This is a genomic window from Rhodanobacter sp. G1 (assembly GCF_055397855.1).
Genome location: NZ_AP039674.1, coordinates 3,206,356 through 3,262,541, shown reverse-complemented (window position 1 = coordinate 3,262,541; position 56,186 = coordinate 3,206,356). Strand labels below are relative to the sequence as shown.

Annotated in this window: 50 protein-coding genes, 1 tRNA gene and 1 pseudogene (1 of these 52 running past the window's edge); 27 read left to right on the top strand and 25 right to left on the bottom strand. The window is 69.1% G+C overall.

What is annotated here, in order from left to right:
- The 4 genes from cls to ACZ5Z2_RS14410 form a co-directional block, all read right to left on the bottom strand.
- A protein-coding gene (gene cls / locus ACZ5Z2_RS14425; protein WP_464759298.1) for a cardiolipin synthase crosses the window boundary here: on the bottom strand, nt 1-468 show its start. It extends 912 nt beyond the left edge of the window; the window shows 468 of its 1,380 coding nt (coding positions 1-468); the start codon lies at nt 466-468; the stop codon falls past the left edge of the window.
- A 15-nt stretch (nt 469-483) separates the two neighbouring features.
- The gene (locus tag ACZ5Z2_RS14420; protein ID WP_464759297.1) at nt 484-1,854 is read right to left on the bottom strand and encodes an FAD/NAD(P)-binding protein; all 1,371 of its coding nucleotides are present in this window, start codon (nt 1,852-1,854) and stop codon (nt 484-486) included.
- 20 nt (nt 1,855-1,874) lie between these two features.
- Nucleotides 1,875-2,429 carry a cupin domain-containing protein gene (locus ACZ5Z2_RS14415; protein ID WP_464759295.1) on the bottom strand — a complete coding sequence of 185 codons (555 nt, stop codon included), beginning with the start codon at nt 2,427-2,429 and terminating at the stop codon, nt 1,875-1,877.
- An 89-nt stretch (nt 2,430-2,518) separates the two neighbouring features.
- A complete protein-coding gene (locus ACZ5Z2_RS14410; RefSeq protein ID WP_464759294.1) occupies nt 2,519-3,172 on the bottom strand; it encodes an energy transducer TonB in 654 nt (217 codons plus the stop codon).
- Between the two features lie 245 nt (nt 3,173-3,417).
- Between ACZ5Z2_RS14410 and trhA the strand changes: the two genes are divergently transcribed.
- Nucleotides 3,418-4,080, top strand: coding sequence for a PAQR family membrane homeostasis protein TrhA (gene trhA, locus ACZ5Z2_RS14405; RefSeq protein WP_464759292.1), 663 nt, complete (start codon nt 3,418-3,420; stop codon nt 4,078-4,080).
- On the opposite strand, the pseudogene ACZ5Z2_RS14400 reads toward trhA, so the two are convergent.
- From ACZ5Z2_RS14400 to pdhA, 5 genes and pseudogenes are all read right to left on the bottom strand, one after another.
- Nucleotides 4,081-4,569, bottom strand: a pseudogene (locus ACZ5Z2_RS14400) (DUF456 domain-containing protein).
- A 426-nt stretch (nt 4,570-4,995) separates the two neighbouring features.
- A complete protein-coding gene (locus ACZ5Z2_RS14395; RefSeq protein ID WP_464759291.1) occupies nt 4,996-5,457 on the bottom strand; it encodes a YehS family protein in 462 nt (153 codons plus the stop codon).
- Between the two features lie 244 nt (nt 5,458-5,701).
- Nucleotides 5,702-7,057, bottom strand: a complete 1,356-nt coding sequence (locus ACZ5Z2_RS14390) for a dihydrolipoamide acetyltransferase family protein (RefSeq protein WP_464759290.1) — start codon at nt 7,055-7,057, stop codon at nt 5,702-5,704.
- A gap of 172 nt (nt 7,058-7,229) precedes the next feature.
- Entirely contained in the window at nt 7,230-8,210 is a 981-nt protein-coding gene (locus ACZ5Z2_RS14385; RefSeq protein WP_464759289.1) for an alpha-ketoacid dehydrogenase subunit beta, read from the bottom strand.
- Between the two features lie 3 nt (nt 8,211-8,213).
- Complete coding sequence (gene pdhA / locus ACZ5Z2_RS14380) at nt 8,214-9,299, bottom strand: pyruvate dehydrogenase (acetyl-transferring) E1 component subunit alpha (protein ID WP_464759288.1); 1,086 nt, start codon at nt 9,297-9,299, stop codon at nt 8,214-8,216.
- A 245-nt stretch (nt 9,300-9,544) separates the two neighbouring features.
- Between pdhA and ACZ5Z2_RS14375 the strand changes: the two genes are divergently transcribed.
- From ACZ5Z2_RS14375 to ACZ5Z2_RS14365, 3 genes are all read left to right on the top strand, one after another.
- On the top strand, nt 9,545-10,393 hold the full coding sequence (locus ACZ5Z2_RS14375) for a tryptophan 2,3-dioxygenase (protein ID WP_464759287.1): 849 nt from the start codon (nt 9,545-9,547) through the stop codon (nt 10,391-10,393).
- Nucleotides 10,394-10,437: 44 nt separating this feature from the next.
- Nucleotides 10,438-10,764 (top strand): nucleoside triphosphate pyrophosphohydrolase family protein, encoded by a 327-nt coding sequence (locus tag ACZ5Z2_RS14370; RefSeq protein WP_464759286.1) that lies wholly within the window; start codon nt 10,438-10,440, stop codon nt 10,762-10,764.
- A 296-nt stretch (nt 10,765-11,060) separates the two neighbouring features.
- Nucleotides 11,061-12,563: a peptide MFS transporter gene (locus tag ACZ5Z2_RS14365; RefSeq protein ID WP_464759285.1), complete on the top strand. Its 1,503-nt coding sequence runs from the start codon at nt 11,061-11,063 to the stop codon at nt 12,561-12,563.
- 133 nt (nt 12,564-12,696) lie between these two features.
- On the opposite strand, the gene ACZ5Z2_RS14360 is transcribed toward ACZ5Z2_RS14365, so the two are convergent.
- The gene (locus ACZ5Z2_RS14360; RefSeq protein ID WP_464759284.1) at nt 12,697-13,146 is read right to left on the bottom strand and encodes a MarR family winged helix-turn-helix transcriptional regulator; all 450 of its coding nucleotides are present in this window, start codon (nt 13,144-13,146) and stop codon (nt 12,697-12,699) included.
- Between the two features lie 166 nt (nt 13,147-13,312).
- Between ACZ5Z2_RS14360 and hppD the strand changes: the two genes are divergently transcribed.
- From hppD to ACZ5Z2_RS14335, 5 genes are all read left to right on the top strand, one after another.
- The gene (gene hppD, locus ACZ5Z2_RS14355; protein ID WP_464759282.1) at nt 13,313-14,407 is read left to right on the top strand and encodes a 4-hydroxyphenylpyruvate dioxygenase; all 1,095 of its coding nucleotides are present in this window, start codon (nt 13,313-13,315) and stop codon (nt 14,405-14,407) included.
- Nucleotides 14,408-14,459: 52 nt separating this feature from the next.
- A complete protein-coding gene (locus tag ACZ5Z2_RS14350) occupies nt 14,460-14,858 on the top strand; it encodes an endonuclease domain-containing protein (protein WP_464759281.1) in 399 nt (132 codons plus the stop codon).
- 17 nt (nt 14,859-14,875) lie between these two features.
- Nucleotides 14,876-16,177 (top strand): homogentisate 1,2-dioxygenase, encoded by a 1,302-nt coding sequence (gene hmgA / locus ACZ5Z2_RS14345; protein WP_464759280.1) that lies wholly within the window; start codon nt 14,876-14,878, stop codon nt 16,175-16,177.
- A 19-nt stretch (nt 16,178-16,196) separates the two neighbouring features.
- The gene (locus tag ACZ5Z2_RS14340) at nt 16,197-17,183 is read left to right on the top strand and encodes a fumarylacetoacetate hydrolase family protein (RefSeq protein WP_464759279.1); all 987 of its coding nucleotides are present in this window, start codon (nt 16,197-16,199) and stop codon (nt 17,181-17,183) included.
- 66 nt (nt 17,184-17,249) lie between these two features.
- Nucleotides 17,250-17,633, top strand: coding sequence for a VOC family protein (locus tag ACZ5Z2_RS14335; RefSeq protein WP_464759278.1), 384 nt, complete (start codon nt 17,250-17,252; stop codon nt 17,631-17,633).
- Nucleotides 17,634-18,028: 395 nt separating this feature from the next.
- Here ACZ5Z2_RS14335 and ACZ5Z2_RS14330 read toward each other — a convergent pair whose 3' ends face one another.
- The 8 genes from ACZ5Z2_RS14330 to ACZ5Z2_RS14295 form a co-directional block, all read right to left on the bottom strand.
- Nucleotides 18,029-20,257, bottom strand: a complete 2,229-nt coding sequence (locus ACZ5Z2_RS14330; protein ID WP_464759277.1) for a DUF5916 domain-containing protein — start codon at nt 20,255-20,257, stop codon at nt 18,029-18,031.
- Between the two features lie 119 nt (nt 20,258-20,376).
- Nucleotides 20,377-20,724, bottom strand: coding sequence for a hypothetical protein (locus ACZ5Z2_RS14325; protein WP_464759276.1), 348 nt, complete (start codon nt 20,722-20,724; stop codon nt 20,377-20,379).
- Between the two features lie 22 nt (nt 20,725-20,746).
- Nucleotides 20,747-22,093: a tryptophan--tRNA ligase gene (locus ACZ5Z2_RS14320; protein WP_464759275.1), complete on the bottom strand. Its 1,347-nt coding sequence runs from the start codon at nt 22,091-22,093 to the stop codon at nt 20,747-20,749.
- A 25-nt stretch (nt 22,094-22,118) separates the two neighbouring features.
- Nucleotides 22,119-23,033, bottom strand: coding sequence for an arginase (rocF, locus tag ACZ5Z2_RS14315; RefSeq protein ID WP_464759274.1), 915 nt, complete (start codon nt 23,031-23,033; stop codon nt 22,119-22,121).
- A gap of 762 nt (nt 23,034-23,795) precedes the next feature.
- Nucleotides 23,796-23,871, bottom strand: a tRNA-Thr gene (locus ACZ5Z2_RS14310).
- Between the two features lie 38 nt (nt 23,872-23,909).
- On the bottom strand, nt 23,910-24,593 hold the full coding sequence (locus tag ACZ5Z2_RS14305) for an SPOR domain-containing protein (RefSeq protein ID WP_464759273.1): 684 nt from the start codon (nt 24,591-24,593) through the stop codon (nt 23,910-23,912).
- Nucleotides 24,594-24,626: 33 nt separating this feature from the next.
- Entirely contained in the window at nt 24,627-25,364 is a 738-nt protein-coding gene (locus ACZ5Z2_RS14300) for a type III pantothenate kinase (protein WP_464759272.1), read from the bottom strand.
- Entirely contained in the window at nt 25,361-26,350 is a 990-nt protein-coding gene (locus ACZ5Z2_RS14295) for a biotin--[acetyl-CoA-carboxylase] ligase (protein ID WP_464759271.1), read from the bottom strand. The genes ACZ5Z2_RS14300 and ACZ5Z2_RS14295 overlap by 4 nt, the downstream gene beginning before the upstream one ends.
- A gap of 133 nt (nt 26,351-26,483) precedes the next feature.
- Here ACZ5Z2_RS14295 and ACZ5Z2_RS14290 point away from each other — a divergent pair, with 133 nt between their 5' ends.
- Nucleotides 26,484-26,828: a hypothetical protein gene (locus ACZ5Z2_RS14290; RefSeq protein ID WP_464759270.1), complete on the top strand. Its 345-nt coding sequence runs from the start codon at nt 26,484-26,486 to the stop codon at nt 26,826-26,828.
- Between the two features lie 30 nt (nt 26,829-26,858).
- Here the strand turns inward: ACZ5Z2_RS14290 and ACZ5Z2_RS14285 are convergent, their stop codons facing one another.
- The 5 genes from ACZ5Z2_RS14285 to ACZ5Z2_RS14265 form a co-directional block, all read right to left on the bottom strand.
- Complete coding sequence (locus tag ACZ5Z2_RS14285; RefSeq protein ID WP_464759269.1) at nt 26,859-28,283, bottom strand: ATP-binding protein; 1,425 nt, start codon at nt 28,281-28,283, stop codon at nt 26,859-26,861.
- Entirely contained in the window at nt 28,234-28,923 is a 690-nt protein-coding gene (locus ACZ5Z2_RS14280) for a response regulator transcription factor (RefSeq protein ID WP_464759268.1), read from the bottom strand. The genes ACZ5Z2_RS14285 and ACZ5Z2_RS14280 overlap by 50 nt, the downstream gene beginning before the upstream one ends.
- The gene (locus ACZ5Z2_RS14275; RefSeq protein ID WP_464759267.1) at nt 28,923-29,228 is read right to left on the bottom strand and encodes a PepSY domain-containing protein; all 306 of its coding nucleotides are present in this window, start codon (nt 29,226-29,228) and stop codon (nt 28,923-28,925) included. The genes ACZ5Z2_RS14280 and ACZ5Z2_RS14275 overlap by 1 nt, the downstream gene beginning before the upstream one ends.
- A gap of 82 nt (nt 29,229-29,310) precedes the next feature.
- Complete coding sequence (dusA, locus tag ACZ5Z2_RS14270; RefSeq protein WP_464759266.1) at nt 29,311-30,303, bottom strand: tRNA dihydrouridine(20/20a) synthase DusA; 993 nt, start codon at nt 30,301-30,303, stop codon at nt 29,311-29,313.
- Between the two features lie 41 nt (nt 30,304-30,344).
- Nucleotides 30,345-30,989, bottom strand: coding sequence for a TMEM175 family protein (locus ACZ5Z2_RS14265; RefSeq protein WP_464759265.1), 645 nt, complete (start codon nt 30,987-30,989; stop codon nt 30,345-30,347).
- A gap of 186 nt (nt 30,990-31,175) precedes the next feature.
- Here ACZ5Z2_RS14265 and ACZ5Z2_RS14260 point away from each other — a divergent pair, with 186 nt between their 5' ends.
- The 5 genes from ACZ5Z2_RS14260 (at nt 31,176) to tpx (ending at nt 35,075) form a co-directional block, all read left to right on the top strand.
- A complete protein-coding gene (locus tag ACZ5Z2_RS14260) occupies nt 31,176-31,952 on the top strand; it encodes a ferredoxin--NADP reductase (protein ID WP_464759264.1) in 777 nt (258 codons plus the stop codon).
- Nucleotides 31,953-32,013: 61 nt separating this feature from the next.
- Entirely contained in the window at nt 32,014-32,775 is a 762-nt protein-coding gene (locus ACZ5Z2_RS14255; protein WP_464759263.1) for a cyclic nucleotide-binding domain-containing protein, read from the top strand.
- Nucleotides 32,776-32,848: 73 nt separating this feature from the next.
- The gene (locus ACZ5Z2_RS14250; protein ID WP_464759262.1) at nt 32,849-34,084 is read left to right on the top strand and encodes an NnrS family protein; all 1,236 of its coding nucleotides are present in this window, start codon (nt 32,849-32,851) and stop codon (nt 34,082-34,084) included.
- 22 nt (nt 34,085-34,106) lie between these two features.
- Nucleotides 34,107-34,547 (top strand): CopD family copper resistance protein, encoded by a 441-nt coding sequence (locus tag ACZ5Z2_RS14245; protein WP_464761716.1) that lies wholly within the window; start codon nt 34,107-34,109, stop codon nt 34,545-34,547.
- Nucleotides 34,548-34,574: 27 nt separating this feature from the next.
- On the top strand, nt 34,575-35,075 hold the full coding sequence (tpx, locus tag ACZ5Z2_RS14240; protein WP_464759261.1) for a thiol peroxidase: 501 nt from the start codon (nt 34,575-34,577) through the stop codon (nt 35,073-35,075).
- Nucleotides 35,076-35,139: 64 nt separating this feature from the next.
- Here the strand turns inward: tpx and ACZ5Z2_RS14235 are convergent, their stop codons facing one another.
- Both ACZ5Z2_RS14235 and ACZ5Z2_RS14230 read right to left on the bottom strand, forming a co-directional pair.
- Nucleotides 35,140-35,706, bottom strand: a complete 567-nt coding sequence (locus ACZ5Z2_RS14235; RefSeq protein WP_464759259.1) for an NUDIX hydrolase — start codon at nt 35,704-35,706, stop codon at nt 35,140-35,142.
- Nucleotides 35,706-36,707 (bottom strand): polyprenyl synthetase family protein, encoded by a 1,002-nt coding sequence (locus tag ACZ5Z2_RS14230; protein ID WP_464759258.1) that lies wholly within the window; start codon nt 36,705-36,707, stop codon nt 35,706-35,708. Before ACZ5Z2_RS14230 ends, ACZ5Z2_RS14235 begins: the two co-directional genes overlap by 1 nt.
- A gap of 355 nt (nt 36,708-37,062) precedes the next feature.
- Between ACZ5Z2_RS14230 and kdpF the strand changes: the two genes are divergently transcribed.
- The 12 genes from kdpF (at nt 37,063) to ACZ5Z2_RS14170 (ending at nt 56,182) form a co-directional block, all read left to right on the top strand.
- The gene (gene kdpF / locus ACZ5Z2_RS14225; protein WP_464759257.1) at nt 37,063-37,155 is read left to right on the top strand and encodes a K(+)-transporting ATPase subunit F; all 93 of its coding nucleotides are present in this window, start codon (nt 37,063-37,065) and stop codon (nt 37,153-37,155) included.
- Complete coding sequence (kdpA, locus tag ACZ5Z2_RS14220) at nt 37,152-38,960, top strand: potassium-transporting ATPase subunit KdpA (RefSeq protein WP_464759256.1); 1,809 nt, start codon at nt 37,152-37,154, stop codon at nt 38,958-38,960. Before kdpF ends, kdpA begins: the two co-directional genes overlap by 4 nt.
- A 4-nt stretch (nt 38,961-38,964) precedes the next feature.
- A complete protein-coding gene (kdpB, locus tag ACZ5Z2_RS14215) occupies nt 38,965-41,037 on the top strand; it encodes a potassium-transporting ATPase subunit KdpB (protein ID WP_464759255.1) in 2,073 nt (690 codons plus the stop codon).
- 241 nt (nt 41,038-41,278) lie between these two features.
- Nucleotides 41,279-42,091 (top strand): TorF family putative porin, encoded by an 813-nt coding sequence (locus tag ACZ5Z2_RS14210; protein WP_464759254.1) that lies wholly within the window; start codon nt 41,279-41,281, stop codon nt 42,089-42,091.
- A 13-nt stretch (nt 42,092-42,104) separates the two neighbouring features.
- Nucleotides 42,105-42,683, top strand: coding sequence for a potassium-transporting ATPase subunit KdpC (gene kdpC / locus ACZ5Z2_RS14205; RefSeq protein WP_464759253.1), 579 nt, complete (start codon nt 42,105-42,107; stop codon nt 42,681-42,683).
- Between the two features lie 20 nt (nt 42,684-42,703).
- Nucleotides 42,704-45,367, top strand: a complete 2,664-nt coding sequence (locus ACZ5Z2_RS14200; RefSeq protein ID WP_464759251.1) for an ATP-binding protein — start codon at nt 42,704-42,706, stop codon at nt 45,365-45,367.
- On the top strand, nt 45,364-46,056 hold the full coding sequence (locus ACZ5Z2_RS14195) for a response regulator (RefSeq protein ID WP_464759250.1): 693 nt from the start codon (nt 45,364-45,366) through the stop codon (nt 46,054-46,056). The genes ACZ5Z2_RS14200 and ACZ5Z2_RS14195 overlap by 4 nt, the downstream gene beginning before the upstream one ends.
- Nucleotides 46,057-46,196: 140 nt before the next feature.
- Complete coding sequence (gene ssb, locus ACZ5Z2_RS14190; protein WP_464759248.1) at nt 46,197-46,712, top strand: single-stranded DNA-binding protein; 516 nt, start codon at nt 46,197-46,199, stop codon at nt 46,710-46,712.
- 323 nt (nt 46,713-47,035) lie between these two features.
- A complete protein-coding gene (locus ACZ5Z2_RS14185; protein ID WP_464759247.1) occupies nt 47,036-49,672 on the top strand; it encodes a beta-mannosidase in 2,637 nt (878 codons plus the stop codon).
- Nucleotides 49,669-52,263 (top strand): glycoside hydrolase family 3 protein, encoded by a 2,595-nt coding sequence (locus ACZ5Z2_RS14180; protein ID WP_464759246.1) that lies wholly within the window; start codon nt 49,669-49,671, stop codon nt 52,261-52,263. Before ACZ5Z2_RS14185 ends, ACZ5Z2_RS14180 begins: the two co-directional genes overlap by 4 nt.
- A complete protein-coding gene (locus ACZ5Z2_RS14175) occupies nt 52,260-53,699 on the top strand; it encodes a glycoside hydrolase family 125 protein (RefSeq protein WP_464759245.1) in 1,440 nt (479 codons plus the stop codon). Before ACZ5Z2_RS14180 ends, ACZ5Z2_RS14175 begins: the two co-directional genes overlap by 4 nt.
- Before the next feature lie 38 nt (nt 53,700-53,737).
- Nucleotides 53,738-56,182: a GH92 family glycosyl hydrolase gene (locus ACZ5Z2_RS14170; protein WP_464759244.1), complete on the top strand. Its 2,445-nt coding sequence runs from the start codon at nt 53,738-53,740 to the stop codon at nt 56,180-56,182.
- Nucleotides 56,183-56,186: the final 4 nt, after the last annotated feature.

Genomic DNA, 56,186 nt, shown 5'->3' with positions numbered 1-56,186 from the left:
CACGCCGGCCGCCGCGCGTTCCAGCAGCGCCTGCTGCATGCGCCGGCCCAGGCCGTCGTCGTGGAAGATGAAGAACTGCACCAGCAGGGTGTGCCGCGCCTCGGCGATGGCGGCGAAGATCGCCTCGAAGGTGGCGTCGCCGTCGACCAGCAGGCGCACCCGGTGTCCGCCGCGGAACGGGCGGCCGAGCATCGTCGCGAGCGCGGCATAGCGCTTCTCGCCGTCGTCGGGCGGCGCGGCCTGCCGCTGGCGCGGCAGCACGCCGCGGTGCCGCTTGAGATAACCGCGGAAGCGACTGGCGCCGAGGAACAGGTAGGGCACCAGGGTGAGCGCGGGCAACAGCAGCAGGCCCAGCACCCAGCCAATCGTGCCCTGCGGCGTGCGCGTGTGCATCAGCGCGTGCGCGGCGGCGAAGACGCCGAGCACTTGCAGCAGCAGGACGACATCGCCGAACAGGCTGAGGGTCATGTGGCGCCGGTGGTTTTATTCCGCCAGCAACTGGTCGGCCACGGCGCGCGCCTGCTGGCGGATTTCCGGCATCGCGGTGGATTCCCACAGCGTACCGCGCAACAGGCTGCCGATGGCGAACAGGCGCGGCCACGCGCCGCCTTCGTGCAGCAGGCGGCCCCGTGGCGTGGCCAGGCAGCCCAGCCCCAACGGGTCGGGCAGCACGTGGCGGTTCACCACCAGTTGGCGCATCAGCGGATGCGGCGTGCGCGCCACGTCGAAATCCATGCCCACCGACTGCACCACCAGGCCCGCGTGCAGCGTCTGCATCTTCGACGCGTCGCGGTCGTGCGGATGCAGTTCCAGCCGCAGGCCATCGCCGTCGGGTTCCACGCGGTGCAACTGGCCGCGCTGGCGGTGCAGGCGGCCCGAGCGTTCCAGCGCGGCGAGGCCCTCGTGCACCGCCGGCGGCATGCGGTGGCGCGCGCGTTCCCACGCCCAGCGCGCGTGGCGCTGGAAGCGCGCGCGCTGCTCCGGCGGCAGCGCGGCCCACAGCGCCGGCGTGTGCGGGCGCAGGCTGTCGATCACGCTGCGCCAGTCGTCCTCCTGCGCCATCGCCTCGCGCAGCAGGCGCAGCCAGTGGCGCACATCGGGCGCGTCCTGCATCGCTTCGACCAGTTGCGCGCTGTCTTCGGCGGGCAGCGCGGTGGTGTGCAGGTGCGGCTCGGGCAGCAGGCCGTGGCGGGAGATCGCGGTGAACCTCGCATCGGGCCAGCGTGCGGCGAGTTCCAGCAGCACGTCGGCGGCGGTGAGGCCGAGGCCGATCACCACCACGTGTTCCGGCGCTGCGGCGGGCGGGTTGGCGAGCAGCGGCCACGGGTCGACCACGTAGCGGCCGCCGGCCAGCGCATCGCCGCCCACGGCGGGCAAGGGTTGCGGCGGCAGTGCGCCGATCGCCAGCACGGCGGCGTCCACGCGGCGCGTTTCCTCGCCGCGGAACACGGTGACGCCGTCGGCCTCGGGCACCACGGCGTCGGCGGCGAACGGCACGATGCGCACGTCGTGGCCGCGCGCCTTGCCCAGCGCCAGCGCGCGCGCCACTTCAGCCTCGAGATAGTCGCCGTAGCGGCGGCGCGGCAGGAAGTCGGTGCCGGCGATGGACGGATCCGCGTGCTGCACGAAATCGAGGAAGCCCTGCGGCCTGCCGGCGAACATGCCCATCGACGCGGCGCGCACGTTGAGCAGGTGGCGGTCGGAGCGGGTGCCGTAGGCCACGCCGCGCGCGGGCGTGCCGCCGCCGGTGTACCAGTCCAGGTGCAGCGGCTGCGGCGGCTGGCGTTCCAGCAGCTCGCCGAGCAGCGCGGCGGAAGCGGCGCCGCCGCCGATGATGGCGACACGTCGATGCATGCGTTGCTCCGTGGGGAGGGTCAGTGTGCGGGCTGGCGGCGCTGCGCCCGCGCGATCCACGCGGATGCGCCCGGCTCGCCGTCGCGATGGCTCGGCGCCTCGCCGCTGTAGACGTGCAGCGTGTAGGCGACGTCGTGCCGCGACAGGTTGCGGCAGCGGTGCGCGCGGCCGGCGTCGCGCTCGAACCAGTGCGCGTCGCCCGGGCCCAGCCAGTTGCGCCCCTGCGCTTCCAGTTCGCCGCTGTGCGGATCGCGGCGATAGGACTGCCACTCCAGCGCACCGTGCAGGGCGAGTTCCAGCCCCCAGCCGCCGGCGTGATCCAGCAGGGGCAGGCGCTCGCCGGGCGGCCACGCGCGCACCAGCACGCACAGCGCCGGCTGGCGGCGTTCCACCAGCACGCGGACGTCGACGCCGCGGCGATGCACGGCGGCCAGGCGCGCCGAGAGCGCGGGCGCGTTGCCGTGAACCACGCGGCCGAGGTCGCGCGCCATCGTGGCCAGGTCGGGGTGTTCGACGCGGCCGTATTCCAGTGCGATGTTGCGCAGGCTCTTCAAGCTGTGCATGTACTTGCTCATGCGTGACCCGGCGTTGATGCGTCGGTGCAGTGGAGCATGTGCGCCGTTAAACGCCCGTAAGGTGCACACCTTACGGGCGTCCTGTCGCCTCACAGGTTGTTCAGCACGAAACTCACCGGCACCGTGGCCCACGCACGCACCGCATGGCCATCCTGCATCGCCGGCTGGAAGAGCCAGTGCGCCAGCACCTGTTCGCGCGCGCTGCGGTCGAGCGCCACGTAGCCGCTACCCCGTTCGACCTCGACCTGCATCGGCTTGCCGGTTTCGTCCACCAGCACGCGCAGCAACACCGTGCCCTGCATGTGCTGGCGCAAGGCCTGCGGCGGGAACCGCAAGGGTGCCGAGCGATAGGCCAGCGTGGCCTCGACCGGCGCGGCCGTGACGGCATCGCCGGTGGCGGGGCCGGGTGGCGTCGGCAGCATGGGTTGCGTGCCTTCGGTGATGGGCGTCGCGATCGGCGGCATGGGAATGGATCGCGGCTGCACGTGCACCGGCGCCACGGGCGCCTGCGGCAACGGCTTCAGATCGATGGGCGGCGGCGGTTTCACGGGCGGCGGCGGTTCGATGAAGGTCACCTGCGGCACCGTGGTGAGCCGCTGCACCAGGGCCAGCGCCTGCGGCGCCAGCGGGCGGGTGAGGATCAGCAGGGCTGCGAGGTTGAGCGCGATGGCCGCACTGAGCGCGACGACGCGCGCGGCTTCGGGGTGGGGGCGAACGGCAATAGCCAGGCTTGCGGACGACATGAGCGACCTCCTGACGGTTCGTTTGGGTTGTGGCGCCGGCGACGCTGCGCGATGCAGGGGGATCGTCGTGGACGCGGCTTGAGCCTATGCCTGCGGCTCGGGCGCTGTCCAGTGCCGCTTCCGTTTCGTCGCTTCCGTTTCAAACGTGGGCGCCATGCAAATGGACGGCTGGACGTCCATCGCGATGGCGATGCGCGGACGCTCGCGCTATGGTGCATGGCGAAGCCACTTTCGCCGGAGCTGCCATGACCGCCGCCCACGCCGCCTTGCCGCGCTACCGCCGCGGCGACGAACTCGCCAGCAGCCTGTTGCATGGCCTGGGCATCGTGCTGAGCATCGGCGGCCTCGCCACCCTGGTGGTGTCCGCGGCGATGCGCGGCGACGCGCGCGAGATCGTCGCCTGCGCGGTGTACGGGGTCACGCTGATCCTGCTCTACACCGCGTCCACGCTGTACCACGCGGTGCCCGTGCCGGCGGCCAAGCCGCTGCTGCGCACGCTGGATCACATCGCGATCTACCTGCTGATCGCCGGCACCTACACGCCGTTCACCCTGATCGCGCTGCCGGGTGTGTGGGGCTGGAGCCTGTTCGCCGCGGTGTGGGCGCTGGCCTTCGTGGGCAGCGTGCTGGAGCTGGGCTGGTTCCGCCGCTGGCGCAAGCTCGCCGTGCTGCTGTACGTGGGCATGGGCTGGATCGGCATGCTGGCGTTCAAGCCGCTGGCCGCGCACCTGCAGGCCGGCGGCATGGCGTTGCTGATCGGCGGCGGCGTGGCCTACACGCTGGGCGTGCCGTTCTACCTGTGGCGCCGGCTGCCCTACCAGCACACGCTGTGGCACGCTTTCGTGCTGGCCGGCAGCGTGCTGCACTACTTCGCGGTGCTGCTGTACGTGCTGCCTGCGGCGGCTTGATCAGCCGAACAGCATCGCGAAGCCGAACAGGCCCACCATCGCCAGCGAGATCACCAGCTTCACCAGCGTGCCCAGCAGCAGGCCGATCCAGGTGCCGATGCCGACGTGGGCCGAACGCAGCACGCTGGTGCCGGAGGAGAGTTCGCCGACCAGCGCACCGATGAACGGGCCGAGCAGGATGCCCGGGATGCCGAAGAACATGCCGACGAAGGTGCCCAGCGAGGCGCCTCACAGCGCGCGCCTGCTGGCGCCCACGCGTTTGGCGCCCAGCGTGCCGGCGACGAAATCCACGATCACCGCCATGGCGCCCAGCGCGCCGATCAGCAGCAGCCACCACAGGCCGAGGTGGCGGTAGCCGTCCACCGCGGCGATCAGCCAGATGCCGCCGAAGATCATCGGCACGCCGGGCAGCGCGGGCAGGATCGCGCCGATCAGGCCGCCCACGATCAGCGCGGCGCCGAGCGTGTAGAACACGATGTCGAACAGCATGAACGCTCCTCGGAACCGGTCTGGATAAGCTTCATTTTCACGTCATTCCGGCGCAGGCCGGAATCCAGTGACTCACTCGTTCGAAGCACGCAAAGTCGGCGATGCGTACAGCGTACCCTCTACCAGACTGGATTCCGGCCTTCGCCCACTGCTGTCCGGAATAATCTGGGGATGGTGTCGAAGGATGAAGGCCCGCGCCGCTTGCACGAAGCATTGCGAGAAGGCGACTTCATTTCCGATAACGACCACCTATCCAGACTGTCATCCCGGCGAAGGCCGGGATCCAGTAGCGACCATGTTCGCTCAGGCCGCACGGCCACTGGATTCCGGCCTGCGCCGGAATGACGAGCAAGACCGCAGCCACGAATGTTCAAAATTATTCCGGACAGTAGTGGGCATGCGCCGGGAAGACGAGCTATTTCTTTATCAGCCGCGCAGGCGCTGGGTGAGGCCGCGCAGGAAATGGCGCAGCAGCTGGTCGCCGCAGGGGCGATAGTTGGGATGCTCGGGCTTGCGGAACAGCGCGCTGAGTTCCGATTTCGACAACGGGAAACCCGCGGCGGCGAGAATCGCGTGCAGGTCGTCGTCGCGCAGCTCGAAGGCCACGCGCAGTTTCTTCAGCACGAGGTTGTTGGTGACGCGCTTCGCCACCGGCAGCGGCGGCCGGCTTTCGTCGCGGCCGCGCAGGTGCACCACCAGGCCGTCGAGGAAGTGCGCCATCACCTTGTCGGGGCAGTCGCGGTAGCCAGGCTCGTCGTCCTTCATCAGGTAGGCGTCGATGTCGGCCGGCGGCACTTCCAGGCCGGCCAGCGCCACGATGGACGGGAGCTTGCCGTCGGGCAGATCCAGCATGTAGCGCACGCTGCGCAGGATGTCGTTGTTGATCATGCGGGCATTGTATCGGGGGCGTGCAGGCACCGTTTGTTCTGCTGCGCATGGTGGGGAAGGCGCAAAGCCCCTCTCCCGTTGTGAGAGGGGTTTGGGGTGAGGGTTCGGTCGTGCCGTCATGTTTCGCTGCGACCGAACCCTCGCCCGGCTGTCGCCACCCCTCTCCCGGAGGGAGAGGGGTTCATCGGCTGGAAACGAACGGGGCGCCCTGTGGCGCCCCGTGTTTGCAGCTTGGCGACATGCCTCAGTTCGGCAGCGACAAGTCGTCCAGCAGCGCCTTGAGGAAGCGCGCGGCTTCGCCGCCGGTGGCGGCGCGGTGGTCGAAGGTGAGGCTGATCGGCATGCGGCGATGCACCTCGATGCCGCCCATCACCGCCACCACGTCGTGGCACAGCTTGCCGGCGCCGATGATGGCGACGGTCGGCGGCACCACCACCGGGGTGGCGTAGCGGCCGGCGAACATGCCGAAATTGGACAGGCTGATGGTGTAGCCCGACAGCTCCGACGCCGGGATGGAACGGTCTTCCACCGCCGTGCGCAGGCGCTTGATTGCGGCGCGGATGCCGGCGCCGTCCAGCACGTCGGCATTGCGCAGGGCCGGCACGAACAGGCCGTCCTCGGTGTCCACGGCGATGCCGATGTCCACCTGCGGGTGCAGGGTGCGGGTGAGGTTCTTGCCGTCGAACCACGCGTTGAGCGCCGGCACGGCCTTGCAGGCGGCGACGATGGAGCGGATCAGGCGGGCGGTGATGTCCTGCTTGCCGATCCAGGCGTGCAGGTCGGCGTCGTCGACGAGCGTGGTGGGCACGACCTGCGCATGCGCGTCGGCCATCACGCGCGCCATGTTGCGGCGGACGCCCTTGAGCTGCTCGGGCTGGCCGCTGGCGTGCACGCTCGGCGGCGCGGTGCGCACGGCCTTGCCGGCCAGCGACACGGCGGTGCGGCTGGGCGCCTCGCCGGGTTCCGGCAGTTCCGGCGCCAGGTGGCGGCCGGCCGAGGCGGCCACGGCGCGCGCCGGGGCGGCGCCCAGCGCGGCGCTGCCGTTGGCGGCGGCGTTCTTCACGTCCTGCATGGTGACCACGCCGTCGGCGCCGGTGCCGCGCACGCGCGTGATGTCCACCTTGAGCTTCTTCGCCAGCGCGCGCACGGCGGGCACGGCCTTGACGCCGCCGACACTGGAGGCCTGCTCCACGTGCACGTGGCTGCCGCTGACCATCGCGCCCACCACGGTGCCTTCGTCCTCGCGATCCGCGGTGGCGGCCTTGGCCGGCGCGGGAGCCGGTGCGGGCGCCTCGGCCTTCTTGGGGCCGTGGTGGTGGCCGGTGGATTCGGCCTCGGCACGCTGCTTGGCGTTGGCATCCGGCTCGAAGTCGGCCAGCGCGGCGCCGGTTTCGATGATGTCGCCGGGCGCGCCGTAAAGCTTCTTCACCGTACCGGTATAGGGCGACGGCACGTCGACCACCGCCTTGGCGGTCTCCATCGAGCACAGCGGCGCGTCGAGCTTGATGTAGTCGCCTTCCTTCACGTGCCACTCGACGATGGTGGCGTCGGGCAGGCCTTCGCCGAGGTCGGGCAGGTGGAATGTCTTGATGTCGGCCATGAGTGAGCTTCCAGGTTGGAATTTGCGCCCTCTCCCCAGTGGGGAGAGGGCTGGGGTGAGGGGGCGGGGATTGCCTTGAGTTTCATCAAAACATGCTTCGATGAACTTTGCCGCAAGCCTTGTCCCCTCATCCGCCCCTCCGGGGCACCTTCTCCCCGGAGGGGAGAAGGGATTACGAAACCGCCAGCGCGCGCTTCGCCGCGTCGACGACACGCTCCACGCTGGGCAGGTACTTCATTTCCAGGCGGAACAGCGGGATGTGGGTGTCGGGGCCTGTGACGCGCTCGACCGGGGCGAGCAGGTCGTACAGGCATTCCTCGGCCACGCGCGCGGCGATCTCGGCGCCGAAGCCGGCGGTCTTCGGGGCTTCGTGCACGATCACGCAGCGGCCGGTCTTCTGCACCGATTCGGCGATGGTGTCGAAGTCCAGCGGGGTGAGCGTGGCGACGTCGATCACTTCGGCGCTGATGCCCTGCTTGGCGAGTTCGTCGGCGGCTTCCAGCGTTTCCTTCACCTGCGCGCCCCAGGTCACCAGGGTCACGTCGGTGCCGTCGCGCAGCACGAAGCACACGTCCAGCGGCAGTGCCTCGCCGTCGTCCGGCACCTCTTCCTTGTACTGGCGGTAGATGCGCTTGGGCTCGAGGAAGATCACCGGATCGGGATCGCGGATCGCGGCCAGCAGCAGGCCGTAGGCGCGCGCGGGCGAGGAGGGCAGCACCACGCGCAGGCCGGGGATGTTGGTGAACAGGTGCTCGTTCGCTTCCGAATGATGCTCCGGTGCGCGGATGCCGCCGCCCCAAGGCGCGCGCCACACGGCCGGCACGGTGAGGCGGCCGCGGGTGCGGTTGCGCATGCGCGCGGCGTGGCAGGCGATCTGCTCCATCATCGGGTAGATGAAGCCTTCGAACTGCGCCTCGGCCACCGGCTTCATGCCCTGCACGGCCATGCCCACGGTGACGCCGGCGATGGTGGTTTCGTCCAGCGGCGTGTCCAGCACGCGCAGCTCGCCGAACTTTTCCTGCAGGCCCTGGGTGGCGCGGAACACGCCGCCGTTGACGCCCACGTCCTCGCCCAGCACGACCACGCTGTCGTCGTGCGCCATCTCGTAGGCCAGCGCCTGGGTGACGGCCTCGATGAGTGTGATTTGTGCCATGGCTCAGTGACCCTTGTTTTCGAGCGAGAGGACGTAATCGCGCTGCTTGGCGAGATCGGCGGGGACTTCGGCGAAGGTGTAGTCGAACATCGCCGTCACCGGCTGCGTCTTGGTTTCGAGGTAGGCGTTCACCTCGTTGTCCATCCACTCGTCGCACTCGGCCTTCCAGGCCTCTTCCTTGGCGTCGTCCCACACGCCCTTGGCCACCAGCCACGCGCGCAGGCGCTTCATCGGCTCCTTGGCCCAGGCGTCCTTTACTTCCTGCTCGCCGCGGTAGCGGCGGGCGTCGTCGGCGGTGGTGTGGTCGCCGAGGCGGTAGGTCACCGCCTCGATCACGCTGCCGCCCTCGCCGTTGCGGGCGCGCTCCAGCGCGTCCTCCATCGCCTTGCGCACGGCGATGATGTCGTTGCCGTCGACCTGGATGCAGTAGAGGCCCGCGGCGATGCCCTTCTGCGCCAGCGTGGGCGCGCCGGACTGGATCTTGCGCGGCACCGAGATGGCCCACTGGTTGTTGACGATCACCGCCACCAGCGGCAGGTTCTGCGCGCCGGCGATGTTGATCGCGCCGTAGAAGTCGCCCTTGGACGAGCCGCCGTCGCCGATGGTGCACACGGCCACGCGCTTCTCGCCGCGGATCTTGAACGCCAGCGCGGAGCCGGCGGCGTGCAGGCACTGCGTGGCGATCGGCACCGACCACGCGAAGTCGTGGCGCGCCGGTTCTTTCTGGTAGTCGTTGCCGCGCTCGTCGCCGCCCCAGTACATGTAGACCTCGCGCGGCTGCACGCCGCGGTACAGCTGCGCGCCATACTCGCGGTAGCTGACAGCCAACACGTCCTCGGGCTTCATTGCGCTGCCGATGCCCACGTGGGCGGCCTCGTGGCCGAGGCAGCTGGCGTAGGTGCCCAGCTTGCCGGTGCGCTGCAGCGCCACCGACTTGGCGTCGAACACGCGGGTGGACAGCATCAGCTTGTACAGTTCGACCATGTGGTCGAGATCTTTCGCGAACGCGGGCAGATCGTCCCGAACCTGCTTGCCCTCGGCGTCGAGGTACTGCAGGTATTCGATTTCAAACTTGGCGGCGATGGACACGACGCGCTCCCGTGGGTGACGAATGGAATGGGGGCGGTGGCCCATCCAGTGGGGCCAGACACGCGTGGATCCCGATCCGCGTGAGCGCCTTGGCGGTCAAAACGGCCGGGAAAAGCCGTACATAGATAGCAGGCGGACGTCTTGCGTCGCAAGGCACAGCGCAGCATGCGGGCGGGTACGGCACCCGCAAGAAACGGTGGCGGCGCAGCGGTTACCATGGGCGTTTTCCGCGGCTGCGATCGACCATGACGGACAACCAGCGCGAGCTCGAGGCAGGCATCGAGCGCGATCTTTCGGGACGGATGACCTACGCCGGCTACCTGCGGCTGGACACCTTGCTGTCCGCGCAGCGGCCCGTGTCCGACCCGCCGTACCACGACGAGATGCTGTTCATCGTGCAGCACCACGTGTCGGAGCTGTGGCTGAAGCTGCTGATCCACGAACTGCGCGCGGCGATGGAATTCATGCGCGGCGAGCGCATCGGCCCCGCGCTCAAGGTGCTGGCGCGGGTGAAACAGATCCAGCGCCAATTGTTCGAGCAGTGGGCGGTGCTGGAGACGATGACGCCGCACGAATACCTCGCCTTTCGCGATGCGCTGGGGCCGTCGTCCGGCTTCCAGTCGGCGCAGTACCGCACGGTGGAGTTCCTGCTCGGCAACAAGAACGCCGACATGCTGGCGGTGTTCGCGCACGACCCGGCGATCCAGCAGGGCCTGCGCGACACGCTTGAGGCGCCCGGCCTCTACGACGAGGCGCTGCGCTGGCTGGCGCGGCACGGCCACGCGGTGCCGCGCGACATCCTTGAACGCGACGTCGGCCAGCCGTGGCAGCGCCGCGACGACCTGCTGCCGGTGTTCCGGCGCATCTACGAGGCGCCGGAGAGTTTCTGGAGCGAGTTCCATCTCTGCGAAACGCTGGTGGACATCGAGGAGGGTTTCCAACTCTGGCGTTTCCGGCACATGAAGGCGGTGGAGCGCATCATCGGCCATCGGCGCGGCACCGGCGGTTCCTCCGGCGTGGGCTTTTTGAAGAAGGCGCTGGATCTCAGCTTCTTCCCGGAGCTGCTCGACGTGCGCACGGTGCTGGGTACGTGAGCCTGCTTCATGCCGCCGCGTGATCTGTGTCAGGGGCAATCAACATGAAACTCAGTGATCTCGAAAAGTCGGCGCTGCAGCTGAACGCGCTCTACGAACAGCTTGAGGTCAAGCGGTATGGGCGCATCTGGAGCACGGAAGAGCTCGCGCTTGGTTTCGTGGGGGACGTGGGCGACCTGGCAAAACTGATCCAGGCCGACGCCGGCATCCGGGATATCGACGACTGCAAGGCGAAAATCGGCCATGAGCTATCGGACTGTTTGTGGTCGATTATCGTTCTGGCAAACAAGTGCGGCATTGATTTGGAAGCGGAGTACGTCAGGAATAACAGGGAGCTGACCGAATACCTGTCTGGCGAGCTGGCCAAATAAGCACGACGAGCAATGCGAAGCCCCACGACCGGCAACCTCATCATCCGAGCAATGGCCAGATGGCCGCGTTCCTCGCCGGGAGCTGCGCCATCGTTTGAATTTGACCGTTCGCGTTGAGCGTAGCTCGCGTCGGCGAGCGTAGTCGAAACGCCATGCGGCCTTCGACTTCGGCCCGATGGGCCTACGCTCAGCCCGAACGGCATTCAAGCTGAGGTACCACCAGGCATGCAACAGGCTGCAAGCCGCTACCATCCACCGGATCGCATACTCCGCGACAGCCACCAGAAGGGGAACGCATGAGCCAGACCACCGAGGCCGGCAGCGCACCGGACTATCCGCAGCTGTTCGGCCATCCGCGCCCGCTGTGGATGCTGTTCATGACCGAGTTCTGGGAGCGCTTCGCGTTCTACAGCGTGAGCTGGGCGCTGGCGCTGTACATCGTGGCGCAGTTCTACCATGGAGACAGCGCGGGCCAGGCTTGGGCCAGCGCGATCTTCGGTTCGTACACCGCGCTGATCTACGGCACCGGCATCTTCGGCGGCTGGGTGGCGGACAAGCTGATCGGCTACCAGCGCACCATCCTGCTGGGCGCGGCGGTGATGGCGGCGGGACTGTTCGCGCTGGCGGTGCCCACGCGCCTGATGCTGCTGCTGGGCCTGGCGCTGGTGATCGTGGGCGACGGCCTGTTCAAGCCGAACATCTCCTCGATGGTGGGCCAGCTCTACGGCCGCGACGACCCGCGCCGCGACCGCGGCTTCACCCTGTTCTACATGGGCATCAACGCGGGCGCGCTGGTGGCGCCGCTGCTCACCGGCTGGATGGCCGCGCAGTTCACCGGCACCCCGCTGCAGCAGAACTACCGGCTGGTGTTCCTTGCCGCCGGCGTGGGCATGCTGCTGAGCCTGCTGTGGTTCTGGTTCGGTCGCCGGCAGCTCAAGGGCATAGGCCGTCCCGCGGCTGGCGCGGAAAGCCGGCTGCGCGTGCTGTGGGTGTTCGCGGGCGTGATCGTGGCGGTGCCGGTGGTGTACTGGTTGCTGTCCGGCATCGGTGCCACCGGCCTGCAATGGGTGCTGGGCCTGCTGTTCGTGGTGGTAGCGGCGATGCTGCTGGTGGAGGCGGCGCGGCACGGGCGCGTGCAGACGCACCGGGTGATCGCCATGCTGATCATCTTCGCGTTCAACGTGCTGTTCTGGATGTTCTATTACCAGCTCGGCACCACCTTCAACTTCCTTGCCCAGAACCTGGTGGATCGCCAGATGTTCGGCGGCTGGATGTTCCCGGTGGGCTGGTTCCAGTCGGTGAGTCCGCTGGCGATCATCGTGTTCGCGCCGCTGGTGGCGCTGGTCTGGGGTTGGCTGGACAAGCGCCGGATGGAGCCGTCGATCCCGCGCAAGTTCGGCCTGGGCCTGTTGTTCAACGCACTGGGCTTCCTGGTGCTGGTGTATGCGCTGGCGAAGCTGCTGGGCGCGAACGGGCTGATTCCGTTCTGGCCGCTGGTGGCGTGCTACGTGATGCAGACCATCGGCGAGCTGTGCCTGTCGCCGATCGGCCTGTCGATGGTGACCAAGCTGGCGCCGCCGAAGCTGGTGGGCTTCGCGATGGGCGGCTGGTTCCTGTCGCTGGCGGTAGGCGGCAACCTCTCCGGGCTGTTCGCCAGCCGCATCACCGGCGAGCACGGGCTCACTGCCGCTGCGGCGCTTTCCGGGTTCACCTTCAGCTTCTGGCTGTTGCTGGGGGCGGGCGTGGTGCTGCTGCTGATCGCGCCGCTGGTGAACCGGTTGATGCATGGGGTGAAGTGAACGTACCGGTGCTTGGCGCAAGCCACCACCGTTCGCGCTGAGCGTAGGCCCGCAGGGCCGGAGTCGAAGCGTCGCCCGTGCGCGGCCCTTCGACTCCGCTTCGCTACGCTCAGGGCGAACGGGGATAGTGGTTTCAGACCGGCATCAGCTTGTCGAGGATGCGCCGCAGCCAGTCCTGCTCCCCGGGCTCCAGCTTCGCCAGCAGTTCGCGCTCGCGCTGCCGCGCCATCGGGGCCACGTCGTCGTGGATCTTCCAGCCGGCTGCGGTGAGGCCGAGCACCGAGCGGCGCTTGTCGTTGTGGTGGATGTGCCGGCGCACGCGACCGGCGGCCACCAGCCGCGCCAGCGCGCGGCTCACCGCCACCTTGTCCATCGCGGTGCGCTCGGCCACCTCGCGAGCGGAGAGGCCGTCGAAGCGCGCCAGTACCGCCATCACCCGCCATTCGGTGACGCCGAGGTCGTGGCGCGCCTGGTAGTCGTCGGCGATCGCCTGGCTCACCGTGTTTGACACGATGGAGAGCTGGTAGGGCAGGAAGCGCTCCAGTTCCAGCGGGGCGTGGTCGGGGTGGCGTTTGGCGGGCACTGGTGCGGTGTTCCTTGTAGTTGGTTGCAAATGAAACTATAAAGGGTGGCGCAGATGCTCGTCATTCCTGCGCAGGCAGGAATCCAGTGCCTTGGGCGGTAACGCCATGAAGCCGCCGGATTCCCGCTTGCCCTTTGCCCCCATCGTAGCCCGTCGGAGAAATCCCATGACAGCCCAGCCCAACCTCGGCATGCAGGTCACCACCTTCGAGAACCCGATGGGGATCAACGGTTTCGAGTTCGTCGAGTTCGCCGCGCCGGCCGGCCGCGCGCACGAGCTGCACGAGCTGTTCCGCAGGATGGGCTTCACCGCGGTGCTCAAGCACAAGTCGCGGCCGATCACGGTGTACCGCCAGAACGACGTCAACGTGCTGGTGAACGAGGCGCCGGATTCCTTCGCCGCCGACTTCGCCGCCAAGCACGGCCCCTGCGCCTGCGGCTTCGCCATCCGCTTCAAGAAGCCTGCGAACGAGGTGTTCGCCGCCGTGCTCGCCAACGGCGGCGAGGCGGCGGCCGACAAGGCCGACAGCAAGGCGGTGGACGCGCCGGTGGTGAAGGGCATCGGCGACTGCATGCTGTACCTGGTCGACCGCTACGGCGACAAGGGCAGCGTCTACGACGGCGACTACGAGCCGGTGCCGGGCGCGGAGCCGAACCCGAAGGGTTTCGGCCTCACCTTCATCGACCACCTCACGCACAACCTCTACTTCGGCAACATGCAGAAGTGGTCGGACTACTACGAGAAGCTGTTCAACTTCCGCGAGATCCGCTACTTCGACATCAAGGGCGCCAAGACCGGCCTGGTGTCCAAGGCGATGACCGCGCCGGACGGCATCGTGCGCATCCCGCTCAACGAGTCCAGCGACCCGAAGAGCCAGATCAACGAATACCTCGACGCCTACCACGGCGAAGGCATCCAGCACATCGCGATGTTTACCGACAACATCTACGACACGGTGGAAGCGATGCGCGCGCAGGGCGTGGAGTTCCTCGATACGCCGGACACCTATTTCGACGTGGTGGATCTGCGCATCCCGGACAACGGCGAGGACGTGCCGCGCCTGCGCCGGAACAAGATCCTGATCGACGCCGACCCGGAGACCAAGCAGCGCAAGCTGCTGCAGATCTTCACGCAGAACAATATCGGCCCGATCTTCTTCGAGATCATCCAGCGCAAGGGCAACGAAGGCTTCGGCGAGGGCAACTTCCAGGCGCTGTTCGAGAGCATCGAGCGGGATCAGATGAAGCGTGGGGTGCTTTGATTTTTTGAAGCCCCTCTCCCTGCGGGAGAGGGGTTGGGGTGAGGGTACGGTCATGCAGGGAAGCATCAAACCGCCGTTGCCGAGCAGAACGCGGGGTCATGCGCGCGATCTCAGGCAAACTTCCACGGACGCGGAGCAACGGCTCTGGTACCACCTGCGTGGTGGCCGCCTGAACGGCCTGAAATTCCGCCGCCAGCATCCCATTCCGCCTTACATCGCGGATTTCTTTTGCGAAGCAAAGAAACTGGTCGTGGAGCTGGATGGTTCGCAGCATGATGAAGTCGTCGATCAAGCACGCACGAAGTTTCTGGAGTCTCGCGGATTGACGGTCTTGCGATACTGGGACAACGACGTCCTGCAACAAACGGAAGCGGTGCTTGAGGCGATCCTCGGTGCCGCGGAAAACCGAACCCTCACCCCAACCCCTCTCCCGGCGGGAGAGGGGCTTTGAAAGCGGAAGGCATGCACATGTCTGTCGGCATCGACTACCAATCCGGCTTCGCCAACGAATTCGCCAGCGAGGCGATCCCCGGCGTGCTGCCCACGGGCCAGAACTCGCCGCAGCGCGTGGCGCACGGCCTGTACGCGGAGCAGCTTTCCGGCACCGCGTTCACCGCGCCGCGGCACCAAAATCGGCGCAGCTGGCTGTATCGCATCCGCCCGGCGGCGATGCACAAGCCGTTCGCGCCGCTGGCGCACGCCACGTTCCACAACCGCTTCGACGAGGCGCCCGCCACGCCGAACCAGTTGCGCTGGGATGCGTGGCCGTTGCCCGCGGAACCCGCCGACTTCCTCGACGGCCTGCACACCATCGCCGGCAACGGCGGCGCGGCGGAGCAGGCGGGCGTGGGCGTCCACGTCTACGCGGCGAACCGCTCGATGGAAGGGCGCTGGTTCTACGACGCCGACGGCGAGCTGCTGATCGTGCCGCAGCAGGGCCGCCTGCGCCTCGCCACCGAGCTGGGCGTGCTGGACGTGGCGCCGCTGGAGATCGCGCTGATCCCGCGCGGCGTGCGCTTCCGCGTGGAGCTGCTGGATGCGGAGGCGCGCGGCTACGTGGCGGAGAACTTCGGCGCGCTGCTGCGCCTGCCGGATGCCGGCCCGATCGGCGCCAACTCGATGGCGCTGCCGCGCGACTTCCTCGCGCCGGTGGCGGCCTACGAGGACGTCGAGGGCGACTTCAAGCTGGTCGCCAAATTCCAGGGTGCGCTGTGGCAGGCCGACATCGGCCACTCGCCGCTGGACGTGGTCGCCTGGCACGGCAACTACGCGCCGTGCAAGTACGACCTCACGCGCTACAACACCGTGGGCTCGATCAGCGTGGATCATCCCGACCCGTCGATCTTCACCGTGCTGACTTCGCCGTCGGACACGCCCGGCACCGCGAACCTGGATTTCGTGATCTTCCCGCCGCGCTGGCTGGTGGCCGAGCACACCTTCCGCCCGCCGTATTTCCACCGCAACGTGGCCAGCGAGTTCATGGGCCTGATCGAGGGCGCCTACGACGCCAAGGCCGGCGGCTTCGCGCCCGGCGGCATGAGCCTGCACAACTGCATGAGCGCCCACGGCCCCGACGCGGCCAGCTTCGAGAAGGCCAGCGCGGCGGACACGGGCAAGCCCGACCACATCGTCAGCACCATGGCCTTCATGTTCGAGACGCGCAAGGTGATCCGCCCCACCGCGCAGGCGCTGGCCGCGCCGCAGTTGCAGAATGACTACTACGAGTGCTGGCAGGGCATCCGCAAGCATTTCGACCCGTCGCGCGCATAACGATTCCGGAGCACACGCAATGAAGCTTGGCAGTTTGAAAGAAGGCGGCCGCGACGGCACCCTGGTCGTGGTCAGCCGCGACCTCGGCATCGCGGTGAAGGCCACCGGCATCGCGCCCACCCTGCAGGCCGCGCTGGACGACTGGTCGAACGCCGCGCCGCGGCTCAACGCGCTGTCCGATGCGCTCAACGCCGGCACCGCCGAAGGCGCGTTCGCGCTGGACATGGCGCAGCTCGCCGCGCCGCTGCCGCGCGCCTACGAATTCGTCGACGGCTCGGCCTACCTGCCGCACGTGGAGCGCGTGCGCAAGGCGCGCGGCGCCGAGGTGCCCGCCTCGTTCTACACCGACCCGCTGATGTACCAGGCCACCAGTGCCGGCTTCCTCGGCCCGCGCGATCCGGTGGTGGTGCCCAGCGAGGACTACGGCATCGACCTCGAGGCCGAAGTGGTGGTGGTCACCGACGACGTGCCGATGGCGGCCACGCCCGAGCAGGCCGCCGCGCACATCCAGCTCGTCGGCCTGGTCAACGACGTGAGCCTGCGCGGGCTGATCCCGGGCGAGCTGGCCAAGGGCTTCGGCTTCCTGCAGAGCAAGCCGCGCTCGGCGCTGTCGCCGGTGCTGGTGACGCCGGACGAACTGGGCGCGAGCTGGCAGGGCGACAAGCTGCACCTGCCGATGCGCACCTGGCTCAACGGCGCGTGGTTCGGCGAGGCCGAATGCGGCGTGGACATGCAGTTCAGTTTCGCCGAGCTGGTGGCGCATGCAGCAAAGACGCGCCCGCTCACCGCGGGCACCATCGTCGGTTCCGGCACCATCGCCAACCAGGACACCGGCAAGGGCGCTTCCTGCCTCGCCGAGCAGCGCACGGTGGAGACGCTGCGCGACGGCAAGGCCAGCACGCCGTTCCTGAAGTTCGGCGACACGCTGCGCATCGACGTCACCGATCCGCGCGGCGAGTCCATCTTCGGCGCCATCGAGCAGCGCATCGCGCCGCTGCCGCGCTGAACGCGGGACGCGCCGGCCCGCGCGCCGGCGCATACTGGGCGCCTCCGTCACGACGCGAGGTGTCCCATGCACCACAGCCGCCTGTGTGCCCTGGTACTGGACTGCAAGGTCGATGACCTGGGCGATGCCGTGCGATTCTGGAGCGAGGCGTTGGGCAAGCCCGTGGCCTCGCCCGACCAGGATGGCGACGGACGCTACGCCGAACTGCGCACGGCCGACGACGAGCCGCTGATCCTGCTGCAGAAGGTGGAGCACGAGAGCCGCGTGCACCTGGACATCGAGACCGACGATCTGGAGGCGGAAGCATCGCGGCTGGAGCGCCTGGGGGCGAAGCGCGTCGCCTTCATGCGCGAGCGCTGGTGGGTGATGGAAGCGCCCAGCGGCCAGCGCTTCTGCGTGGTGCGCCCGCAGCGCGTGGTGTTCGGCCCGCATCTCAACCGATGGGACTGAACATCTAGGGAAGGTCTGATCTTGCTCGTCATCCCAGCGAAAGCTCATTGCTGTCCGGAATAATTTTGAACATTCGCGGCCGCGCTTTTGCTCGTCATTCCGGCGCAGGCCGGAATCCAGTGGCCGTGCGGCTTGAGCGAACATGATCGCTACTGGATCCCGGCCTGCGCCGGGATGACGATCTGGATAGGTGGTCGTTATCGGAAATGAAGTCGCCTTCTCGCAATGCTTCGTGCAAGCGGCGCGAGCCTTCATCCTTCGACGTCATACTTGGATTATTTCGGACAGCAGTGAGCGAAAGCAGGGATCCAGCGCCTCCAAGCCATTGGACGCAAAGGCGTTGGATTCCTGCTTGCGCAGGAATGACGGATAAAAGCCAGTTGTTCAGATGTTCCCTAGATCCCGAAGCGGTAATCCAGCTTCACCAGCAACTGCTCGTCGTCGCGCAGCGCGAAACTGTTGTCGAATTGCGAGAACGTGTCGCGCCGCAGATCGTCCAGCGCGTAGCCGCCGCGGCCGTACACCACGTAGAGGTAGGACAGCGGCGCCAGCTCGTAGCGGTAGCGGATCTGCAGGCCGAGGTTGCGCACGCCGAAGCTGCCGACCGGTTCGTCGCTGGCCACCGCGCGGCCGTTGGCGTCCACCACGTAGCCGCCGCGCAGGCCCGCGTCGAGCCCGATCGCCTGCAGCTTCAGGCGCAGTTCCTGGCGCCCGTCGATGCTCCAGTCGAAACCGCTGTCCAGTTCCAGCGAACGCTGTTCGTAGCGGCCGATAAGGTTGTCGTGCTGCCACACCAGCCAGTCCGGCACGTACTGGACGTACGGGCCGGCGTACACGCTGAAGCGGTCGCTGACATAGTAGGTGGGCAGGAACTTCACGTCCCAGCCCACGCTGCGGTTGCCGCCGAGGCCGCCGCTGACGATCTCGACCGGCAGCTTGTACGACCAGTTGCCGTGGCGCGGGCTGTCGTGCTCGAACATCAGGTCGAAAGTCGGCGGCAGGTACAGCGCACCGTGGCCGCGGGTGAGCAGGTCGTCCCACGCGGCGCTGTTGATGTCGAGTTCCACATCCTCGGTGGAGCCGTTGCGCAGCGTGCTGATCCGCTCGATGCGCAGCTGGCGGCGCAGATCCAGGCCGTGCGTGTTGTTCAGCGCGTCGATGCGCACGTGCCAGTCGTACGAGCTGTAGATCGAATCGGCGGCCAGGTCGGTGTAGCGCTTGCGCACCTCCCAGTGCGCGTAGTTCAGGTCGTTGCGCTCCAGGTAGCCGAAGTCGTTCACCTGCAGGCGTCCGCCGAAGTGCATGCCCGCCCACTCCTGGCGCCAGCCGCCGCCCATGTCGTAGTCGACCAGGGTGGTGGCGCCCTCGCCCTGGCTGATCGTACCGTTCTGCCGGATCTCGCTGCCGACCACGTTGGTGGCGACGGTCAGTTGCGGCGTCGGGTGCCAGTGGTGGTCGACGCCGAGCACGGTGGCCTCGCGATCCAGCCACGGCCGATCCACGCGGGTCAGCATCAGGCCCAGGCTCTGCGTGCCGAAGTCGTGCACCAGCCGCGCGGCGCCGAAGAAGCGCCCGGCCTCGCCGCCTTCGTCGGCGGCCAGCACGCCGTAACTGGTGGCGCCCACGCTGCCGTTGAGCTTCACCGCCGCGTCGATGGGGCTGGCGCCGCGGCCGTCGTCGGCGGGGCCGCCCACGCGGCGCGTGTAGAGCAGCTGGCTGTTGTCGTCGAGCAGGCTGAAATCGAAGATGCCCTGGTTCTCGGTGAAGAACGGCCGCTTGTCGCTGACGTAGGTTTCGGTGGCGCCGAAGTTCACCACCAGGTCGTCGCTTTCCACCTGGCCGAAGTCGGGGTTCAGCGTCGCGGTGAGCTGGAACTGCCCGTTCGGCTTCCAGAAGATGTCCGCGCCTTCGGCGAAATGGCTGCGCCCGCGCACGTTGTCGTACAGGCCCGACACGTAGGGCGTGACCGCCAGCAGCGACTGGCGATACGCCGGGATCGCGACACGGCGGAAGTCGGAGAGGAAGCGCGCCTGCTGGAAACTGGCCACCGGCCACGCGTCGCGCTCGCCGCTGGCGGCCACCACGCGATCCAGGTAGAGGCCGACGATGCGCTTGCCGCCGTCGGAGCGGCGCATCGGCGCGGTGTACCAGGGCACCAGGATCTCCGCCGTCCAGCCCTGCGCGTCGTGGCTCACCGCGGATTGCCAGAGGCCGTCCCAGTCCTTGTTGAAGTTGCTCTCGTTGGTGACCACCGCGTCGTAGACGCCGCCGCTGTAGCTCACCGTGAAGTTGTAGCCGGTGCGGCCGTCGCCGTTGAAGTCGACGATCAGGTTCACCCGATCCACCTGATCCTCGAAATCGCGCTGCACCTGCTGGGTGCTGCGCGGCACGCCCGGCGGCTGGATGCAGCGGAACGCCACCGCCAGCCCCTGCGGCGTGGCCAGCACCCAGGCTTCGGTGGGCAGCGTGGCCGGCTTGCCGGTGAGCGGCTGGGTCTGGCGGAAATCGGTGACGTGCAGTGCGCCGCGCCACTCATCGGGATGGATATGGCCGTCCATCGTCACCGCGAAGGCCGGCGACGACAGTGCAGCAAATACGATCAACAACAGGCATGCCAGGCGCATGTCGGGGGAATCCGCATCGGTCGGGGCGCGCCGGGGAATGCGCGCGCCGGGCGAGGATTCGCCCGGAGATCAGATGCGCAGGATGCGTCCTGGGTTTGCATGGCCGCGACGGCCGGAAGTCACGCTCCCAGCGTTTGCGCCGGCGCCCGGCGATGCCACAGGCGCGATCGCAACGACAAGGCCAGCACCAGCACGCCGGCGAATGCGCCGTAACCGCACAGCGCGGGCAGCACCTGCTGCCAGATCGCGCCGCTGGCGCGCCGCCCGGCTTCGTCGAGTACGGGCAGTTGCACCGCGTCGTAGCCGAACAGGCCGGCATAGGCCGCAGCGCCGAAGGCCAGCAGCAGCGCCAGCACGTCGAACAGCCGCCGGGACATCGTGCGCGGCAGCGACTTCGGGTAGCTGGCGTAGGCCCAGCCGAGGATCAGCAGCCAGGGCGCGAGCAGCAGCAGGGCGAGGTAGCGCATGGCGGCTCCGGCGCGTGGCCGTTCAGTCCTGCGCGGCCAGTTGTTCCAGCGCCTCGCGCAGGCGGGCGAGCAGTTCGTCGCCGGCTTGCGGAGTGCGGGCAACGGCTTCGCCATCCAGCTCCAGCACCAGCGCATCGCCGTCCTCGCGCAGCACGGCGGCATGGCCCAGCGTGCGGATGCGCTGCTGCATCGCGCCGGCCGCCTTGGGTTCGGCGAACGGCGTGGACAGCAGCAACTCCTCGCCATCGGCGGCGAACAGGCGGAAGCGGAAGCCGGCATCGCCGTCGCGGAAGCTGGCGAAGCGCGGCGACTTGCCGGCCTTCGCCGCTGCGGGCTTGCCGGCCTTGGCGGCGGGCGCCGCGCCCATCGCGCGCAGGCCGATGGCGTCGCGGATCGCGGCCAGCTTGGGCGTGGCGATCGCGCGCGCCTTCGCGGCGCCTTCGCGCAGGATCGCCTCGATCTCGTCGGGCCTGGCGATCAAGGTTTCGTAGCGTTCGCGCATCGGCGCCACGTCGGTCTCGATGCGCTCGAACAGGCGCTGCTTGGCCTCGCCCCAGCCGATGCCGTCGAGCAGCGACTGCCGGAACGCCGCGCTCTCCGCCTCGTCGGCGAACGCGCGAAAGATGGTGTACAGCGACGAGCTGTCCGGATCCTTCGCCTCGCCCGGCGCGCGCGAATCGGTGACGATGCGCATGATCGCCTCGCGCAGCGCCTTCGCGCCGCCCGCGAACAGCGGCACGGTGTTGTCGTAGCTCTTCGACATCTTGCGGCCGTCCAGGCCGGGCAGGGTGGCCACCTGCTCCTCGATCACCACCTCGGGCAGCACGAAGAAATCGCGGCCGTAGATGTGGTTGAAGCGCTGGCCGATGTCGCGCGCCATCTCGATGTGCTGGATCTGGTCGCGGCCCACCGGCACCTTGTGCGCGTCGAAGGCGAGGATGTCGGCGGCCATCAGCACCGGGTACATGTACAGGCCCGCGGTGACGCCGGCGTCGGGGTCTTCGCCGATCTCGCCGTTGCGATCCACCGCGGCCTTGTACGCATGCGCGCGGTTGAGCAGGCCCTTGGCAGTGACGCAGGTGAGGAACCAGGTGAGTTCCGGAATCTCGGGGATGTCCGACTGGCGGTAGAAGGTGACGCGCGCGGGATCCAGCCCGGTGGCCAGCCAGGTCGCCGCGATCTCCAGCCGCGAGCGCTCGATGCGCGCGGCGTCGTCGCTCTTGATCAGCGCGTGGTAGTCGGCGAGGAAGAAGAACGCATCCACGTCCGCGTGCCGGCTGGCGGCGATCGCGGGGCGGATCGCGCCCACGTAGTTGCCCAGGTGCGGGGTGCCGGTGGTGGTGATGCCGGTGAGGACTCGGGTCTGCATGTCTCGGATTCGGTGGGTGGTGCGCTCAGCGCAGCAGGGTGGATTTGCCGAACAGCGATTCGACCAGATCCACCGCGAGCTTCGCGGTCTGGTTGCGCTTGTCGAATGCGGGGTTGAGTTCCACGATGTCGAGCGAGCCGAGCCGACCCGAGTCGGCGATCATCTCCATGCACAGCTGCGCCTCGCGGTAGTTCGGGCCGCCGCGCACCGTGGTGCCCACGCCTGGCGCGATGGCCGGGTCGAGGAAGTCCACGTCGAAGCTCACGTGCAGGTGGGTGTCGTCGTCCATGCCGGCGAGCGCCGCTTCCATCGTGCTACGCATACCCACCTCGTCGATGCTGCGCATGTCGTGCACGGCCACCTGCGCCTCGCGCACCAGGCGCTTCTCGCCCTCGTCCACCGAGCGGATGCCGATCTGGCGGAACACGTCAGGCGTGGTCGCCGGCACGTGGCCGCCGATCTCCACCAGCTCGGCCGGGCCGTTGCCGCACAGGCAGGCCACCGGCATGCCGTGGATGTTGCCCGAGGGGGTGATGGTGGCGGTGTTGAAGTCGGCGTGCGCGTCCAGCCACAGCACGCGCAGCTTGCGGCCGCGCTCGCGGCAATGCCGCGCCACCGCGCTGATCGAGCCGATGGCGAGGCAGTGGTCGCCGCCCAGCATGATCGGCAGGCGGCCGTACGCCAGCTCGTCGTGGATCGCCGCGTGCACCGCCTGGTTCCACGCCACCACTTCGTCGAGGTGGCGGTAGCCGTTCACCGGCGGCAGCCAGGGGTTGTGCGGGCCGTGCAGGTTGCCGCGATCGACCACCTCCAGCCCGCGCGCGCGTAGCTTCTCGCCGATCTGCGCCACGCGCAGCGCCTCCGGCCCCATCGAGGCGCCGCGATGGCCGGCGCCGATGTCGGTGGGCACGCCCACCAGGGCGATGATCTGCTTGCTCATTGCGATATCCACGTCGTTGACTTGCAGCTTGCAAGTGTAGCGGCTCGGCTGCGACGCGGCGGTTACGGGGCGGCTGCGTCGCTAATGGCGCCGCCGTATTGCAGTGCCAAAGCTGGCGGAAGCTCAATGCGTGGCTGATACCGCGATTGCGGATTGCCGATCTATTCGCAATCGTTCGTCATGGATCCGCCGCACATGGTTATGCCGACTTTCAGTTGGATCTTGACGTCGCTCGGGCGACTGTTGTGGTGATGGCAGAACGGGACGATCCACACGATGCGCAAGTCGTCCGCATCCTGTACATGCGCCCCCACCGCCACAAGCCGACTGCAGCCGAAAGCGACGCAGGTGGTTGGCAAGGCCTGCCCGGTTCCCCTCATCCAGTGGGCAAGCCACGTCTTGGGGCCCGTCGTGCATTTGCACTTGCGGGTAGACGTTCCGTCGATGTTGTACACCTCTGTCATTTGTGCGGCTCCATCGCTGTCAATCGCGTTGATTGAAATGTCACAGGTCTATTCGATCAAGCCATAGTGCAGCAACCCGGCACTATGCTTGTGCAATATATTCCAAGAGCACGGTTCATGCAGATGCAGGCGAATCGCATCCGCATGGCATAAACCGTTCAAATCTCGCGGGTTCAAGAGGCGGCCCCATTCCAGGAGCGAACCGTTCATCAGTCCCGATGGCCCGGTCGTTGAGGGCTCTGACCGGAGCGAATGGCAGAAGAGTCGCGAAGCAGTAGAAATGCGAGGCTCTTCAAAGTGGTGCCGGCAGCAGGAATCGAACCCGCGACCTACTGATTACAAATCAGTTGCTCTACCAACTGAGCTATGCCGGCGTGGGGCGGGATTCTAGCAGGCTCCGGCCGGCAGGCTCTCAAAAGCAGCTCATGCTGTGCGAGCCCACGCCGTCGGCGTGGACGAGGTTGCGCCAGTCGGTGTCGCCTGCGGCCACGAGGTCGAGCCAGTATTGCGGCGCGGTTTCGCTGCGCTCGGTGAGGCGGGCGGCGGGGAAGCCGGCGGCGGCCACGCTGGCGCGGCGTTTGCGCGCGTTGTCCTGATCCTTGAACAGGCCCAGCGAGATGGTGTTGGGCTGGTCGCCGCCGCCGACCACGAAGTAGTCGCTGATGCCGTGCGCGGCGAGTTGCCGGGTGAGCGCCAGCGCCTGCGCGCGGCTGCCGGGCGCGGGCAGGTAGACCCACCAACTGCGCGACTGCGCGACCTGTTCCTGGCGCGAGCGCATCTGCCTGGCGACGGGGGCCAGTGCACTGCGCGCCTGCTGCAGGTCGTGCGGCGTGGCGAACGGGCCGATGGTGAGGCAGTGCAGCGGCGCGGCGGGCGCGTTTGCGTTCGCCGCGACGGGAGCCGGCGCGGGCGCGGCGACGTTGGACGCGGGCGCTGCGGTGGCCGCTTGCGCGGGCAGTTCGGAGAGCAGGCGCAGCTCTGGCACGCCGGGGTCGGTGGCCGGAGGGACGTGCGTGTAGGGCTGGCCGAGGAACAGCCAGGCGCCGGCCACGATGTTGAGCATCACCAGCAGTACGAACAGCAGTCGCAGGAACATCGATCCCCCGTCATCCACGCAATCGGCGTGTGGTTATTGTGCCTCGGCCCATGCCGCCAGTCCGCGCAGCACGCCGTCGTGGGCGAGTTGCGCGGGCACGGCGAGCAGGGGCAGTAGCGTTTCCGCGTCGCCGCCGCCGATGCGCAGCGCGGGCGCGCCGCCCAGCGCAGGTGCCATGCGCGACACGAAGCGTTCGGCCAGCGCCGCCGCCGCCAGCCAGCAGCCGGAAGCCACCGCGTCGGCGGTGTTGTCCGCTGCCTCGACGATGGCGCCCGCGTGCGCGGGCCGCACTTGCGCGGTCGCGCCCAGCAACGATTGCTGCATCAGCCGCGGCCCTGGCGCGATCAGGCCGCCGAGATGGCGGCCGTCGGCGGCGAGCGCGTCCAGCGTGAGCGCGGTGCCCACGCTGGCCAGCACGCAGGGCGCGAGGCCGTCGGCGCGGGCGGCGACCATGGCGAGGAAACGATCCACGCCCAGCCGTTGCGGCTCGGCGTAGGCGTTGCGCACGCCGCAGGCTTCGGCGGGCGTGCGCAGCCAGTGTGGCGGGTGCTGGAACGCGGCGGCGACGCTGGTGGCGACGAGCCGTTCGCGCGCGTCGTCCACCACGGAGGCGCCGAACACGGCGGCGGGCATTGCCAGCCCCGACCATGCGGCAGCCAGCGCATCCGCCACGTCTTCGTTCCATGCCACCGCGCCGCGGGCGAGCGTGTCGTCGCCGTTGCGCAATGCCCACTTCAGCCGCGTGTTGCCGAGATCCAGCAGCAGCTTCATGCGCGGCGCACCGTGACGTCGGCGCTGTCGACGCGCAGGGTTTCGCCGTCGGGCAGGCGCAGCAGCAGGGCGCCGCGGCTGTCCACGCCGGCGCCGATGCCGTCGCGCTCGCCGCCGGCGCCGCTCAGGCGCAGGGGTTGCCCATGCAGCAGGTCGTGGCGGGCGTAGTCGTGGGCGAACGCGGCGAAGCCTTCGCGCTCGAACTGGCGCAGGCCGTCGGCCAGCGCGGCGATCAGCGCGGCGGCGGCGCGGTTGCGATCCGGCGGCGTGCCGCCGGCCAGGGCGGCGAGATCGCAGGCGGGCTGGCCGGCCTGCGCGCGCAGCGCGTCGGTGAGCCGCAGGTTGAGGCCGATGCCGATGATCGCGGCGCACGGCCCCTGGTATTCGCCGCTCAGCTCGACGAGGATGCCGGCCAGCTTGCCGGACGCGGCGCCAGATGCCACGGCCAGCACGTCGTTCGGCCATTTCAGGCCGGCGCCCGCGATGCCCAGCGCGTCCAGCGTGCGCAGCACGATCACGCCGACTGCCAGCGACAGGCCCGACAGCGCGGCGAAGCCGCCGTCGAAGCGCTTCACGCAGGACAGGTAGATGTTCAGCCCCGGCGGCGACAGCCAGGTACGGCTGCGGCGGCCGCGTCCGGCGCTCTGTGTTTCGGCCATCACCACCGACAGATCCGGCGCCGCGGCGCCGCGGCGCTGCAGTTCGCTGGAGGTGGAGTCGAGCTCCCAGTGCACCTCCAGCGCGCCCAGTTGCCCGGCGATGCCGACGGGCAGCGCGGCGCGGATGCGCCCGGCGTCCAGCAACTGCACAGGCCAAGGCAGGCGGTAGCCGCCGGTGCCGCCGGCCTCGATGGGCACGCCCCGCGCGCGCAGCGCCTCGATCTGTTTCCACACGGCGGCGCGGGTCACGCCGGCCGCGGCGGCCAGTTCCACGCCGGAACGCGGCGTGCCCGTGGCCAGTTCGGCCAGCAGTTCGGCGGCTTGCATCAGGAAAGGGTGGGATTCGCGGGCATCCGGCGATTTTAGCCGGGCGGAGCGTGCGGACGGCGACACTGGCGCGGACGGCCCGGTTTCTGCGAGGATCGGAGATCTCTCCCGCGCGTCTAAGGGGTGCCCAGTCATGCGAACCAGACAGTGGATGATCGGTTGCCTGATCGGCCTGGCCGGCATGGGCAGCGCAATGGCGACGGATTTCGACGCCCGCGACGTCACCACCGGCAGTCGTGCCGCGGCGGACAGCAGCGCCCACGACGCCAGCAGCGGCAACGGCAGCGGCGATGTGCTGGGGCTCAACCGCGACACCGCTTCGTCCAAGCACGGCAACGACGCCGACGGCGGCGACAACGGCAATCGCGGCAGCGGCGTGGCGGGCGGCAGCGAGCATGGCGGCGGCATTTCCGCGCCCACGCGCGCGCGGCCGGCGACGCTGGGCTGGCAGTCGCTGCTGCCGGGGTCGATCCAGTAAGCATCGGCCACGGGCCGGTCGAACGGACGCTCAGTCCGGCGGCAGCTTCACGCTGAAACGCGCGCCGCCGAAGTCGGGCGAGCGATCCACCGTCAGTTCGCCGCGGTAGGCGCGCACGATGTCCTGCACGATGGAAAGGCCGATGCCGTGGCCCTGCACGCGCTCGTCGCCGCGCACGCCACGCTGCAGCACCTTCTCGATCTTGTCCTCGGCGATGCCGGGGCCGTCGTCTTCCACGCTGATCAGCAGGCCGGGGCGGGCGCGGCCGGGCTGGGGCTGCTTCTGCACCACCAGCAGCACGTGGTGGCGCGTCCACTTGAACGCGTTTTCCAGCAGGTTGCCCATCAGCTCCAGCAGGTCGTTCAACTCGCCGTGGAAGGAGGCGCCGTCCGCAATGTCGAACTCGCACAGCACGTTCTTGGCGGCGTAGACCTTCTCCAGGCTCTGCACCAGATCCTCGGCATGGCTGGCGATCGGCACCGCGGTGGCGAAGGTCTGGCGGCCCGAGGTGGCCGCGCGCGCCAGCTGGTAGGCGACCAGTTCGTCCATGCGGCGCACCTGGTCGAGCACGCCGCGCCGCGCCGTGTCGTCGCTGGCCGATTCCATCTGCGAGCGGATCACCGCCAGCGGGGTCTTCAGGCTGTGCGCGAGGTCGGCGAGGGTGTGGCGGTAGCGCGTGCGCTGCTCGCGCTCGCTGTCGATGAAGGCGTTGATGCGTTCGGTGAGGCCGGTGAGTTCCAGCGGGTACTGGCTGTCCAGGTGGTCGCTGTCGCCGCGCTCGACCCGGCTCATGTCGCTGGCCACCTTGCGCAGCGGGGTGAGGCTCCAGCGCAGCAGCAGCAGTTGCAGGAGGATCAGCAACATGCCCAGCACCGACAGCCACAGCGCCAGCGTGCGCCGGTATACCGCGTTCTCGCCTTCGAGCTGCTGCTCGGTCTGCGCCACCATGACGGTGGCCGGCGTGGACTTGTCGCCCAGGTAGTCGAACGTCACGCCGATGGCGTAGTAGTAGAGGCGGCCCATGCGCGTGTCCACCGGGCCGGCGAATTCGCGGTCGCCCGGCTGCATGGGCTTGAGGAAGTGGAAGTCGTGGCCGATGGCCGAGGCGGACTCCCAGCGGTAGCCGTCGGGGCCGAGGATCACCGCGTACAGGCCGGAGCCGGGCTGGGAGAATTTCTGCGGCGGCGAATCGGGCGGCAGCAGGCGACCGTCGCGGTTGGCGTCGGTGTGGGTGATGATGTCGGTGATGGCGGCGTCGCGCAGCTGGTTCTGCAGGCTGTTCAGCGCGCCCTGTTTCCTGGCCACGGCCATGACCACGCCGACCAGGCCGAGGAAGGCGGCCAGCACGAAACCGGTGGTGATGGCCGAGCGCGCCGCCAGCGACAGCGGGCGGCGCGGCTCGGGCTCATTCGTCGCCGTCGGTGCGGGGGATGGCAAAGCGGTATCCACGTCCACGCACGGTCTCGATGGGTTTCAGGGCGCTTTCCGGGTCGAGCTTGCGGCGCAGGCGGCCGATGAAGACTTCCAGCACGTTGGAGTCGCGGTCGAAGTCCTGCTGGTAGATGTGCTCGGTGAGGTCGGCCTTGGAGACCAGCTCGCCGGCGTGCAGCATCAGGTATTCCAGCACCTTGTACTCGTAGCTGGTGAGGTCGACGATCTTGTCCTCCACCGTCACCGTCTGCGCGGTGGTGTCCAGCTTGATCGGGCCGCAGGCCAGCACCGGCTTGGACCAGCCGCTGGCGCGGCGCACCAGCGCATTGATGCGGGCCAGCAGTTCCTCGACGTGGAACGGCTTGACCAGATAGTCGTCGGCGCCCTGCTTGAGGCCTTCCACCTTGTCCTGCCAGCCGCCGCGCGCGGTGAGGATCAGCACCGGGTAGCGCTGGCCGGCTTCGCGCAGCGCCTTGATGAGTTCCATGCCGGACATCTTGGGCAGGCCAAGGTCGATGATGGCGAGGTCGAACGGCACTTCGCGGCCGAGGTACAGCGCCTCCTCGCCGTCCTGCGCCGCGTCGACGGCGAAGCCGTCGCGCTTGAGGCGCGCCGCCAGCGTTTCGCGCAGCGGGGCTTCGTCTTCCACCAAGAGGATGCGCATCAGTGTTTCTCCTTCGCGCCGGCATGCCGGCCGGACGGGTTGCGGTTGGACGGGGCGGCCGGGCCGGCGTTGGCGGGTATCGTCATCATCCGTACGTGGCCCTGCGGCGTGAGCACCTTGATGCGGTACTCGGTGCGGCGTTCGTAGCGGCGCGACTCGGCCGACAGCACCTGTCCCTGGGTTTCCTGCTGCACTTGGCTCACGGCCTCGCCGAGGGTGAGCGGCGAGGCGCGCGTCTGTGCTGTCGCCTGGCCCAGGCACAGCGCCAGCAGCACGAGTAGCGGCAGGATGCGGCGGGTTTTCATGGAGATGCTTCCACCATGATCGGATTCGGGCCGTTCAGTTTGGGCGAGTCGGGCTGAATAGTGACCGGATGGGCCGCCGCTGTCACGCGGCCGGGCGCAACGGCGCCATGGCCCGCGCGATCAATTCCCAGCCCGCGCCCGGCAGGTGCGCGCCCTCGCTCAGCGTGCGGCGGAAGCCGCGCGCGCCCGGCTCGCCCTGGTAAAGGCCCAGCAGGTGGCGGGTGACATGCTTGAGCGCGGTGCCGCGCGCCAGTTCGGCTTCGATGTAGGGGCGCAGGTGCTGCAGCACGTCCTCGCGGCTGGGCAGCGGCGTGCCGTACAGCGCGTGTTCGAGCCGGGCCAGCAGGTACGGGTCGTGGTAGGCGGCGCGGCCCAGCATCACGCCGTCCAGCTCGGCCAGTTGCGCCTGCACCTGCGCCACGGTGGCGATGCCGCCGTTGATCGCCACCACCAGTTGCGGGAACTCGCGCTTGAGCCGGTGCACGCGCGGATAGTCCAGCGGCGGGATCTCGCGGTTTTCCTTGGGCGACAGGCCCTTGAGCCAGGCCTTGCGCGCATGCACCACCAGCACCTGGACGCCGGCTTCCAGCATGGTCTCGGTGAAATGCTGCAGGTCGGCGTAGTCGTCCTGTTCGTCCACGCCGATGCGGCATTTCACGGTGACCGGCACGCTCACCGTGTCGCGCATCGCCTTCACGCAGTCGGCCACCAGCGCCGGCTCGTACATCAGGCAGGCGCCGAAGCGGCCGGACTGCACGCGGTCGGACGGGCAGCCCACGTTGAGGTTGATCTCGTCGTAGCCCGCCGCCGCGCCCAGCCGCGCCGCCTCGGCCAGTTCGGTCGGCTCGCTGCCGCCCAGCTGCAGCGCCACGGGGTGTTCCTCGTGGCTGTGTTCGAGCAGGCGCAGTTGCCGGCCGCGCACCAGCGCCGCGCTGGTCACCATCTCGGTGTACAGGCGCGCGTGCGGCGACAGCAGGCGGTGGAAGAAGCGGCAGTGCCGATCCGTCCAGTCCATCATGGGCGCGACGGACAGGCGCCAGTCCGTGGCGTCGAGTTTGGGGGCAGGGGCAGTCATCAGGCCACCATTGTCCCGGATCGAGGGGGCGCTGTGGAGTTTCAGCCCGGGCCGGGCACGGCGCGGCGGCCCAGCCGCGACGAGGCGATGCGCGCGGCCAGCGCCATCACCCCGATCAAGGCCATCACCCACGTCAGGCGCAGGAACCAGCACGCGATGGCCGCCCATACCAGGGCGACGAACAGGTCGTGCATCAGCCAGCCCCAGGCCTTCGGTCGCGGCATGTCGGGCACCAGGTCGCCGACGAAGGCCGCGTAGCCCCAGCTCGCCGCCAGGCAGAGGTTGATCACCAGCAGCGAAAGCGCATAGATCACGAAGCCGCTGTTCGAATCCACGCCGCTTTCGCCGGTGACCATGCTGCGGATCACCACGGGCATCAGCGCGATCATGCTCAGCAGCAGCATGGTGATCAGGGTCAGCACGTTGTCGGTGCGGCGCAGTTGCGCCAGTGCGCGGCGGTGCTGCAGCCACACCATGCCGATGATGAAGAAGGTGAGGAAATAGGCCAGCAGCGGCAGGCCCCAAATCTGCAGCAGGGTCTGGCCCGGTTTCGCCTCCGGCCGCAGCTCCACCGCGGACAGCGTGAGCGCAATGGCGAAGACGCCGTCGGACAGCATCACCAGCCGGTCGAAATGGCGCTGGTGGACGTGGTGCTCGCGCACGGCGTGTGCGGCGTTCTGTTCCATGGTCGTTCCTTGCGTGGGCTGCGGGCATTTTGCCGCAGAAACTTTCGGGCAGGGGTGGCCCCGATCGCGTAAAATGCCGCTGTCGCCGCGCCCGCGCGGCCACTCGCCAGGCTCTTCCCCCACGCGAGCCCGTTGCCGCCATGAGGCGGCGCGTTTCCCCGACCCCCAATCCGAGATTCGACGCCCATGGTGGCCTTCGCGACCGAGCACGTGATCGACGTGCAGCACTGGAACGACACGCTGTTCTCCTTCCGCACCACGCGCGACCCGGGCTTCCGCTTCGACAGCGGCCAGTTCGTGATGATCGGGCTGGAGGCCGAAGGCCGCCCGCTGATGCGCGCCTACTCCATCGCCAGCGCGAGCTGGGAGGAGCACCTGGAGTTCTTCTCGATCAAGGTGCCGAACGGCCCGCTCACCTCGCGCCTGCAGCATCTCAAGCCGGGCGATCCGTTGCTGGTCACGCGCAAGCCCACCGGCACCCTGGTGCTCACCGACCTCAAGCCCGGCAGGAACCTGTACCTGCTCGGCACCGGCACTGGCCTTGCGCCGTTCATGAGCATCATCCGCGACCCGGACACCTACGAGCGCTACGAGAAGATCGTGCTGGCCCATGGCGTGCGCCACATCAACGACCTCGCCTACGCGCATTACCTCGAACACGAGCTGCCGCGGCACGAGTACCTGGGCGAGCTGGTGCGCGAGAAGCTGGTCTACTACCCCACGGTGACGCGCGAGCCGTTCCGCAACCGCGGCCGCATCACCGACGCGATCGCCGACGGCGTGATGAGCGAAATCACCGGCCTGCCGCCGCTCAATCCGGAAACCGACCGCGTGATGCTGTGCGGCAGCCCGGCGATGCTGGACGACCTCTGCGCCCTGCTCGACGGCCGCGGCTTCCACGCCTCGCCGCGCACCCGCGAGCCGGGCGACTACGTGATCGAGCGGGCCTTCGTGGAGAAGTAGCCGGCGACTGCGTATCATGGCGAACGTTCGCCGCGCGACGAACCCAACGGTGCAAACCGCCATGTCATTCAGCCATCCAAATCCCCGTTTGCACCCGGTCCCGCAGCCGATCACCGACGACGGCGACGCCGCGCGGTTCTGCACCAGCTGCGCGTTCTCCGAGGCCTGCATCGCGGTGGGCTACGGCAAGCCGGAGCTGCTCGAATTGCATTGCCTGGTCGAGCACGCCGGGCCGTTCCGCGCGGGCGAGCACGTGTTCCGTACCGGCGATCCGTTCCGCGCGATCTACGCGGTGCGTTCCGGCTCGGTGAAGACGCGGATGTTCGACCGCGACGGCAACGAGCAGGTGCTGGGCTTCTACCTGCCGGGCGAGGTGGTGGGGCTCAACGCGATCTACCCCGAGCACTTCCCCTGCGACGCGGTGTCGCTGGAAGACACCTGGTTCTGCCGCTTCTCCTTCCCCGCGATGAGCGCGCTGGCCGCGCGCCTGCCCGCGGTGCAGCAGCACCTGTTCCGGCTGATCAGCAAGGAGCTGGGCGCGGTGTCACTGCTGGCTGGCGACCACGCCGCGGACGAGCGCATGGCCGCGTTCCTGATCGACCTCTCCACGCGCTACGCCGCGCGCGGCCTTCCCTCCGCGCGCTTCCACCTCAGCATGTCGCGCGGCGACATCGCCAACTACCTGCGACTGGCCGCAGAAACGGTGAGCCGCGTGCTCACCCGCTTCCGTACGCAGGAGCTGATCGCGCTGGAAGGCCGCGAGCTGGTGCTGCTGGACGACGGCAAGTTGCGCGAGCTCGGAGCCAGCCTGCTGCCGGAATAGAGGGGCTGATCCAGGTCAGTGCCGCCCCGCACCGGCCACGCCACCATGGGAACGGGCACGACACCGGATTCCCATGCACGCACCGACCTCCCCCGCCAACGACCCCGCCGCATTGCTGGCGTCCGCGCCGCACCGGCCGCTGTTTCTCGCCGGCACCGTGGCGGTGCTGCTCACCATGGCGTGGTGGACGCTGGAGCTGGCTTCGTTGCGCTTCGGCTGGGGGCGCTGGCCGCAGCCCACCGTCCCGCCGGTGTTCGGGCACGCCGTGCTGATCCAGTACGGGCTGTTCCCACTGTTCATGTTCGGCTTCCTGATGACCACCTTCCCGCGCTGGATGAACGGGCCGCGGGTGTCGCCGAGGCGCTACCTGCCGGTGGCGGGCGGCGTGCTGGGCGGCTACGTGCTGGGCACGCTGGGGCTGCTCGGCCTGCCGCTGCTGCTCAAGCTGGGCCTGCTGCTGATGCTGGCGGGCTACGTGGTGGGCGTGGCGACGCTGGCCGGCGTGCTGCGCGCAGCGGCGGATCGCAACCGGCACGGCTGGTCGTGCCTCGCCGCGTTCTGCGTAGGCACGTTGGGGCTGGCGTCGTTCCTCGCGTGGCTGCTGGTTCCCGGCGTGTCACCGGAGCTGGCGTGGCTGGCGGTGAAGCTGGGCACGTTCGGCTTCCTGCTGCCGGTGTATTTCACGGTGTGCCACCGCATGCTGCCGTTCTTCAGCAAGAACATGGTGGCCGGCTACGACATGTGGCGACCGGGCTGGGGCCTGCCGGTGGCGTGGGCGTTGCTGCTGGCGCACGTGTTGCTGGACTGGCGCGGCCTGGCGTCGTGGCTGTGGTTGTGCGACCTGCCGCTGGCCACGCTGTTCGCCGCGCACTGGCTGATGTGGAAGCCGTGGCGCTGCCTGCGGCCGGGGTTGCTTGCGGTGCTGCACGTCGCGTTCGCGTGGCTGCCGGTGGCCTTCGTGCTGTTCGCGGTGCAGGATCTCGTGCTCGCCATCGATGATCGTCAGGTGCTGGGGCTGGCGCCGCTGCACGCGCTGGCGATCGGCTTCTTCGGCTCGATGCTGGTGGCGATGGTGACGCGCGTGACCCATGGCCATTCCGGCCGTCCGCTGCAGATGCATCCGGTGCCGTGGCTGTGCTTCGTGCTGCTGCAGTTGGTGGCGTGCGTGCGCATCCGCGCCGAGCTGGGCGGCGATCGCTACCTGTGGTTGGTGATCGCGGGCGCCGGCTGGCTGGTGGCCTTCCTGCCGTGGGTGCTGCGTTCGGCGTGGATCTATCTCACGCCGCGCACGGACGGCAAGCCGGGTTGAGGAGATCGCCGTGCAGGATCTGATCGCGCCGTATTACCCGTGGATCGTGCTGGTGCATCTCGCCTGCGCCATCGTGTTCGTGGGCGCGGCGGCGTTCGAGGTGTTCGCGCTGGAAGCGCTGCACAAGCATTTCGACGTCGCCACCATGCTGCGGATCGAGAACGCGGTGATGGCGCGGGTGCGCCGCTACATGCCGTTCGTGGTGCTGCTGCTGTTCGTCAGCGGCGGCCTGCTGTTCGACCTGCGCTGCGACGGCGTCCGCTGCATCGGCAGCACGCGCTTCGGCGGGTTCCTGCTGCTGAAGGTGGTGCTGGCGTTCGGCGTGCTGGGCGTGTTCGTCAACGCGGTATGGGCCGGCGCGCGCGGACGCATGGACGCCTGCCGCTTCCGCTACACGCATCGCATCGTGCTGGCGCTGATGGCGGGCATCGTTTTCCTGGCCAAGACCATGTTCTACTTGTAGGCCCGTTTTCCCCATCACGAGGCGATCATGTCCACAGTCAACTTCAAGGGCCAGCCGGTACGCGTCGACGGCGGCTTTCCTGTGCCCGGCCAGCAGGCGCCGGCGTTCCGCCTGGTCGGCGGCGACCTGTCCGACGTCACGCTGGCGAACCATGCCGGCAAGCGCAAGGTGCTGAACATCTTCCCCAGCGTGGACACCGGGGTGTGCGCCACCTCGGTGCGCCGCTTCAACGAGCTGGCTTCCGGGCTGAGCAACACCGTGGTGCTGTGCATCTCGGCCGACTTGCCGTTCGCGCAGGGCCGTTTCTGCGGCGCCGAGGGCATCACCAACGTGCAGATGCTGTCGCTGATGCGTGGCCGCGAGTTCCTGCTCGACTACGGCGTGGCGATCGCCGAGGGCCCGCTGGCCGGCGTCGCCGCCCGCGCGGTGGTGGTGCTGGACGAGCACGACAAGGTGATCCACGCCGAACTGGTGGACGAGATCACGCACGAGCCGAACTACGATGCCGCGTTGAAGGCGCTGGGCTGAGCCTTTCGCCCCGGTGCCGGAAGGGCCGCCAGGAGACTGGCGGCCTTTCTTGTGGCGCGTCTGCTCAGCCCGCGGAGCCGTGCTCCAGCAGCCACAGCCCCGCGAACAGTTTCGGGTCGATCGAATAGCCGTCCGCCGCGCGCGCGAACAGCCACGCGCCGGCTTCCGTCCGCGGCACCGCGTGCACCACGATGTTCTCGCTGGCGTCGCCGCCGCCCGCGCCCACCTTCACCAAGTCGAAGGCGCGCACGTAGGCGATCATCTCGGTGCTCATGCCCGCGGACGACGGGCCTTGGTGCAGCAGGATCGCGCGGCCGCAGCGCCAGCCGGTTTCCTCCTCCAGCTCGCGTTGCGCGGCGAGCAGGATGCCTTCGTCTTCCTGCCCCTTGAGGTCGCCGACCAGGCCCGCGGGCATCTCGATGGTGTGCGACTGGATCGCCACGCGGTACTGCTCCACGAACAGCACGCGGTCGTCCGGCGTCACCGCGATGATGATGGCCGCGCCGCCGGGGTTGTTGCGTTCCACGTATTCCCAGCGGCCGCGCTTGCGCAGGCTCAGCCAGCGGCCCTGGTACAGGGTTTCCACCGGCGCGCCGGCATCCGTGGGCAGGGATTGGTTGCGCGGATCCATCAGAACGTGCGCTGCACGGAGTAGTCCGCCAGCGTGGCCAGCGCGTCGCGGTACGGCGAGGCGGGCAGGCCGGACAGGGCTTCGTGCGCGGCGTTGGCGTGCGATTCGGCGCGCGCGCGGGTGCGTTCCAGTGCGCCGGAATCGCGGATGGCGGCGACGATGCGATCCAGCGAATCCAGCCCGCCGTGCTCGATGGCGTGGCGCAGCGAGGCCACCTGTTCCGGCGTGGCGCTTTGCAGCGCGTAGATCAGCGGCAGGGTGGGCTTGCCCTCGGCGAGGTCGTCGCCGATGTTCTTGCCCAGGGTGTCGGCGTCGCTGGTGTAGTCCAGCAGGTCGTCGGCGATCTGGAAGGCGTAGCCCAGTTCCATGCCGTAGCGGCGCAGCGCGGCCACCTGCTCCGCGGGCAGGCCGCCGAGCAGGCCGCCGAGTTCGGTGGCGGCGGCGAACAGCACGGCGGTCTTGCGCTCGATCACCGCGAGGTAGGCGGCTTCGTCCACGTCGGCGTTGCCGATGTTGAGCAGTTGCAGCACCTCGCCTTCGGCGATGGTGTTGGTGGTGTCGGCGAGGATGCGCATCACGCGCATGTCGTCCAGTTCCACCATCAGCTGGAACGAGCGCGAGTAGAGGAAGTCGCCCACCAGCACGCTGGCGGCGTTGCCCCACAGCGCGTTGGCGGTCTGCCGGCCGCGGCGCAGGCCGGACTCGTCCACCACGTCGTCGTGCAGCAGGGTGGAGGTGTGGATGAACTCGATCACCGCGGCCAGCTTGACGTGCTGCTCGCCGTGGTAGCCCGCCGCGCGCGCGGCCAGCGCGTGCAGCATCGGCCGCAGCCGCTTGCCGCCGCCGGCGATGATGTGTTCGGCGATCTGGTTGATCAGCACCACGTCGGAGGCCAGCCGCGCGCGGATCAGCGCGTCGATGCGGCGCATGTCGGCGTCGGCGAGCGCGCGCACGGCGGCAAAGTCGGCGGGGCGTGGGGCGTCGGCTGGGATCGAGTTCATTGGCGGGCTTTTGGCGGGTTCGCGGAATTATAGGGGCAGGCCGCCGCGAACCCGCATCCGGCGGGGCATGGCCGATCCTGGGCCGGCCATGGCAGGCGCGTGATGCCGGGCCGAAAAATTTACGCGTTCTATACGCGCAAGCCGCGAATCGCTACCCCTTTCTTATGCACGGCTGCCTACAGTGCGTGGCGTCGTTTCCACGAGTCGGCGCCGATGGATCTGTTCTACCTGCTGTTCCTGTTCGTGCTGGGCGCGCTGGTGCTCGGTTTCCTGCTGGTCTGCGACCGGCTGGGCCCGCGCAGGTAGCGCGCATCGCCGCCGCGAACCCGATTCGCATCGCATCGAGGGTTTCCGCATGCATTTCGCTTATGCCATCGCCGCCGTCATCGCGGTGCTGCTGGTCGTCTACCTCTGCGTGGCCCTGCTCAGGCCGGAGTGGTTCGAATGACCGCCAACGATTTCATCCAGATTGGCCTGTACCTGGCCGTGCTGTTGCTGCTGTTGCCGGCCATGGGCCGCTACATGGCGCTGGTGTTCGCCGATGCGCCGAACCGCGTGACGCGCATCGGCGTCGGCATCGAGCGCGCGCTGTACCGCTTGTGCGGCATCCGCAGCGACGAGGACATGGGCTGGAAGCGCTACGCGCTGGCGATGCTCGTGTTCAACGTGCTGGGCCTGCTGGCCGTGTACCTGCTGCAGCGGGTGCAGTTGTGGCTGCCGCTGAACCCGCAGCACTTCGGCAACGTGGCGCCGGATTCGGCGATGGACACCGCGATCAGCTTCGCCACCAACACCAACTGGCAGGGCTACGGCGGCGAGACCACGATGAGCTATCTGACCCAGATGCTGGGTCTGGCGGTGCAGAACTTCCTCTCCGCGGCCACCGGCATCGCGGTGCTGGTGGCGGTGGTGCGCGGCTTCGCGCGGCGCAGTGCGCGTGGCCTCGGCAACTTCTGGGTCGACCTGACCCGCGCCACGCTGTACGTGCTGCTGCCGATCTCGCTGGTGATCGCGCTGCTGCTGGCCTCGCAGGGCGTGATCCAGAACTTCAGGCCCTACGTCGACGTGCCGGTGCTGCAGACCAGCACGTATGCCCAGCCGGTGACCGACGCGGCCGGCAATCCGGTCAAGGATGCCGCCGGCAATCCCGAAACCAAACCCGCGCAACTCACCACGCAGACCCTGCCGATGGGGCCGGCGGCCTCGCAGGTGGCGATCAAGATGCTGGGCACCAACGGCGGCGGCTTCTTCAACGCGAACTCGGCGCATCCCTACGAAAACCCCACGCCGTTCTCGAACTTCATCGAGATGCTGGCGATCTTCCTGATCCCCGGGGGGCTGTGCGTGATGTTCGGCCGGATGGTCGGCGACCGGCGGCAGGGCTGGGCGATCCTCGCCGCAATGCTGGTGATCTTCGTCCCGCTGACGGCGGGCCTGGTGGCCGCCGAGCAGGCCGGCAACCCGGCGCTGCACGGGCTGGCGGTGGATGCGCATGCCTCCGCGCTGCAGGCCGGCGGCAACATGGAAGGCAAGGAGACGCGCTTCGGCATCGCTTCCAGTGGCCTGTTCGCCGCGATCACCACGGCAGCCTCCTGCGGTGCGGTGAACGCGATGCACGATTCGCTCACGCCGCTGGGCGGGCTGATCCCGCTGTGGCTGATCCAGCTCGGTGAGGTGGTGTTCGGCGGCGTCGGCTCGGGCCTGTACGGCATGCTGGCGTTCGCCGTGGTGGCGGTGTTCATCGCGGGCCTGATGGTGGGCCGCACGCCGGAATACCTCGGCAAGAAGATCGAGGCCTACGAGATGAAGATGGCCAGCCTCGCGGTGCTGCTGCCGTGCGCGCTGGTGGTGATCGGCACGGCGGTGGCGGTGATGCTGCCGGCTGGTACGGCGGGCGTCGCCAACCCCGGCGCGCACGGTTTCAGCGAGATCCTCTACGCGGTCAGCTCGGCCGCGAACAACAACGGCAGCGCGTTCGCTGGCCTCTCTGCGAACACGCCGTTCTGGAACGTGCTGCTGGGCGTCTGCATGTTCCTGGCGCGCTACCCGCTGGCGATCGCGATGCTGGCGATGGCCGGGGCGCTGGCCGCCAAGCGGCACGTGCCGGAGTCCGCCGGCACCTTGCCCACGCATACGCCGCTGTTCGTCGCGCTGCTGGTCTGCGTGGTGATCGTGGTGGGCGCGCTCACCTTCCTGCCGGCGCTGGCGCTGGGCCCGGTCGCCGAATACCTGATGTCCGCCACGGGGCACTGATCCAATGACTACGACGACCCAGACGGCGCGCGGCTTCGACCGTGCGCTGATCCTCACGGCGATGGCCGACTCGTTCCGCAAGCTGTCGCCGCGGCTGCAGTTCAGGAACCCGGTGATGTTCGTGGTGTTCGTGTGCAGCGTGCTGACCACCCTGCTGTGGCTGCAGGCGCTGGCCGGCCACGGCGAGGCGCCCACCGCCTTCATCTTCTGGGTCGGCGCGTGGCTGTGGTTCACCCTGCTGTTCGCCAACTTCGCCGAGGCGCTGGCGGAAGGGCGCGGCAAGGCGCAGGCCGCCGCGCTGCGCAGTTCGCGCAAGGACGTTATGGCGAAGAAGCTCGCCGCGCCCGAGCGCGAGGCGGCGATCACCTTCGTGCCGTCCAGTGACCTGCGCAGCGGCCATCACGTGCTGGTGGAGGCGGGCGAGCCCATCCCCGGCGACGGCGAGGTGGTGGCCGGCGCGGCCAGCGTGGACGAGAGTGCGATCACCGGCGAGTCCGCGCCGGTGATCCGCGAATCCGGCGGCGACCGCAGCGCGGTCACCGGCGGCACCCGCGTGCTGTCGGACTGGCTGGTGCTGCGCATCACCAGCAATCCTGGCGAGAGCTTCCTCGACCGCATGATCGCGATGGTGGAAGGCGCCGCGCGGCGCAAGACGCCGAACGAGATCGCGCTGACCATCCTGCTGGCCAAGTTCACCCTGATCTTCCTGCTCGCCTGCGCCACCCTGTTGCCGTATTCGATCTACAGCGTGCATGCGGCGGGCGCTGGGCATCCGATCACGCTGACCGTGCTGGTGGCGCTGCTGGTCTGCCTGATCCCCACCACCATCGGTGCGCTGCTGTCGGCCATCGGCATCGCCGGCATGGATCGGATGATCCGCGCCAACGTGATCGCCACTTCCGGCCGCGCTGTGGAAGCCGCCGGCGACGTCGACGTGCTGCTGCTGGACAAGACCGGCACGATCACGCTCGGCAATCGCCAGGCGGTGGCCTTCCATACCGCGCCGGGCGTGGACGAACGCGCACTGGCCGCGGCGGCGCAGCTTTCCTCGCTGGCCGACGAGACGCCGGAAGGGCGCAGCGTGGTGGTGCTGGCGAAGGAGAAGTTCGGCCTGCGCGAACAGCAGCTCGGCGCCATGCACGCGCAGTTCGTGCCGTTCACCGCGCAGACGCGCATGAGCGGCGTGGACGTGGATGGCCGCGCTATCCGCAAGGGCGCGCTCGACGCGGTGGAGAAATACCTCGACGCGGCTGGCAGCCACCTGCCGCCGCGCGTGAAGCAGATGGCCGAGGAGGTCGCGCGCCGCGGCGCCACCCCGCTGATCGTCGCCGAGGGCAGCGCCGCGCTGGGCGTGATCGAGCTGAAGGACATCGTCAAGGGCGGCATCAAGGAGCGTTTCGCCGAGATGCGCCGGATGGGCATCAAGACGGTGATGATCACCGGCGACAACCCGCTCACCGCCGCGGCCATCGCGGCGGAGGCCGGCGTGGACGATTTCCTCGCCGAGGCCACGCCCGAGGCCAAGCTCAAGCTGATCCGCGACATGCAGGCCGAGAACCGGCTGGTGGCGATGTGCGGCGATGGCACCAACGACGCGCCCGCGCTGGCGCAGGCCGACGTGGCGGTGGCGATGAACACCGGCACCCAGGCGGCCAAGGAGGCCGGCAACATGGTCGACCTCGACTCCAACCCCACCAAGCTGATCGAGGTGGTGGCGATCGGCAAGCAAATGCTGATCACGCGCGGCTCGCTCACCACCTTCTCGATCGCCAACGACATCGCCAAGTACTTCGCGATCATCCCGGCCGCGTTCGCCACCACCTATCCGGCACTGAACGCGCTCAACGTGATGCGCCTGGCCACGCCGCGCAGCGCGATCCTGTCGGCGGTGATCTTCAACGCGCTGATCATCGTGTTCCTGATCCCGCTGGCACTGAAGGGCGTGAAGTACCGCGCGCTGGGCGCCGGCGCGCTGCTGCGGCGCAACCTGCTGGTCTACGGCCTGGGTGGCGTCATCGTGCCGTTCGTCGGCATCAAGCTGATCGACATGCTGCTGGTGCTTTGTGGCCTCGCCTGATGTTCTTGCCCGTCATTCCGGCGCAGGCCGGAATCCAGTGGGGACGGTGCTCATTGCCCGCGAAAGCCGGCCCTCTGGGCTACTGGATGACTCGCTGCGCTTACCTCTCTGGGGTCGCCCTCTTGGCGTCCTGCGTGCTTCGCGCTTGCCCGGCCTGCGCCGGGATGGCGGGAAGGAAGGATCCCGCGTTGTTCCCATGCAACGGACTGCCGGCGACCGGCAGCCCGGTGGAGCTTTCCCGATGAACAGGTTTTACCGGGTCGCCACGGCGACCTTACTTTGCCTCGGCGGCACCCAGGCTGCCCGCGCCGCCGATGCATCCGTCGCCACCGTCACCGGCAACCTGGCGATGGTTTCCGACTACATGTTCCGCGGCCTGACTCAGACCTGGGGGCATCCGGCCGTGCAGGGCGGCACCGACCTGGCGCTCTCCAATGGCCTGGCCGCGGGCTTCTGGGGCTCGGCGATCAGCGCGAACAGCGATCCGGGCGGTTCGATGGAGCTGGATCTCTACGCCAGCTACGGCGCCGCGATCAACGGCGACTGGTCCTGGCGGGCCGGCCTCTACGGCTACGCCTATCCCGGCGCCAACCTGGACAAGGCGGGTCTGCCTTCGCGCTCGCTGGACACGGGCGAGGCCAACGCGGCGCTGGGCTGGAAGCAGTTCACGCTGAAGTACAACTACGCGCTGACCGACTACTTCGGCTCCGACCTGGAGCAGGGCTACCGTGGCGGCTCAAGCGGCACGAGCTACACGCAGCTGGACGCCGCCTTCCCGTTCGCCGGGACATGGAGCCTGGCGCTGCACGCCGGCTACACGCACTACGCGACCGCGCTGGCCGCGCCGAACGCCTACGGCGCGCGCAACCCCGCTTACGCCGACTTCGGCGCCACGCTGAAGAACCAGTTCGCCGCGCACTGGTCGGCCAGCGTGGGCGTGACGCATGCCACCAACCGCCGCTTCTACGGCCATACCGGCAGCTTCGCGAACGCCAACGACGTGCGCGACGTCGGCGGCACGCGCGGTTTCGCGATGCTGCAAGGCACGTTCTGACCGGAGATCCCACATGATCCGACTCATCCGACAATCCGCGACGATGCTGCTGCTGATGACCCTCGTCGTTGGCGTCGCCTATCCGCTGACGGTCACCGGGCTGGCCCAGTGGCTGTTCCCGGGCCAGGCCAACGGCAGCCTGGTGTCGAAGGACGGCCAGCCGGTCGGCTCCAGCCTGATCGGCCAGGCGTTCACCGCGCCGAAATATTTCTGGGGCCGGCCGTCGGCCACCGCGCCGCAGCCGTACAACGGTGCCAGCTCGGGCGGCTCCAACCTCGGCCCGACCAACCCGGCGCTGACGGAGGCCGCGAAGCAGCGCATCGCCGCGCTGAGGGCGGCCGATCCCGGCAACGCCGCGCCGGTGCCGGTGGATCTGGTCACCGCCTCCGGCAGCGGACTCGACCCGGAGATCTCGCCGGCCGCCGCGCAGTACCAGTTGGCGAGGGTGGCGCGCGCCCGTGGCCTGCCGCTGGCCGAAGTGCAGGCGCTGGTGGCGCGGTGCACGCGGGGCCGCCAATTCGGCGTGCTGGGCGAGCCACGGGTGAACGTGCTGGAACTCAACCTGGCGCTGGACGCGCTGCCCGCGCGCTGAAGTTGGAGCTAACGTAGCGCATGGCCGACACCCACCGCGAAGCCCGTGCCGACGCATTGCTCGACGTCGCCAACGGCGAACGCAAGCGTCTCAAGATCTTCCTCGGCGCCGCGCCCGGCGTGGGCAAGACCTGGGCCATGCTGTCCGCCGCGCGCGAGCTGAAGAAGCAGGGCGTGGACGTGGTGGTGGGCCTGGTGGAGACGCACGGTCGCGCCGAGACGGCGGCCATGCTGGAAGGGCTGGAAATCCTGCCGCGCCGGCACGTGGACTACCGCGGCCGCGGTTTCGAGGAGTTCGACCTCGACGCCGCGCTGGCGCGCAAGCCGCAACTGCTGCTGGTGGACGAGCTGGCGCACACCAACCTCCCCGGCGGCCGCCACGAACGCCGCTGGCAGGACATCGCCGAACTGCTCGACGCCGGCATCGAGGTCTACACCGCGCTCAACGTGCAGCATCTGGAAAGCCTCAACGATCAGGTGCGGCGCATCACCGGTGTGGCCGTGCGCGAGCGCGTGCCGGACGCCTTCCTCGACCGCGCGCGCGACATCGTGCTGGTCGACCTTCCGCCGCGCGAGCTGATCCAGCGCCTGAAGGACGGCAAGGTCTACGTGCCGGAAACCGCGGCGGCGGCGCTGGACGCGTTCTTCTCGCCCACCAACCTCGCCGCACTGCGCGAGCTGTCGGTGGACACCGTGGCCGGCCACGTGGAGAGCGACCTGCGCGGCGCGATGCTGGCGCGCGGCGGCGCGATGCCGGTGCGCCGCCGCGTGCTGGCGGCCATCGACGGCCTCGCGCAGAGCGACTACCTGGTGCGCGTGGCGCGGCGCATCGCCGAGCGGCGCGGCGTGCCGTGGGGCGTGGCCTTCGTGGACACCGGCGCGGGCATGGACGCGGCGCGGCGCGAGCGGCTGGATGCGGCGATGCGGCTGGCACGCCGGTTGGGCGGCGACGCCGTGGTGCTGCGCGGCCACGCCGTCGCCGATGAGCTGCTGGCGCACGCCGACCGCGAAGGGGTGGGGCAGATCCTGCTGGCGCGCACGCGCGAGCGCCTGTTCGCGCGCATATTCGGCCGCTCGCTCACGCAGCAGCTGCTGCGCCGCGGCGCGCATATGGAGCTCACCATCGTCGCCACGCCGGCCGGGCGCGCGGCCGCGCGCCACCGCCTGCCCGGCCTGCCGGGAGGCATGGGGCGCGGCGGCGAATACGCCTACGCCACCGCGGCCACGCTGGTGGCACTGGCGCTGGCCTTCCTCGGCCAGCGCTACCTCGCGGTGGCGAACCTGTCGCTGATCTTCCTCACCGCGGTGCTGGTGGTGGCGGTGCGAACGCGCATGGCAGTGGCCGTCTATACGGCCGTGCTGTGCTTCCTCGCCTACAACTTCTTCTTCGCGCCGCCGCTCTATTCGCTGACGATTTCCAGCCCCGACGACGTGCTGGCGGTATGCCTGTTCCTGGTCGCGGCGCTGGTGTGCAGCCGGCTCGCCACGCGGTTGACGCAGCAGGTGGAGTCGCTGCGCGCGACGCACGTGCATGCGCGCGCGCTGCTCATGCTGGGGCAGCGGTTGACCGCCAGCGCCGATGCCGCCGGTGCGCGCGCGGTGGGCGCGGCGGCGTTGGCGCAGGCTTTGTCCTGCGAGGCGGCGCTGCTGGCGCGCGATGCCGCCGGTGTCTTGCAGGCGATGGCGTCGGCGCCGCCTTCGATGCGGTTGCAGGCGCAGGACGTCGCCGCCGCCGACTGGTGCGAGCGCCACGCCGCGCCGGCCGGCCGCTACACCGACACCTTGAACGCAGCGCCCTGCTGGCTGCTGCCGCTGGGCGGCGAGGAACAGCCATTGGGCGTCGCCGCGCTGCGCTTCCCGCCCGGCGGCGAGCTCGACCCGGATCGCCGCAGCCTGGCATTGGCGATGGTGCAGGACATCGGCCAGGCGCTGGCGCGCGCGCGGCTGGCCGAGGAGCTGGAAGGCGCGCGCGTGCAGGGCGAAACAGAACGCCTGCGCAGCGCGCTGCTCTCCTCGGTGTCGCACGACCTGCGTTCGCCGCTGTCCTCGATGATCGGCGCCGCCGGCACCCTGGTCGACTACGAGGATCGCCTGCCGCCCGCCGAGCGCCGCGAACTGCTGGAGGCCATCCTCGGCGAGGGCCAGCGGCTGGATCGCTACATCCAGAACCTGCTCGACATGACCCGGCTCGGCCACGGCACGCTCAAGCTCAACCGCGACTGGGTGGACGTGGCCGAGATCGTCGGCGCCGCGGTGGCTCGCCTGCGCAAGCTGTTCTCCGCGCTGCGCGTGGAGATCGCGCTGCCGCCCGGCACGGTGCTGCTGCATGTCCATCCCGCGCTGATCGAGCAGGCGCTGTTCAACATCCTCGAAAACGCCGCGCGCTTCTCGCCGCCGGAGCAGCCGGTGACGGTGGACGCGCGCGCCGAGGGTGGTCGCCTGCTGCTGGACGTGGGTGATCGCGGCCCCGGCATTCCCGAGGACGAGCGCGCGCGCATCTTCGACATGTTCTACTCGGTGTCGCGTGGCGACCGCGCCACGCAGGGCACCGGGCTGGGCCTGGCGATCTGCCGCGGCATGATCGGCGCGCACGGCGGCAGCGTGGAGGCCTTGCCGCGCGAAGGCGGCGGCACCACCATCCGCATCGACCTGCCCTTGCCGGAAGCCCCTGACAGCACCGCATGAATGCCGCCTCGCCCCGCATCCTGGTGATCGACGACGAAGCGCAGATCCGCCGCTTCCTCGACATCGGCCTGCGCGCCGAGGGCTATCAGGTGCTGCTCGCCGCCAATGCCGCCGAAGGGCTGGCGCAGGCCGCCACCGGCAGCCCGGATCTGGTGATCCTCGACCTCGGCCTGCCCGATCGCGACGGCCACGAGGTGCTGGCCGAGCTGCGCCAGTGGAGCCGCGTGCCGGTGCTGATGCTGTCGGTGCGCGACGCCGAGACCGAGAAGGTGCGCGCGCTGGACGCCGGCGCCAACGACTACGTCACCAAGCCCTTCGGCATCCAGGAACTGATGGCGCGCCTGCGCGCGCTGCTGCGCCAGCGTCCCGCCGGCGAGCCGGAAGTGCCGCCGCGCTGGGACGACGGCCGCCTCAGCGTGGATTTCCTGCGCCGCGAGGTGCGCCTCGACGGCGCCGAGCTGGCGTTGACCCGCAAGGAATACGCCGTGCTGGCGATGCTGCTGCGTCATGCCGGCCGCGTGGTCACCCAGCCGCAACTGCTGCGCGAGATATGGGGCCCCAGCCACGTCGCCGACAGCCAGTACCTGCGCATCGTCGTCGGCAAGCTGCGCCAGAAGCTGGGCGACGACCCGGCCCAGCCGCGCTGGCTGAAGACCGAGCCGGGCGTGGGCTACCGCTTCCTCGGCTGATGCCCCGGATCGCCCGCCGCCGACACGGTCGTGCGGCGCGGGAGGGGCGCTTCCGCCCGGCGGCGGGGTAAGATGGCGGCTCCATCAACCCCGGCCGCAATCCAACCTCACGTGCGGCCGGCCAACCCAGGAACGAATCCATGGCACGCGGCATCAACAAGGTCATCATCGTCGGCAACCTCGGCGCCGATCCGGAAACCCGCTACACCGGCAGCGGCACCGCCATCACCAGCCTGCGCATCGCCACCTCGGAACAGTGGACGGACAAGCAGAGCGGCGAGCGCCAGGAGCGCACTGAATGGCACCGCGTGAAGCTGTTCGGCAAGCTGGCCGAGATCGCCGGCGAATACCTGAAGAAGGGCCGGCAGGTCTACATCGAAGGCTCGCTGCGCACCGACAAGTACACCGACAAGGACGGCGTCGAGCGCTACTCCACCGACATCATCGCCAACGAGATGCAGATGCTGGGCGGCCAGGGCGGCGAAGGCGGCGGTGGCGGCTTCCAGCGCGAACGCCCGCAAGGCGGCCAGCGCCCGCAGGGCGGCGGCAACTACGGCAACAGCAACTACGGCAACCCGTCCCGCGGCGGCGGCGCCCCGGCGCCGTCGGCACCCGCAGGCAACGGTGGCTTCGAGGACGACGATATTCCGTTCTAGGCTCCGCCGCGGTGATTTGCCGAGGCTTCCAAAGGCCCGCCGCCATGGCGGGCCTTTAGCTTTGCGCGATGGCCTGCTGAGCGGGTACATCGGTGAGCTTGGCGCCACGTGGCTATGACGCTTTGGATCGGTTGAAGCTGCCGACCTGCGCGATTGCCGCCGCGGATTTTGCGTTGCGACATGCGCCGTGCCCGGGTCGGTGTTAGCGTCGACATGGATCGATCTAAATTCATGCGAAGGGGCGGGCGATGAGGAACCGATGGACTCGGCATACGCCGGAGGCATCCAGGCCGTGTCGCCGGCGCGTGCCTGCGGGTACACGCATGAGGGGTGCGAACTGGCTGGTTCCAGTGCTGGCTGTACTGGCGCTGTCGATCCCATTGCCGGGCAGGGCATCGACGCTGGCGATGCAATCGCTGGACGGCGGCTGGCAGTTCCGTCTCGCGCCAGGCGATCGCCACGCTGCGGAGCACCCGCACGCTGCGCAGTGGCTGCCAGCCACCGTGCCCGGCACGGTGCAGACCGACCTGCTGGCCGTGAAGCTGGTGCCCGATCCGTACTGGCGCGACGACGAAGCGAAGATCCAGTGGGTGGGCCTGTCCGACTGGCAGTACCGCACGCAGTTCAACGTGGATGCCGCCACGCTGGCGCGCAGGCACGTCGAGCTGGTGTTCGATGGGTTGGACACCTTCGCCGACGTCTCGCTCAACGGCCACAAGCTGCTGGCCGCCGACAACATGTTCCGCCGCTGGCGCGTGCCGGCGAAGGCGTGGCTGCACGCGGGCGCGAACACGCTGGAAGTCACCCTGCATTCGCCGATCGCGCGGTTGCAGCCCTGGTTGCTGAAGCAGCCGTATGCCTTGCCGGGCGAATTCGACTCGGCCTTCGGCGACGAGCCCGAGGGCAAGCAGACGGCCAACTACGTGCGCAAGGCCGCCTACCAGTACGGCTGGGACTGGGGCCCGCGCATCGTCACCGAAGGCATCTGGAAGGATGTGAAGCTGGAGAGCTGGGATGCGCTGCGCCTCGCCGATTTCCACATCGCACAGCCGAAGGTCGGTGCGGATGTCGCGCAGCTGCAGGCGCAGCTGCACCTCGCCGCCGATGCGGCAGGCAAGGCGAAGGTGACGCTGCGCTGGCGCGCGCCGGATGGCGGCACGCAATCGCTGGTTCGCGACGTGGCGCTGAAGGCCGGTGACAACGAAGTGTCCCTGCCATTCGAGATCGCCCATCCGCAGCGTTGGTGGCCGGTGGGCTACGGCGCGCCGAACCTGTACGACTTCCATGTCGATGTCGCGCTGCATGGCGATGTCGTGGCCAGTGCGGATCGAGAAACCGGCCTGCGCAGCGTCGAGCTTCGCAGGCAGAAGGATCGGTGGGGCAAGAGTTTCGCCTTCGTGGTGAATGGCGTGCCGATCTTCGCCAAGGGCGCGAACGTGATCCCGATGGACAGCTTCCCGAACCGCGTCACCACGGCGCGCATCGATGCGATGCTGCAGTCCGCGCGCGACGCCAACATGAACATGCTGCGCGTCTGGGGCGGCGGCTATTACCTGGAGGACGCGTTCTACGCCGAAGCCGACAGGCTGGGCCTGATGGTGTGGCAGGACTTCATGTTCGGCGGCGCGATCCCGCCCTACGACCAGGCTTTCCGCGACAACGCGCGCATCGAGGCGATCGAGCAGGTGGATCGCCTGCGCGACCACCCGTCCATCGTCGTGTGGGTCGGCAACAACGAGGTGGAAACCGCGTGGGAGTCCTGGGACACCAGCCTGGAGTTCAAGAAGGCGCAGGGCAAGGTCGAAAGCGCGCGCGTCGAGCAGGGCATGCGCGAGCTGTTCGACCACACGCTGCGCGACGTGGTCGCGTCGCAGTCGCCCGAAGTGCCGTACTGGCCGAGCACGCCCAGCAGCGACTACGACGGCAAGGCCAACGTGCTCGACAACGGCGACTACCACTACTGGAACGTGTGGTCGGGCGAAGCGCTGCCGGCCAGCGCTTACCTCGACGTCACGCCGCGCTTCCAGTCCGAATACGGCCTGCAGTCCTTCCCGTCGATGGCGACGTTACGCAGCGTGCTCGATCCGGGTGACCTCTCCATCGATTCGCCGGTGCTGCGCGCGCACCAGAAGTTCGACAAGGGCAGGGGCAACCAGCGCCTGCTGATGTACGTGGAGCGCGAGTACGGCAAGCCGAAGGACTTCGCCGCGCTGGTCTACCTCAGCCAGGTGATGCAGGCCGAAGGCATCGAGCTCGCCGCCGAGCACCTGCGCGCCTCGCGCCCGCAGAGCATGGGTTCGATGTACTGGCAGCTCGACGACGTGTGGCCCGGCGCCACCTGGTCCAGCATCGACTACTACGGCCGCTGGAAGGCGCTGCAGTACCACGCGAAGCGCTTCTATGCGCCCTTGCGCGTTGTGGCGATCCGCAAGAACGGCAAGACGCAGGTATCGCTGGTATCCGACCGCACCGCGCCGCTCGACGCCGAGCTGCGCGTGCGCGCGCTGGACATGGACGGCAAGCAGCTATGGGAGCGAACGCAGCCCGTGCGCGTGGCGGCGCTGGCCAGCACGCCTGCAGGCGACTACACGGACGCACAACTGCTGCATGGTGCCGATCCGCATTGCACGGTGGCGGTGTTCGAGTGGCTCGACCACGGCAAGCCGGTGTCGCGCCACCTGCTGTACTTCGACGACGCGAAGAACCTGGCGTTGCCCGATCCTGGCCTGCACGCGGAGCTTTCCGCCGACGGTCGCAGTCTCACGGTGAGTGCCACGCATCTTGCGCGTGAGGTGTGGGTGGACTTCGGTGGCCTCGATGCGCGGCTGTCCGACGACGCCTTCGACCTGCTGCCCGGCGAGTCGATGACGCTGCATGTCGGCAGCACGGCCGACGCGGCGGCGCTGAGGCGTGCGCTGACGGTGCGCAGCCTGTACGGCGCCACGGCAGGCACGCCGTGAGGAAGCGTGTCGCCGGCGTTGCCGCACTCGCCTTGCTGCTAGCGGCGACGGGCGCATCGGCGCAATCGCAAAACGCCGAAGTGCGCGCGAAAGCGCTGGTGGCGAAGATGACGCTGGCGGAAAAGGTCTCGCAGCTGCGGAACGACGCGCCGGCGATCCCGCGCCTCGGCGTACCGGCGTACGAGTGGTGGAACGAGGGCCTGCACGGCCATGCGCGCGACGGCTACGCCACCGTGTTCCCGCAGGCCATTGGCCTCGCCGCGAGCTGGGACGTGCCGCTGCTGCAGGCCGTGGGAACCACCGTGTCGGTCGAGGCGCGCGCCAGCTTCAACAGGATCGGTGCCGGCCATGCGCACGAGCGCTACCAGGGCCTGAGCATCTGGTCGCCCAACATCAACATCGACCGCGATCCGCGCTGGGGTCGCGGCCAGGAGACCTATGGCGAGGATCCCTTCCTCACCGGCAGCCTCGCGGTGGCCTTCGTGCGCGGCATCCAGGGCGACGACCCGCGGCATCCGCGCGCCATCGCCACGCCCAAGCACTTCGTGGCGCACAGCGGGCCGGAGACCGGGCGCGACAGCTTCGACGCCGTGGTGTCGCCGCACGACCTGGAAGACACCTACCTGCCGGCGTTCCGCGCGACCGTCATCGCGGGCGGCGCGGGTTCGGTGATGTGTTCCTACAACGCGCTGGACGGCGTGCCGATGTGCGCCAACGCGGCGCTGCTGGACACGCGCCTGCGCAGGGACTGGGGCTTCCAGGGTTACGTGGTGTCCGACTGCGACGCGGTGGGCGACATCGCCGCGTTCCACCACTACAAGCCCGACGATGCGCAGGCATCCGTCGCCGCGCTGCGCGCAGGCACCGATCTCGACTGCGGCCACACCTACGACAGCCTGGCCAAGGCCGTGCAGCAGGGCGAGGTGGCCGAATCCGTGCTGGATGCGTCGCTCGTTCGCCTGTTCACCGCACGCTATCGCCTGGGCGAACTCGGTGGCGACAACATATATGCCGGTCTCGGCGTGAGCGACATCGACAGCGAGGCACATCGCAAGCTGGCGCTGCAGGCCGCGCAGGAGTCGCTGGTGCTGCTGAAGAACGCGCACGGCTCGCTGCCGCTGCACGGTGGCCTGCGCTTTGCGGTGATCGGCCCCGACGCCGACACGCTGGAAACGCTGGAAGCGAACTATCACGGCACCGCGCGCGTGCCGGTCACCCCGCTGGAAGGCTTGCGTGCGCGCTTCGGCAGCGACCGCGTGAGCTACGCGCAAGGTGCGCCGGTCGCGACCGGCGTGCCGATCCCGGTGCCGGAGAGTGCGCTGCGCACGATGGGCGGCGCCGCGGGACTCACGGGCGAGTATTACGCGAACGGCGACTTCCACGGCGCACCGCGCGTCACGCGCACCGATCGCGTGATCGACTTCGACTGGGATCGCGCGGCGCCCGCTGCTGGCCTCGATGCGGGGCATTACGCGGTGCGCTGGAGCGGCGAGTTGTTGCCGCCGGGGCCAGGCGACTACGTGCTGGCCGTGCACGTGGATCGCTGCTTCGATTGCGATGCGCACGACGCGATGCGCCTGTTCGTGGACGGCAAGCCGCTGCTCGTGGACGACGGCGACGGCACGCACATGCAGGCGAAACTGCATTTCGCCGACGGCAAGCCGCATGCGCTACGCATGGAGCTGCTGCATCGCAGCCGCGACGGTGGCGTGCGCCTGCAATGGCTGGCGCCGCCCGCGGTGCAGCTCGCCGAGGCCGAACGCGCGATGCGTGCGGCGGACGCGGTGGTCGCCTTCGTCGGCCTGTCGCCCGACGTCGAGGGCGAAGCCCTGCGGATCGACGTGCCCGGCTTCGCGGGCGGCGACCGCACCTCGCTGGACTTGCCGGCACCGCAGCGCGCCTTGCTGGAGCACGCCGCGGCCTCCGGCAAGCCGCTGATCGTGGTGCTGATGTCCGGCGGCGCGGTGGCGCTGGATTGGGCGAAACAGCACGCCGACGCCATCCTCGCCGCGTGGTATCCGGGGCAGGCAGGCGGCACCGCGATTGCCCAGGCCTTGGCGGGCGACACCGATCCCGCTGGCCGCTTGCCGGTGACGTTCTATCGTTCGGTGCAGGATCTGCCGCCGTTCACCAGCTACGCGATGCAGGGACGCACCTACCGCTATTTCCGCGGCACGCCGCTGTATCCGTTCGGCTACGGGCTGAGCTACACGCGGTTTGCCTACGCCGCACCCGCGTTGTCGGCGAGTGCGCTGAAGGCGGGCGACGCGCTGCAGGTGAGTGCAGAGCTGCGCAATGCCGGCCCGCGTGCCGGTGACGAGGTGGTGCAGGCGTATCTGGATGTGCCGCCGTCGCCGCAGGCGCCGCGGCACGCGCTGGTGGGTTTCCGGCGCGTGCACCTTGCGCCGGGCGAAAGCCGGCGCGTGGATTTCACGTTGTCGCCGCGACTATTGAGCAGCGTGGATGCGGCAGGCAAACGTGCCGTCGAGCCGGGCCGCTATCGCATCTTCATCGGCGGCGGCCAGCCCGGCGATGCCGCGGGTGTGGCGGCCACGTTCACCATCAACGGCAAAGAGGAATTGGCGCGATGACCATGGATGCGCTTTCCCGGCGTGACCTGCTCAAGCTGATCGGTGGCGGTGCCGCGGCGCTGGCCTTGCCAGGCTTCGCCATCGCGGGCACGGCGAAGGCGCGGCCCAGCCGTCGCCCGCCGCCCGGCAAGCGCAAGTTCTCCAGCGCCGCGGTGGAAGCCGAGATCGCGCGCGTGCAGGCGAAGATCGGCGACCCCGAGCTGGCGTGGCTGTTCGGCAACTGCTACCCGAATACGCTGGACACCACCGTGCACCTCGGCACGCTGCGCGGCAAGCCGGATACCTTCATCGTCACCGGCGACATCGACGCGATGTGGCTGCGCGATTCCTCGGCGCAGGTGTGGCCCTACCTGCCGCTGGCGGCGAAGGACGAGTCGCTGCGCCGGCTGTACCGTGGCCTGATCCATCGCCACGCGGCATGCATCGCGATCGATCCCTATGCGAATGCCTTCCTGCCCGATCCCCACGGCAAGACCACGCTGAGCTGGGCGCAGCACGACCTCACCGACATGAAGCCCGGCGTGGCCGAGCGCAAGTGGGAGATCGATTCGCTGTGCTGGACGATACGCATCGCCCACGGCTACTGGAAAGCCAGCGGCGACCGCGTGCCGTTCGACGACGACTGGCGCGCCGCGATGCACTTGGTGCTGGCCACGTTCCGCGCGCAGCAGCGCAAGAGCGGGCCGGGGCCGTACCACTTCCAGCGTGCATCGGCGGTGCCCACCGACACCGTGCCGCTGGACGGCTACGGCAATCCCGCGCTGCCGGTGGGGCTGATCTGCTCGATGTTCCGGCCTTCGGACGACGCCTGCATCTATCCGCTGTTCGTGCCGGCCAATGCGTTTGCCGTGGTGTCGCTGCGCCAGCTGGCGGAGATGTCGCGCGCACTGCACGGCGATGCCGCGTTCGCCGCCGACTGCGAGGCGCTGGCCGCCGAAGTGCAGGCCGCGCTGGAAAAGCACGCCGTGATGAGCGAAGCCGACGAGGACTTCTGGGCCTACGAGGTGGACGGCTACGGCAACCAGCTGTTCATGGACGACGCCAACGTGCCCAGCCTGCTGGCCTTGCCGTACCTCGGCTTCTGCGCGCGCGACGACGCACGCTACCGGCGTACCCGCGCGCGCGCCTGGGGCGGACGTAACCCGTACTTCTTCCGCGGCAAGGCAGCGGAAGGCATCGGCGGCCCGCATGAGGGCTTGCGCATGATCTGGCCGATGTCGCTGATGGTGCGCGCGCTCACCAGCGACGACGCCGGCGAGATCCGCCAGTGCCTGCACTGGCTCAAGACCACCCATGCCGGCACCGGCTTCATGCACGAGGCCTTCGACCAGGACGACCCGGCGAAATTCACCCGGCCCTGGTTCGCCTGGGCCAACAGCCTGTTCGGCGAGCTGATCGCCGGGCTGGCCGACCACCACCCCGAGCTGCTGCGGTAACCGCCGCACTCCCCCATTCCCCGAAGGAGCCCACGACCATGGTGACCCGCAGACGATTCCTGCAAGGCGCAGCGGCCTTGACCCTGCTTGGCGGCATCGCCCCGCGCGGCACGCTGGCCGCGCCGCGTGGCCAGGGCAGCGCGGCGGCGCTGACCGACCTGGCGAAGAACGGCGTGTCGCGCTGGGTGGATGTGTTCGTCGGTACCGGCGGCCACGGCCACACCTATCCCGGCGCGTCGATGCCGTGGGGCATGGTGCAGCTCTCGCCCGACACCAACGACTTCGGCTGGGACGCCTGCTCGGGCTACCACCAGGCCGACGGCTCGATCATGGGCTTCTCGCACACCCACTTGAGCGGCACCGGCGCCAGCGACATGCTCGACGTGCTGGTGATGCCTGCGCAGGGCGAGGTGCTGCTCGATCCGGGCGCACGCGGCCTGCCGGCGGAGAACTACTACTCCAAGTTCGACGGCGCGGCGCACGGGCCGCACCTCACGGCGGACTCGGTGGCGCATCCCGGCAAGGGCTACCGCTCGCGCTACGACAAGGCCTCCGAGCAGGGCGTGCCCGGCTACTACCGCGTGCGCCTCACCGACCACGACATCCTTGCCGAGCTGACCGCCACGCTGCGCACGGGCCTGCATCGCTACACCTTCGCCAGGGGCGGCAAGGCGCACCTGCTGGTCGACTTCGCGCACGGCTACCACGACGACCCCAAGGTGCCGTGCAAGGTGTCGGACGCCACGCTGAAACTGGTGGGTAAGGACACCCTGGTCGGCGGCCGCCGCGTGCACCAGTGGGCGAACGGACGGCACATCTACTTCGCGATGAAGCTGTCGCGGCCATTTGCGGACGCCACGCTGTACAGCGAGAACCAGCCGCTGCCCAGCGGCACGGGCGAGGCCAAGGGCACGCACCTCAAGGCCGCGCTGCACCTGGACGACGCGGACAAGGCGCCGCTGCTGGTGAAGGTGGGAATCTCCGGCGTGGATATCGACGGCGCGCTGCGCAACCTGGAGTCGGAATTGCCTGGCTGGGATTTCGAGCACGTGCGGCAGGCCGCGGCGGAGAACTGGGAAGCCGAGCTGTCGCGCATCCGCATCGACACACCGTCGGAGACGGCGAAGCGCACGTTCTACAGCTCGCTCTACCACACCATGCTCGCGCCCACGCTGTTCGGCGACGTGGACGGCCGCTACCGCGGCATGGATCTGGCCGTGCACCAGCTGCCGCAGGGCCAGCACAACTACAGCACCTACTCGCTGTGGGACACCTACCGCGCGCTGCACCCGCTCTACACGCTGTACCAGCCGGACAAGGTGCCCGACCTGGTCAACGGCCTGGTGCGCATGGCCGCGGAAAGTCCGGACGGCCCGCCGGTATGGCCGCTGCAAGGCGTGGAGACCGGCTGCATGATCGGCTACCACTCCGCCGTGGTGATCGCCGAGGCGCAGGCCAAGGGCTTCGCCGGCATCGACTACGCCAAGGCGTGGCCGATCTACCGCAAGCGTGCCTTCGACGACGACTACCGCGGCCTGCCGCTGTACCGCAAGCTCGGCTACATCCCCGCCGACCAGGAATGGGAGTCGGTGAGCAAGACGCTGGAATATTCTTACGACGACTGGGCGCTGTCGCACCTGGCCGGACGGCTGGGCGCAAAGGACGACGCGGAGAAGCTGCGCGAACGCTCGCGCAACTACCGCAACGTGTTCGACACCAAGCTCACCTTCGTGCGCCCGCGCGACAGCAAGGGGCAGTGGATAGCGCCATTCGACCCGCGCGAGATGGGGCATTTCGACAAATGGCGCGACTTCACCGAGTCGAACCCGTGGCAGGCCACCTTCCTCAACCAACACGACCTGTACGGCTACATGGGCCTGTTCGGCGGCACGGCGGCGTTCGAGCGCAAGCTGGACGAACTGTTCACCACCAGCTCCGCGCTGCCCGCCGATGCGCCGCCGGACATCGCCGGCATGATCGGCCAGTACGCGCACGGCAACGAGCCCAGCCACCACGTGGCCTATCTCTACGCCTACACCGGCAACCACTGGAAGACGCAGTCGCGCGTGCGCATGCTGCTGGAAACCATGTACCCGCCGCTGCCCGACGGCATCGCCGGCAACGACGACTGCGGGCAGATGGCGGCGTGGTACGTGCTGGGTTCGCTGGGCCTGTACGCGGTCGATCCGGTGAGCGCGAACTACGTGTTCGGCAGCCCGCTGTTCGACCGCGCCGAGATGACGCTGGGCGAGGGCAAGAAGCTCGTCGTCGAGACGCGCGGCAACGGCCCGGGCAAGGCCTACATCCAGTCGGTGACGTGGAACGGCAAGCCGTGGACGAAGAGCTGGATCAGCCACGCGGAACTCGCCGCCGGCGGCACGCTGGCGTTCGCGATGGGCGCCACGCCGAACAAGCAGTTCGGCGCCGCGCCAGAGGATCGTCCGCCCTCGTTCGGCCACCTTGCCGGCAAAGGTGAGGGTTGAGCGA

What these genes read in the sequence shown, in the direction of transcription:
- ACZ5Z2_RS14420 (WP_464759297.1), bottom strand. Translation starts at nt 1,854, where the DNA reads ATGCATCGACGTGTCGCCATCATCGGCGGCGGCGCCGCTTCCGCCGCG.
- ACZ5Z2_RS14415 (WP_464759295.1), bottom strand. Translation starts at nt 2,429, where the DNA reads ATGAGCAAGTACATGCACAGCTTGAAGAGCCTGCGCAACATCGCACTG.
- ACZ5Z2_RS14410 (WP_464759294.1), bottom strand. Translation starts at nt 3,172, where the DNA reads ATGTCGTCCGCAAGCCTGGCTATTGCCGTTCGCCCCCACCCCGAAGCC.
- trhA (WP_464759292.1), top strand. Translation starts at nt 3,418, where the DNA reads ATGACCGCCGCCCACGCCGCCTTGCCGCGCTACCGCCGCGGCGACGAA.
- ACZ5Z2_RS14395 (WP_464759291.1), bottom strand. Translation starts at nt 5,457, where the DNA reads ATGATCAACAACGACATCCTGCGCAGCGTGCGCTACATGCTGGATCTG.
- ACZ5Z2_RS14390 (WP_464759290.1), bottom strand. Translation starts at nt 7,057, where the DNA reads ATGGCCGACATCAAGACATTCCACCTGCCCGACCTCGGCGAAGGCCTG.
- ACZ5Z2_RS14385 (WP_464759289.1), bottom strand. Translation starts at nt 8,210, where the DNA reads ATGGCACAAATCACACTCATCGAGGCCGTCACCCAGGCGCTGGCCTAC.
- ACZ5Z2_RS14375 (WP_464759287.1), top strand. Translation starts at nt 9,545, where the DNA reads ATGACGGACAACCAGCGCGAGCTCGAGGCAGGCATCGAGCGCGATCTT.
- ACZ5Z2_RS14370 (WP_464759286.1), top strand. Translation starts at nt 10,438, where the DNA reads ATGAAACTCAGTGATCTCGAAAAGTCGGCGCTGCAGCTGAACGCGCTC.
- ACZ5Z2_RS14365 (WP_464759285.1), top strand. Translation starts at nt 11,061, where the DNA reads ATGAGCCAGACCACCGAGGCCGGCAGCGCACCGGACTATCCGCAGCTG.
- hppD (WP_464759282.1), top strand. Translation starts at nt 13,313, where the DNA reads ATGACAGCCCAGCCCAACCTCGGCATGCAGGTCACCACCTTCGAGAAC.
- ACZ5Z2_RS14350 (WP_464759281.1), top strand. Translation starts at nt 14,460, where the DNA reads ATGCAGGGAAGCATCAAACCGCCGTTGCCGAGCAGAACGCGGGGTCAT.
- hmgA (WP_464759280.1), top strand. Translation starts at nt 14,876, where the DNA reads ATGTCTGTCGGCATCGACTACCAATCCGGCTTCGCCAACGAATTCGCC.
- ACZ5Z2_RS14340 (WP_464759279.1), top strand. Translation starts at nt 16,197, where the DNA reads ATGAAGCTTGGCAGTTTGAAAGAAGGCGGCCGCGACGGCACCCTGGTC.
- ACZ5Z2_RS14335 (WP_464759278.1), top strand. Translation starts at nt 17,250, where the DNA reads ATGCACCACAGCCGCCTGTGTGCCCTGGTACTGGACTGCAAGGTCGAT.
- ACZ5Z2_RS14330 (WP_464759277.1), bottom strand. Translation starts at nt 20,257, where the DNA reads ATGCGCCTGGCATGCCTGTTGTTGATCGTATTTGCTGCACTGTCGTCG.
- ACZ5Z2_RS14325 (WP_464759276.1), bottom strand. Translation starts at nt 20,724, where the DNA reads ATGCGCTACCTCGCCCTGCTGCTGCTCGCGCCCTGGCTGCTGATCCTC.
- ACZ5Z2_RS14320 (WP_464759275.1), bottom strand. Translation starts at nt 22,093, where the DNA reads ATGCAGACCCGAGTCCTCACCGGCATCACCACCACCGGCACCCCGCAC.
- rocF (WP_464759274.1), bottom strand. Translation starts at nt 23,033, where the DNA reads ATGAGCAAGCAGATCATCGCCCTGGTGGGCGTGCCCACCGACATCGGC.
- ACZ5Z2_RS14305 (WP_464759273.1), bottom strand. Translation starts at nt 24,593, where the DNA reads ATGTTCCTGCGACTGCTGTTCGTACTGCTGGTGATGCTCAACATCGTG.
- ACZ5Z2_RS14300 (WP_464759272.1), bottom strand. Translation starts at nt 25,364, where the DNA reads ATGAAGCTGCTGCTGGATCTCGGCAACACGCGGCTGAAGTGGGCATTG.
- ACZ5Z2_RS14295 (WP_464759271.1), bottom strand. Translation starts at nt 26,350, where the DNA reads ATGCAAGCCGCCGAACTGCTGGCCGAACTGGCCACGGGCACGCCGCGT.
- ACZ5Z2_RS14290 (WP_464759270.1), top strand. Translation starts at nt 26,484, where the DNA reads ATGCGAACCAGACAGTGGATGATCGGTTGCCTGATCGGCCTGGCCGGC.
- ACZ5Z2_RS14280 (WP_464759268.1), bottom strand. Translation starts at nt 28,923, where the DNA reads ATGCGCATCCTCTTGGTGGAAGACGAAGCCCCGCTGCGCGAAACGCTG.
- ACZ5Z2_RS14275 (WP_464759267.1), bottom strand. Translation starts at nt 29,228, where the DNA reads ATGAAAACCCGCCGCATCCTGCCGCTACTCGTGCTGCTGGCGCTGTGC.
- dusA (WP_464759266.1), bottom strand. Translation starts at nt 30,303, where the DNA reads ATGACTGCCCCTGCCCCCAAACTCGACGCCACGGACTGGCGCCTGTCC.
- ACZ5Z2_RS14265 (WP_464759265.1), bottom strand. Translation starts at nt 30,989, where the DNA reads ATGGAACAGAACGCCGCACACGCCGTGCGCGAGCACCACGTCCACCAG.
- ACZ5Z2_RS14260 (WP_464759264.1), top strand. Translation starts at nt 31,176, where the DNA reads ATGGTGGCCTTCGCGACCGAGCACGTGATCGACGTGCAGCACTGGAAC.
- ACZ5Z2_RS14255 (WP_464759263.1), top strand. Translation starts at nt 32,014, where the DNA reads ATGTCATTCAGCCATCCAAATCCCCGTTTGCACCCGGTCCCGCAGCCG.
- ACZ5Z2_RS14250 (WP_464759262.1), top strand. Translation starts at nt 32,849, where the DNA reads ATGCACGCACCGACCTCCCCCGCCAACGACCCCGCCGCATTGCTGGCG.
- tpx (WP_464759261.1), top strand. Translation starts at nt 34,575, where the DNA reads ATGTCCACAGTCAACTTCAAGGGCCAGCCGGTACGCGTCGACGGCGGC.
- ACZ5Z2_RS14235 (WP_464759259.1), bottom strand. Translation starts at nt 35,706, where the DNA reads ATGGATCCGCGCAACCAATCCCTGCCCACGGATGCCGGCGCGCCGGTG.
- ACZ5Z2_RS14230 (WP_464759258.1), bottom strand. Translation starts at nt 36,707, where the DNA reads ATGAACTCGATCCCAGCCGACGCCCCACGCCCCGCCGACTTTGCCGCC.
- kdpF (WP_464759257.1), top strand. Translation starts at nt 37,063, where the DNA reads ATGCATTTCGCTTATGCCATCGCCGCCGTCATCGCGGTGCTGCTGGTC.
- kdpA (WP_464759256.1), top strand. Translation starts at nt 37,152, where the DNA reads ATGACCGCCAACGATTTCATCCAGATTGGCCTGTACCTGGCCGTGCTG.
- kdpB (WP_464759255.1), top strand. Translation starts at nt 38,965, where the DNA reads ATGACTACGACGACCCAGACGGCGCGCGGCTTCGACCGTGCGCTGATC.
- ACZ5Z2_RS14210 (WP_464759254.1), top strand. Translation starts at nt 41,279, where the DNA reads ATGAACAGGTTTTACCGGGTCGCCACGGCGACCTTACTTTGCCTCGGC.
- kdpC (WP_464759253.1), top strand. Translation starts at nt 42,105, where the DNA reads ATGATCCGACTCATCCGACAATCCGCGACGATGCTGCTGCTGATGACC.
- ACZ5Z2_RS14200 (WP_464759251.1), top strand. Translation starts at nt 42,704, where the DNA reads ATGGCCGACACCCACCGCGAAGCCCGTGCCGACGCATTGCTCGACGTC.
- ACZ5Z2_RS14195 (WP_464759250.1), top strand. Translation starts at nt 45,364, where the DNA reads ATGAATGCCGCCTCGCCCCGCATCCTGGTGATCGACGACGAAGCGCAG.
- ssb (WP_464759248.1), top strand. Translation starts at nt 46,197, where the DNA reads ATGGCACGCGGCATCAACAAGGTCATCATCGTCGGCAACCTCGGCGCC.
- ACZ5Z2_RS14185 (WP_464759247.1), top strand. Translation starts at nt 47,036, where the DNA reads ATGAGGGGTGCGAACTGGCTGGTTCCAGTGCTGGCTGTACTGGCGCTG.
- ACZ5Z2_RS14175 (WP_464759245.1), top strand. Translation starts at nt 52,260, where the DNA reads ATGACCATGGATGCGCTTTCCCGGCGTGACCTGCTCAAGCTGATCGGT.
- ACZ5Z2_RS14170 (WP_464759244.1), top strand. Translation starts at nt 53,738, where the DNA reads ATGGTGACCCGCAGACGATTCCTGCAAGGCGCAGCGGCCTTGACCCTG.